The organism is Variovorax sp. ZS18.2.2, from assembly GCF_024701975.1.
Classification (GTDB): Bacteria; Pseudomonadota; Gammaproteobacteria; order Burkholderiales; family Burkholderiaceae_C; genus Variovorax.
Genome location: NZ_JANLNM010000005.1, coordinates 1 through 57003, shown reverse-complemented (window position 1 = coordinate 57003; position 57003 = coordinate 1). Strand labels below are relative to the sequence as shown.

The 57003-nt window shown below is 67.3% G+C and carries 50 protein-coding genes, 1 pseudogene and 2 riboswitches (1 of these 53 only partly in view); of the genes and pseudogenes, 14 read left to right on the top strand and 37 right to left on the bottom strand.

Going from position 1 to position 57003, the window contains the following annotated elements; all coding sequences use genetic code 11:
- Together NU688_RS19580 and NU688_RS19575 are read left to right on the top strand one after the other, a co-directional pair.
- Positions 1 to 645: the 3' end of an ATP-binding protein gene (locus NU688_RS19580; RefSeq protein WP_257862470.1), read on the top strand. The gene continues 729 nt to the left of window position 1, outside the view; only the last 645 of its 1374 coding nucleotides appear in the window; its start codon lies off the left edge, out of view; the stop codon is at positions 643 to 645.
- 137 nt (positions 646 to 782) lie between these two features.
- Complete coding sequence (locus tag NU688_RS19575; protein WP_257862828.1) at positions 783 to 2588, top strand: cytochrome c biogenesis protein DipZ; 1806 nt, start codon at positions 783 to 785, stop codon at positions 2586 to 2588.
- A 58-nt stretch (positions 2589 to 2646) separates the two neighbouring features.
- Here NU688_RS19575 and NU688_RS19570 read toward each other — a convergent pair whose 3' ends face one another.
- Both NU688_RS19570 and NU688_RS19565 read right to left on the bottom strand, forming a co-directional pair.
- Positions 2647 to 4095 carry an HD domain-containing phosphohydrolase gene (locus tag NU688_RS19570; protein ID WP_257862469.1) on the bottom strand — a complete coding sequence of 483 codons (1449 nt, stop codon included), beginning with the start codon at positions 4093 to 4095 and terminating at the stop codon, positions 2647 to 2649.
- A 59-nt stretch (positions 4096 to 4154) separates the two neighbouring features.
- A complete protein-coding gene (locus NU688_RS19565) occupies positions 4155 to 4919 on the bottom strand; it encodes an alpha/beta fold hydrolase (protein WP_257862468.1) in 765 nt (254 codons plus the stop codon).
- 187 nt (positions 4920 to 5106) lie between these two features.
- On the opposite strand from NU688_RS19565, the gene NU688_RS19560 reads away from it, so the two are divergent.
- Positions 5107 to 5802 carry a TetR/AcrR family transcriptional regulator gene (locus NU688_RS19560; RefSeq protein ID WP_257862467.1) on the top strand — a complete coding sequence of 232 codons (696 nt, stop codon included), beginning with the start codon at positions 5107 to 5109 and terminating at the stop codon, positions 5800 to 5802.
- Positions 5803 to 5815: 13 nt separating this feature from the next.
- On the opposite strand, the gene NU688_RS19555 is transcribed toward NU688_RS19560, so the two are convergent.
- The 11 genes from NU688_RS19555 to NU688_RS19505 all read right to left on the bottom strand — a co-directional run bounded on the left by NU688_RS19555 (position 5816) and on the right by NU688_RS19505 (position 19205).
- Positions 5816 to 7201: a coniferyl aldehyde dehydrogenase gene (locus NU688_RS19555; RefSeq protein ID WP_257862466.1), complete on the bottom strand. Its 1386-nt coding sequence runs from the start codon at positions 7199 to 7201 to the stop codon at positions 5816 to 5818.
- An 11-nt stretch (positions 7202 to 7212) separates the two neighbouring features.
- On the bottom strand, positions 7213 to 7797 hold the full coding sequence (locus NU688_RS19550) for a hypothetical protein (RefSeq protein ID WP_257862465.1): 585 nt from the start codon (positions 7795 to 7797) through the stop codon (positions 7213 to 7215).
- 3 nt (positions 7798 to 7800) lie between these two features.
- A complete protein-coding gene (locus tag NU688_RS19545) occupies positions 7801 to 10041 on the bottom strand; it encodes a neutral/alkaline ceramidase (RefSeq protein WP_257862464.1) in 2241 nt (746 codons plus the stop codon).
- A 55-nt stretch (positions 10042 to 10096) separates the two neighbouring features.
- The gene (locus NU688_RS19540; protein ID WP_257862463.1) at positions 10097 to 11383 is read right to left on the bottom strand and encodes a DSD1 family PLP-dependent enzyme; all 1287 of its coding nucleotides are present in this window, start codon (positions 11381 to 11383) and stop codon (positions 10097 to 10099) included.
- A complete protein-coding gene (locus NU688_RS19535; protein ID WP_257862462.1) occupies positions 11380 to 12825 on the bottom strand; it encodes a D-arabinono-1,4-lactone oxidase in 1446 nt (481 codons plus the stop codon). The genes NU688_RS19540 and NU688_RS19535 overlap by 4 nt, the downstream gene beginning before the upstream one ends.
- On the bottom strand, positions 12822 to 13199 hold the full coding sequence (locus tag NU688_RS19530) for a cytochrome c5 family protein (protein WP_257862461.1): 378 nt from the start codon (positions 13197 to 13199) through the stop codon (positions 12822 to 12824). The genes NU688_RS19535 and NU688_RS19530 overlap by 4 nt, the downstream gene beginning before the upstream one ends.
- 15 nt (positions 13200 to 13214) lie before the next feature.
- Positions 13215 to 14402, bottom strand: a complete 1188-nt coding sequence (locus NU688_RS19525) for a porin (RefSeq protein WP_257862460.1) — start codon at positions 14400 to 14402, stop codon at positions 13215 to 13217.
- 212 nt (positions 14403 to 14614) lie between these two features.
- Positions 14615 to 15469, bottom strand: coding sequence for an ammonia-dependent NAD(+) synthetase (nadE, locus tag NU688_RS19520; protein ID WP_257862459.1), 855 nt, complete (start codon positions 15467 to 15469; stop codon positions 14615 to 14617).
- A gap of 27 nt (positions 15470 to 15496) precedes the next feature.
- Positions 15497 to 16663: a phospholipase A gene (locus NU688_RS19515; RefSeq protein ID WP_257862458.1), complete on the bottom strand. Its 1167-nt coding sequence runs from the start codon at positions 16661 to 16663 to the stop codon at positions 15497 to 15499.
- The gene (locus tag NU688_RS19510) at positions 16660 to 17103 is read right to left on the bottom strand and encodes a hypothetical protein (protein ID WP_257862457.1); all 444 of its coding nucleotides are present in this window, start codon (positions 17101 to 17103) and stop codon (positions 16660 to 16662) included. Before NU688_RS19510 ends, NU688_RS19515 begins: the two co-directional genes overlap by 4 nt.
- Positions 17100 to 19205: an ATP-dependent helicase gene (locus NU688_RS19505; RefSeq protein WP_257862456.1), complete on the bottom strand. Its 2106-nt coding sequence runs from the start codon at positions 19203 to 19205 to the stop codon at positions 17100 to 17102. The genes NU688_RS19510 and NU688_RS19505 overlap by 4 nt, the downstream gene beginning before the upstream one ends.
- A 140-nt stretch (positions 19206 to 19345) precedes the next feature.
- On the opposite strand from NU688_RS19505, the gene NU688_RS19500 reads away from it, so the two are divergent.
- Entirely contained in the window at positions 19346 to 20365 is a 1020-nt protein-coding gene (locus tag NU688_RS19500; RefSeq protein ID WP_257862455.1) for an AEC family transporter, read from the top strand.
- 9 nt (positions 20366 to 20374) lie between these two features.
- On the opposite strand, the gene NU688_RS19495 is transcribed toward NU688_RS19500, so the two are convergent.
- On the bottom strand, positions 20375 to 21076 hold the full coding sequence (locus NU688_RS19495) for a hypothetical protein (protein WP_257862454.1): 702 nt from the start codon (positions 21074 to 21076) through the stop codon (positions 20375 to 20377).
- A gap of 257 nt (positions 21077 to 21333) precedes the next feature.
- Between NU688_RS19495 and NU688_RS19490 the strand changes: the two genes are divergently transcribed.
- Positions 21334 to 21546, top strand: coding sequence for a hypothetical protein (locus NU688_RS19490; protein WP_257862453.1), 213 nt, complete (start codon positions 21334 to 21336; stop codon positions 21544 to 21546).
- A 41-nt stretch (positions 21547 to 21587) separates the two neighbouring features.
- On the opposite strand, the gene NU688_RS19485 is transcribed toward NU688_RS19490, so the two are convergent.
- On the bottom strand, positions 21588 to 22481 hold the full coding sequence (locus NU688_RS19485) for a hypothetical protein (protein WP_257862452.1): 894 nt from the start codon (positions 22479 to 22481) through the stop codon (positions 21588 to 21590).
- A gap of 394 nt (positions 22482 to 22875) precedes the next feature.
- Here NU688_RS19485 and NU688_RS19480 point away from each other — a divergent pair.
- Positions 22876 to 23889: pseudogene (locus NU688_RS19480) on the top strand (hypothetical protein); the annotation flags it as partial.
- Positions 23890 to 25026: 1137 nt separating this feature from the next.
- Here the strand turns inward: NU688_RS19480 and priA are convergent.
- From priA to NU688_RS19455, 5 genes are all read right to left on the bottom strand, one after another.
- Positions 25027 to 27108 carry a primosomal protein N' gene (gene priA, locus NU688_RS19475; RefSeq protein ID WP_257862827.1) on the bottom strand — a complete coding sequence of 694 codons (2082 nt, stop codon included), beginning with the start codon at positions 27106 to 27108 and terminating at the stop codon, positions 25027 to 25029.
- A gap of 502 nt (positions 27109 to 27610) precedes the next feature.
- The gene (hemE, locus tag NU688_RS19470; protein ID WP_257862451.1) at positions 27611 to 28720 is read right to left on the bottom strand and encodes a uroporphyrinogen decarboxylase; all 1110 of its coding nucleotides are present in this window, start codon (positions 28718 to 28720) and stop codon (positions 27611 to 27613) included.
- A gap of 107 nt (positions 28721 to 28827) precedes the next feature.
- On the bottom strand, positions 28828 to 29736 hold the full coding sequence (locus NU688_RS19465; RefSeq protein ID WP_257862450.1) for an alpha/beta fold hydrolase: 909 nt from the start codon (positions 29734 to 29736) through the stop codon (positions 28828 to 28830).
- A 145-nt stretch (positions 29737 to 29881) separates the two neighbouring features.
- Positions 29882 to 30178 carry a YciI family protein gene (locus NU688_RS19460; protein ID WP_257862449.1) on the bottom strand — a complete coding sequence of 99 codons (297 nt, stop codon included), beginning with the start codon at positions 30176 to 30178 and terminating at the stop codon, positions 29882 to 29884.
- A 58-nt stretch (positions 30179 to 30236) separates the two neighbouring features.
- Positions 30237 to 31193: an SDR family oxidoreductase gene (locus NU688_RS19455; RefSeq protein WP_257862448.1), complete on the bottom strand. Its 957-nt coding sequence runs from the start codon at positions 31191 to 31193 to the stop codon at positions 30237 to 30239.
- A gap of 65 nt (positions 31194 to 31258) precedes the next feature.
- Between NU688_RS19455 and NU688_RS19450 the strand changes: the two genes are divergently transcribed.
- The gene (locus NU688_RS19450; protein ID WP_257862447.1) at positions 31259 to 32347 is read left to right on the top strand and encodes an AraC family transcriptional regulator; all 1089 of its coding nucleotides are present in this window, start codon (positions 31259 to 31261) and stop codon (positions 32345 to 32347) included.
- A gap of 142 nt (positions 32348 to 32489) precedes the next feature.
- Here the strand turns inward: NU688_RS19450 and NU688_RS19445 are convergent, their stop codons facing one another.
- From NU688_RS19445 to NU688_RS19430, 4 genes are all read right to left on the bottom strand, one after another.
- Positions 32490 to 33836 carry an MFS transporter gene (locus NU688_RS19445; protein WP_257862446.1) on the bottom strand — a complete coding sequence of 449 codons (1347 nt, stop codon included), beginning with the start codon at positions 33834 to 33836 and terminating at the stop codon, positions 32490 to 32492.
- Between the two features lie 113 nt (positions 33837 to 33949).
- Complete coding sequence (locus NU688_RS19440) at positions 33950 to 34639, bottom strand: redoxin domain-containing protein (protein ID WP_241027154.1); 690 nt, start codon at positions 34637 to 34639, stop codon at positions 33950 to 33952.
- A 93-nt stretch (positions 34640 to 34732) separates the two neighbouring features.
- Complete coding sequence (locus NU688_RS19435) at positions 34733 to 36958, bottom strand: protein-disulfide reductase DsbD (RefSeq protein WP_257862445.1); 2226 nt, start codon at positions 36956 to 36958, stop codon at positions 34733 to 34735.
- 43 nt (positions 36959 to 37001) lie between these two features.
- Entirely contained in the window at positions 37002 to 37760 is a 759-nt protein-coding gene (locus NU688_RS19430; RefSeq protein ID WP_257862444.1) for an alanyl-tRNA editing protein, read from the bottom strand.
- A gap of 130 nt (positions 37761 to 37890) precedes the next feature.
- Between NU688_RS19430 and NU688_RS19425 the strand changes: the two genes are divergently transcribed.
- Positions 37891 to 39267 carry a sorbosone dehydrogenase family protein gene (locus NU688_RS19425; protein WP_257862443.1) on the top strand — a complete coding sequence of 459 codons (1377 nt, stop codon included), beginning with the start codon at positions 37891 to 37893 and terminating at the stop codon, positions 39265 to 39267.
- A gap of 17 nt (positions 39268 to 39284) precedes the next feature.
- Here the strand turns inward: NU688_RS19425 and NU688_RS19420 are convergent, their stop codons facing one another.
- On the bottom strand, positions 39285 to 39848 hold the full coding sequence (locus NU688_RS19420) for a GNAT family N-acetyltransferase (protein ID WP_257862442.1): 564 nt from the start codon (positions 39846 to 39848) through the stop codon (positions 39285 to 39287).
- 18 nt (positions 39849 to 39866) lie between these two features.
- Positions 39867 to 40877, bottom strand: a complete 1011-nt coding sequence (locus NU688_RS19415; RefSeq protein ID WP_257862441.1) for a zinc-binding alcohol dehydrogenase family protein — start codon at positions 40875 to 40877, stop codon at positions 39867 to 39869.
- Between the two features lie 86 nt (positions 40878 to 40963).
- Between NU688_RS19415 and NU688_RS19410 the strand changes: the two genes are divergently transcribed.
- Entirely contained in the window at positions 40964 to 41872 is a 909-nt protein-coding gene (locus NU688_RS19410; protein ID WP_257862440.1) for a LysR family transcriptional regulator, read from the top strand.
- A 369-nt stretch (positions 41873 to 42241) separates the two neighbouring features.
- On the opposite strand, the gene NU688_RS19405 is transcribed toward NU688_RS19410, so the two are convergent.
- Complete coding sequence (locus NU688_RS19405) at positions 42242 to 43039, bottom strand: SDR family oxidoreductase (protein WP_257862439.1); 798 nt, start codon at positions 43037 to 43039, stop codon at positions 42242 to 42244.
- A 70-nt stretch (positions 43040 to 43109) separates the two neighbouring features.
- Between NU688_RS19405 and NU688_RS19400 the strand changes: the two genes are divergently transcribed.
- Positions 43110 to 43937, top strand: coding sequence for a creatininase family protein (locus tag NU688_RS19400; protein WP_257862438.1), 828 nt, complete (start codon positions 43110 to 43112; stop codon positions 43935 to 43937).
- A gap of 7 nt (positions 43938 to 43944) precedes the next feature.
- Here the strand turns inward: NU688_RS19400 and NU688_RS19395 are convergent, their stop codons facing one another.
- The 9 genes from NU688_RS19395 to NU688_RS19355 form a co-directional block, all read right to left on the bottom strand.
- Positions 43945 to 44916, bottom strand: a complete 972-nt coding sequence (locus tag NU688_RS19395) for a threonine dehydratase (RefSeq protein ID WP_257862437.1) — start codon at positions 44914 to 44916, stop codon at positions 43945 to 43947.
- Between the two features lie 19 nt (positions 44917 to 44935).
- A complete protein-coding gene (locus NU688_RS19390) occupies positions 44936 to 45568 on the bottom strand; it encodes a LysE family translocator (protein WP_257862436.1) in 633 nt (210 codons plus the stop codon).
- A gap of 1 nt (position 45569) precedes the next feature.
- The gene (locus NU688_RS19385; RefSeq protein WP_257862435.1) at positions 45570 to 46262 is read right to left on the bottom strand and encodes a VOC family protein; all 693 of its coding nucleotides are present in this window, start codon (positions 46260 to 46262) and stop codon (positions 45570 to 45572) included.
- Between the two features lie 11 nt (positions 46263 to 46273).
- Positions 46274 to 47197, bottom strand: coding sequence for a PhzF family phenazine biosynthesis protein (locus NU688_RS19380; RefSeq protein WP_257862434.1), 924 nt, complete (start codon positions 47195 to 47197; stop codon positions 46274 to 46276).
- 5 nt (positions 47198 to 47202) lie between these two features.
- The gene (locus tag NU688_RS19375; protein ID WP_257862433.1) at positions 47203 to 47844 is read right to left on the bottom strand and encodes a glutathione S-transferase family protein; all 642 of its coding nucleotides are present in this window, start codon (positions 47842 to 47844) and stop codon (positions 47203 to 47205) included.
- A 5-nt stretch (positions 47845 to 47849) separates the two neighbouring features.
- Positions 47850 to 48515, bottom strand: a complete 666-nt coding sequence (locus NU688_RS19370) for a LysE family translocator (protein ID WP_257862432.1) — start codon at positions 48513 to 48515, stop codon at positions 47850 to 47852.
- 17 nt (positions 48516 to 48532) lie between these two features.
- Complete coding sequence (locus NU688_RS19365) at positions 48533 to 49735, bottom strand: PLP-dependent aminotransferase family protein (RefSeq protein ID WP_257862431.1); 1203 nt, start codon at positions 49733 to 49735, stop codon at positions 48533 to 48535.
- A gap of 96 nt (positions 49736 to 49831) precedes the next feature.
- Positions 49832 to 50794 (bottom strand): DMT family transporter, encoded by a 963-nt coding sequence (locus NU688_RS19360; RefSeq protein ID WP_257862430.1) that lies wholly within the window; start codon positions 50792 to 50794, stop codon positions 49832 to 49834.
- Entirely contained in the window at positions 50791 to 51390 is a 600-nt protein-coding gene (locus tag NU688_RS19355; RefSeq protein WP_257862429.1) for a LysE family translocator, read from the bottom strand. Before NU688_RS19355 ends, NU688_RS19360 begins: the two co-directional genes overlap by 4 nt.
- A 103-nt stretch (positions 51391 to 51493) precedes the next feature.
- Here NU688_RS19355 and NU688_RS19350 point away from each other — a divergent pair, with 103 nt between their 5' ends.
- The 3 genes from NU688_RS19350 (at position 51494) to NU688_RS19340 (ending at position 55124) form a co-directional block, all read left to right on the top strand.
- On the top strand, positions 51494 to 52939 hold the full coding sequence (locus NU688_RS19350; protein WP_257862428.1) for a PLP-dependent aminotransferase family protein: 1446 nt from the start codon (positions 51494 to 51496) through the stop codon (positions 52937 to 52939).
- A 91-nt stretch (positions 52940 to 53030) separates the two neighbouring features.
- On the top strand, positions 53031 to 53801 hold the full coding sequence (locus NU688_RS19345) for a PhaM family polyhydroxyalkanoate granule multifunctional regulatory protein (protein WP_257862427.1): 771 nt from the start codon (positions 53031 to 53033) through the stop codon (positions 53799 to 53801).
- Between the two features lie 45 nt (positions 53802 to 53846).
- The gene (locus NU688_RS19340) at positions 53847 to 55124 is read left to right on the top strand and encodes an FIST C-terminal domain-containing protein (RefSeq protein ID WP_257862426.1); all 1278 of its coding nucleotides are present in this window, start codon (positions 53847 to 53849) and stop codon (positions 55122 to 55124) included.
- A gap of 10 nt (positions 55125 to 55134) precedes the next feature.
- Here NU688_RS19340 and NU688_RS19335 read toward each other — a convergent pair whose 3' ends face one another.
- Positions 55135 to 56436, bottom strand: coding sequence for a D-amino acid dehydrogenase (locus NU688_RS19335; RefSeq protein WP_257862425.1), 1302 nt, complete (start codon positions 56434 to 56436; stop codon positions 55135 to 55137).
- Between the two features lie 90 nt (positions 56437 to 56526).
- Positions 56527 to 56645: riboswitch (glycine riboswitch) on the bottom strand.
- Between the two features lie 3 nt (positions 56646 to 56648).
- Positions 56649 to 56749: riboswitch (glycine riboswitch) on the bottom strand.
- A 115-nt stretch (positions 56750 to 56864) separates the two neighbouring features.
- Between NU688_RS19335 and NU688_RS19330 the strand changes: the two genes are divergently transcribed.
- On the top strand, positions 56865 to 57003 hold a 139-nt coding region (locus NU688_RS19330; protein WP_257862826.1), incomplete at its 3' end, for an NAD-dependent epimerase/dehydratase family protein.

Sequence of the window (57003 nt, the reverse complement as noted above, 5' to 3'; positions counted from 1 at the left end):
GGCGGCTACATGGCCGAGCGCGTGGAAATCCTCGCGGCCATCTCGCACGACCTGCAGACGCCGATCACGCGGATGCGGCTGCGCACCGAGATGATGGACGACGAACACGACCGCACCAAGTTCCGCCAGGACCTGGACGCGATGAACTCGCTGGTGCGTGAAGGCGTGACCTATGCGCGCACCCTGCACGGCGCCACCGAGCCGCCGCTGCGCATGGATGCCGACGCGCTGCTCGAAAGCATGCAGGCCGACTACGAGGACGCCGGCAAGACGGTGCACCTCGAAGGCAAGGCGGGCGCGCCGATCGTCGGTCGGCCGAACGCGATGCGCCGCATCGTCATGAACCTGATCGACAACGCGCTGATCTTCGGCAGCGATGTGCGCGTGCGAGTGCAGGCCGGGGACGGGCAGTTGGCCATCGCGGTGGTCGACAACGGCCCCGGCATTCCGCCCGACGAACTGGACGCGGTGCTCAAGCCCTTCTACCGCGTCGAGAGCTCGCGCAACCGCAGCACCGGCGGCACCGGCCTCGGCCTGGCCATCGCGCACCAGCTCGCGATGGCGATGGGCGCCGAGCTGAAGCTGCAGAACCGCCCCGAAGGCGGACTGGAGGCACGCCTGACCATGCCCACGCGAATCACCTAGAGGGAACGGGCCGCGCATTCGCGGCGCTGTTTCCGTCCACCTGTTTCAAGCATCCCGCGGCTCGTGCGTCGAGACCGTGAAGACCCCGCACGCCCCGAGGGCGCGCTTCGACCCCTACAGACGAGACCCGAACCATGCTGCTGCTCCTTCTCATTGCCTACCTGGGCGGGGTGCTCACCATCCTGAGCCCCTGCATCTTGCCGGTGCTGCCCTTCGTGTTCGCACGCGCCGATCGCCCGTTCCGTTCGCACGGCCTGCCGATGCTGCTGGGCATGGCGGTGGCCTTCGCCGCCATCGCCACGCTGGCCGCGGTCGGCGGCGGCTGGGTGGTCACGGTCAACGAGTACGGGCGCTATGCGGCGATCGCGATGCTCGCGCTGTTCGGCGTGACGCTCTTGTTCCCGAGCCTGGCCGACCGCATGAGCCGGCCGCTGGTCGCGCTGGGCATCCGCCTGGCCGAAGCGCAACCCGGCGGCCAAGACGCCAAGGCTTCGGTGTTCTCGCCGCTGCTGCTGGGTGTCGGCACAGGTCTGCTGTGGGCACCGTGCGCGGGTCCGATCCTCGGGCTCATCCTCACGGGTGCGGCGCTCAACGGCGCGAGCGTGGGCACCACGGTGCTGCTGCTCGCGTATGCGGCCGGCGCCTGCACCTCGCTGGCGGCAGCGCTGCTGTTCGGTGGACGCCTGTTCGCGGTCATGAAGCGTTCGCTGCACACAGGCGAGTGGGTGCGGCGCGTGGCGGGCGTGGCCGTGCTGGTGGGCGTGGGCGCCATCGCGCTGGGGCTCGACACCGGCGTGCTCAGCCAGCTCTCGGTGGGCACCACCTCGGCACTCGAAAAAGCGCTCGTGGAGAAGATCGATATGCCGAAGCCGCAACCGCAATCAAGGCCGCTGGTCGAATCGACCTCGCAGCAGCAAGACACCGGCTTCGTGAAGACAGCCGCCGTGCTCCCGGAACCAGCGCCCATGCGCAAGCTCGGCATCGAGGGCCAGTTCCCCTCGCTCGCCAGCGCGACCGAATGGATCAACTCGCCACCGCTGACCCCCGAGGCTCTGCGCGGCAAGGTCGTGCTGGTCGATTTCTGGACCTACTCGTGCATCAACTGCCTGCGCACGCTGCCTTACGTGCGCGCCTGGGCCGAGAAGTACAAGGACGCGGGGCTCGTCGTCCTCGGCGTGCACTCGCCGGAGTTCGCGTTCGAGAAGCGCTCGGCCAACGTGCGCAAGGCAACGAAGGACCTCGGCATCGATTTCCCTGTGGCGCTGGACAACGACTTCAAGATCTGGCGCGGCTTCGACAACCAGTCGTGGCCTGCGTTCTATTTCATCGATGCAGAGGGCCGCATCCGTTATCACCAGTTCGGCGAGAACCGCTACGACAAGGCCGAACAGATCATCCAGCAACTGCTCGCCGAAGCGGGGCAGCGGAACCTGCCAGCCGCCCTGGTCACGCCGAAGGGCGAGGGCACGCAGGCCGCGCCGGGTGACGAACTCGCGATGTCGGGCGAGACCTATGTGGGCGCCGAGCGTGCACAGGGCTTCGCATCGCCCGGTGGTCTCGTGAACGGCCGCGCGCATGTCTACCAAAGCCCCGCGATGCTTCGCACGAACCAATGGGCGCTCGCCGGCGAATGGACCGTGGAGCCCGAGCGCGCCGTATCGAACCAGCCGAACGGCCGCATCGCCTACCGCTTCCAGGCGCGTGATCTGCACCTGGTGCTCGGCCCCATGACCGATGGCAAGCCGGTGCGTTTCCGGGTGCTCGTGGACGGCAAGCCGCCGCTCGCGGACCACGGCGCGGACACCGACGCGCAAGGCTACGGAACCATAGAGGCCCAGAAGCTCTACCAGCTCGTTCGTCAGACGAGGAGCGGGAGGGACCGGTTGTTCGAGATCGAGTTTCTCGACGGCGGCGCGCAGGCTTACGCGTTCACGTTCGGCTGAAGCCGTTCAGGGCGGCGATCGCGCCGACGGGGTACCTTGCTCCGCGAATGCCCCGCATTCAGAGCAACCCGAGCGTCAACGCCTTCAAGGTAGCCGCAGCCCGCGTCGTGCATTCGAGCTTGCGAAAGATGTTTTCCAGATGCGCCCGCACGGTGCTCGGGCTGATGCCCAACACGCGCGCCGCTTCCTTGTTGCTGTCGCCAAGGCTGATGCGCCCGAGCACTTCGATCTCGCGGCTCGAGAGAAGCGCAGCCGCCTCGCCCGATGGCGCATGCGTGGTGCCGCTCTGTGGATGTCCCGTCAGCACAGCAACAGCCGCCGCATCGAGCCGCCCGATCTCCGCCTCGCGTTTCAGCGCCGCGATCGCATCGGCTTCGTCAAGTGCAGCCTGCCCCGGACGGCTGGTGCGCAACAACACCCAGTGCGCCGCCACCGCCAACACACGGCCCGCGACATCGATGGCCGGCCCCTTGATGCCGCGGAAGAAACCCGAACCGTCGAGGCGCTCGTCCACGAAGGAGGCGATCTCGGCTTCGGTGCGCAGCGTGCCGATGCGGCGCGCCGCACGGTCCGTCCAGTAAGGCACGAGGCGCAGGCGCTCCTTGTCGGCCTCGCTGCGGACGCCCGGCGAATCCCACACCGCGTTCGGCACCGACGCGCGGCCGATGCCATGAATGAGCGCCGCGCGCCGCACCTGCCCCTGCTCGACGTCGCCCAGCCCCACACCCGCAGCACACGCGAACGCGGCATCGGCCACGCGGCGCGAGAAGCCCGTCATCCACGGCAGCTTGAGGTCGATCACGTCGGCGATCAGTTCGAGTGATGCAGTCGCCTCGCGCAGTGCATCGGAAGGCGACTGCATGTCGGCCGCCGCGCCTTGCTCCAGCGCATGCAGCCAGTCGACCGCATGCTGCTGCACCGCATGGACCAGGAAGGCCGGATAGCGCGCATCGGCACGATCGGCGATGTAGCGCAAGGCGTTGCTCAGGCCATGCACGCGCGAGAAGATTTCAAGGTCACCGGCAACCGAGACGATGAACACCTCTTCGGGAATCTGCGAGGCGCGCAGCCCGTGCGGCTTGCCGTGTCCGTCGAAGGTCTCGAACATGTGGCGCAGCGTGCGCTCGACCTCGGGCGGCATGCCCAGCGTGCGCGCGATGTCGCCCGACACCTCGCAATGGATATCCACCATCGGACCCACGGAGCCTGCGAGCTCGGCCGCGGCCTGTGCCGAAGCGGTCGAGAGCATCGCGCGACGTCCGCCGACGTCGTCGCCCATCAGGTCGGAGAACTCGGGCGCATTCGCGGTACAGCCCGACCATCGCAGCAGCGACGCGCAGGCCGCATGGCCTTGCACCGTTGCATCGCGGCCGATGGCGGCGGCGAGTTGCGAGGCGATCCACGCGGTGCGCGCGGAATGATCGATGGGTTGCCCCATGCTCAGGTCGCCGACGAATGCAAGGGCCTTGATGGCGTCGAAGACCGGGATGTGGGGCGCAGGCTGCACGGGAGCAATCGAAAAAAAAGGAAGAAGGCGCGCCGGCCTGGGCCAGCGCGCCGGGCACCTTACTTGGATTGGTTCACGGCGTCCAGAATCACCTGCGCCACCTTGGCCGGCTGCGATTGCTGCGGCACGTGGCTGCTGTTGACCGAGCTGACGGTCGCGCCGATCTTCTTGGCCATGTCGCGCTGCAGCGCCGGCTGGATCATGTGGTCCGAGCTCGCGACCAGGTACCACGAGGGCTTGGTCTTCCATGCGGCCACCGTCAGCTTCTGCTCGAACGACTTGCCGAGGATCGGGCCCTGCGTCGCGGTCATCACCGCGGTGGCGGCGGCGGGGAGGTCCTGCGCGAAGTGCTTGGTCATGCCTTCCTTCGTGAGCGAGAGAAAACCGCTCGCATCGGCCTTGATGTGCGCGAAGCCGGGCGCTGCCGGGTAGTCCTTGCCGAGTTCGGCCGAGTTCTGGCCGGCGTCGGGTGCGAAGGCCGCGACGTACACGAGCGACGACACCTTGTCGTTCGCGCCCGCCTCGGTGATGACCGAGCCGCCCCACGAGTGGCCGACCAGTACGACCTTGCCGGGCTGCGCATCGATGGCGCGCTTGGCGGCCGCCACGTCGTCTTCGAGCGAGGTGAGCGGGTTCTGCACCGCCACTACGTTCACGCCCTTGGCCTGCAGCAGCGGAATCACCTTGGCCCAGTCGGAGCCGTCGGCAAAGGCGCCGTGGACGATGACCACGCTGGGCTTGTCTGCGGCGGTGGCGCCCGTGGCGAAGGAGAGGCCGATGGCGAGGGCAGCGGCGGCGAGCTTGAAGCGTTGAGCGGTTTTCATGAGGGTCCTGGAAAGAAAGGTCGGGAGTGGTGAAGAGGAGCCCGTACTGTCGGCGCAGCAGGCTTTCGGCGCCATCGGACGAATGTCCGATGCCGAAACCCCACGGCGCCACGGGCACTGGCTGCCGTGGAAGATCGACGGGATAAGATTCCGCCGAGCAAGAAGACGCCCATTTTTCCAAGACGCCATGGCCACAAGCAGCAACCTTCAGGAACGCAAGCAGCGAGAGCTGGAACAACGCCGCAAGGACATCCTGAAGGTCGTGCGCAAGATGGTCGCCAAGAGCGGCGCGCGCGAAATCACCATGCGCAAGGTGGCCGAGGAATCGGGCTTCTCGAACACGGTGGTCTATGCGCTCTTCGGCGACAAGGCCAGCATGATCGCCAACGCGGTCGACGACGACCTGATCCGGCTCAACAAGCTCATGCAGGCCGCGGTGATTGCAGGCAAGAGTTCGATCGAGCGCATTCGGCGCGCTTGCCTCGCCTATGTAGAGAACGGGCTCAAGCACCCCGACCAATACTTTCTCGTGTTCATGGAGCGCCGTCCCGCGGCCCCCATCGAGACCTCCACGCTCACGTTCGGCGACATCGCGAACGACCCCTATGCCTTCGTCTGCAGCCTCACGGCGGAGCTGGTGCGCGACGGCTACATGGCAGCCGACGAGAAGCAGGTGGCCGTGGCCACGCAGATCGTCTGGGAGGGTTTGCACGGCATGACCTCGCTGCGCGTCTCCACCGGCGACGATCCGTGGATCGAGCGGCTGGATGCCGAGGCGCATCTGAACCTGCTGCTCGACATTCTTCTGCTCGGCATGGTGCAGCGCTTTCCGGGCGCCAGGTCGGCCGCGGCGATCAAGCTGCTGTCGCAGGGCCGCAGCTGAGAAGCTGGCCCGTTCAGCGCACCAGCAGCTTCATCATCCGTTCGAAGGTCTTGCCGTAGGGCGGCTTGAAGAGGCCGAGGCCGTTGAAAGCCGACTGGCGAAAGATCGGCTTCATTTTCGAGAAGGTCTCGAAACCGTGCTCCCCGTGGTACGCGCCCATGCCGCTCGCACCGACGCCGCCGAAGGGCAGGTCGTCCTGCGCGATGTGCAGCAGGGTGTCGTTGATCGACACGCCGCCAGCCACCGTCTGCTGCATCACCCGGTCGATGGTCGCGCTGTTCTTCTCGAAGAGATAGAGCGCCAGCGGGCGCGGGTGCGCGTTGACATAGGCGATGGCTTCGTCGATGGCGCCATAGGTCATCACCGGCAGGATGGGGCCGAAGATTTCTTCCTTCATCACGCGCATGCTGTCCTGCACGCCGGTCAGCAGCACGGGCGGGAAGCGGCGCGTTGCGGCATCGGGCGTCATGTCCGAGAGCGGGGTGGCCGAAGCGCCTTCCATCTGCGCGAGCGCGGCCAGCTCCTGCAGGCGCGAGAAGTGGCGCGGGCTCACGATGCTGGTGTAGTCGGGGTTGCGCGCGATGTCCGGGTACATCGCGTTGAACACGCGCCGGGCGCTGTCTGCGAAGCGTTGCTGCTGGCCTTCGGGCACCAGCACGTAGTCGGGCGCGATGCAGGTCTGGCCGGCGTTGAGGGTCTTGCCCACGAGGATGCGTTCGACGGCCTTCTCGAAGTTGGCACCGGGCCCGATGATCGCGGGCGACTTGCCGCCTAGCTCCAGCGTCACCGGCGTGAGGTTCTCGCTCGCGGCGCGCATCACGTGGTGGCCGACTGCCGTCGAGCCGGTGAACAGCAGGTGGTCGAAGGGCAGGCTGGAGAATTCGCGTGCCGCTTCGGCATCGCCGTTGACGACGGCGATCTCGTCTTCCGCGAAGCTGGCCCGCACGAGCGTGGCGAACAGTTCGGCAAAGCGCGGCGTGAATTCCGACTGCTTCACCATCACGCGGTTGCCTGCGGCCAGCGCGGCCGTCATTGGCCCCACCGCGAGGTTCAGCGGGTAGTTCCATGGCACCACGATGCCCACCACGCCCAGGGGCTGCGGCATGATCCGCGACGACGCGGGCTTGAACCACAGGCCGGTGGAACGGCGCTGCGTGCGCATCCATTTCCGGCCGTGGCGCAGCGCGTGGTTGATGCCTTCGACGGCGGGGAACACTTCGGCCAGTTCGGTTTCCTGATAGGGCCGGTTGTGGAAATCGGCGCTGATGGCGGCGGCGATCTCCTTGCGTTGGTCCATCACCAGCGCACGCAGGCGCTCGAGGCGATCGGCGCGCTCGCTCCACGGCGGTGTCTGCATGCGCAGGCTGGCGGCGCGCATCGCGTCGAAGGTTTGTCTCATGGTCTGGGTCGTCATCTGAATCCTCGGGGGCCATGCCTGCGGGGCTGGCCGTTGTCTTGCCTGTTGGCGTCGGGATCGACGAGAGCCAGCAACTGGGCCTCCACATCTTCCACCTCTTCCTTCGGAAGCACGCCGCGCGCCGCAAAGGCCTGCATCTGGGTGACCAGAATCTCGACCTCGCCGCGCCGCGCTTCGGGCGGGAGCCCGGCCAGCGTCTCGCCGATGCCGCCGATGCGGTCCTGCAGCCGGGTGACCGCGATCACCTCGCCGATCTTCTCATCGCGCCTCGGGTCGCCGGCCCAGCGGGCCTGCAGTGCCGGAATGTCCAGCATCCGTTCGACGGGGCCGGGCCCCGTCGATGCGGGCTGCGGCGAAGCCGGGCCTTTGACGAAGGGCGAGGCGGTCCAGGGCGAAGCGACCTCGTTGCCTTGCGCGGCGGCAGGGGGCGGCGTGCTCGCCACCACGGCCGTCGCAGCCTGAGCCGTCGCGTCCTTCGCGCCGGAACCCGGCGTGCTGGTGTCGACGGCGAAGATCGCCGCGCCGACGCCCAGCGCGCACAGCGCCGCGATCGTCCAGATGTATCCGTTGCGCGTCATGACTCAGGCCTTGAGCTCGAAGGGCGTGGTGGCGCTGCGGTACTCGACCACGTCGGGCAGGATCCAGCTGGGCTTGTAGTTGCCCTTGTGGACGATGCGGTAGGTGCCGCTCGCATCCGCCGGAATCTGCCACGACACGGTCGCCGAGCGGCAGTTGATGCACAGGGCAATCGCCTTCCACTGCACCGTCGTGCCCCAGCGGCCGTCGCGCTCGACTTCCCTCCAGCTGCCGTCGGCTGCCTGCTTCTCGATGAAGAGGAACGAGTCGATGCTGCCCAGCCGGTTCATCGGATGGCTGCTCACGAAGGTGGCCTCGAGAAAACGGCGCTTGTCGTCGGCCTGCAGCTTGCCGTTGACCTCGTGCTGCACCACCTGCGGCGCCTTCAGCACCACGCCCATGCCCGAGAACAGCGGCACGCCGTCCCACGGCACCGGCGCGGCCAGCTTGTCTTCGGGCGTGCGTGCGGCCACGACCAGCGGATCCTGCGGCGCCGGCACCACGGGCGTGACGCTGGGCTTCGCATCGCTGGCAACCAGCGTGGCGGCCATGGCATCGAGCGCCTGCGCCAGCGCCGGCTGCGTCCACTTGCCCCAGGCGGTGTAGCCGGACTCGTACTGCTTGCTGTCGTATTCCTCCGGCGTCACGACATAGCCGCCGGTGCTGTCGACCTGCAGGCTGGGCACCGAGCCCGAGCTGTAGCCGACGGCGATGACGTCGTCCACGCCCACGCCCAGCGTTTGCGCGATGTGACGGCGGATGCGGTACTGCGTCATCGTCGTCAGCTCGAAGGGCGTGAAGGCCAGGGTCAGCGAACCGAGCTTCACCACCTGCAGCGAGGTCGGCCCGGGCACCAGCGCCGCGAGCACGTCCTTGCGCCCCTGGCACTGCCGCACGTCGTCGGTGATCGGCTGGTACGAGGCGTCGAGCAGCGGCTTCACGATCGCGGGAATCACCGGCAGGTTGATGAGGATGCTCACGATCTGCGCGAGGCTGGTGCGGTTGTCGGCGCCTTCCTGCGCGAGGATCGAGCCCATGTCCTCGCTGCTGCCCGCCGCGAAGGCCATGCCCCAGGCGGGGTCGCAGGTCGCCTGGTCGCCGTGTCCGCCGGTGTACTTGCCGGACACCGCGATCTTCGCGAAGTCGACGGCCTTGTACTGATAGTTCAGCCGCTGGTTGGGCGGCACGCCAGCATCGACCGCATGGCCGGTGGAGGAGGGCGCCGCCACCAGCAGCGACTTCGCCGCCGCAAAGAGCTTGTCGCCCGTGTCGCGCATGCTCTCGAAGGGCCCGAGCGTGCTGGAGCCGCGGTTGCAGTCCCAGTCGTGGCGCGCCAGCACATGGGTTTTCCAGTTGACCCAGAACGGCGGGTCGACGTCGTTGCAGTTCTTGAAGTTGATGTTCGGCGTGACGTCGCCCGTGCCGGTCTGCGCAAAGGCCGCGACGAAGCGCTTCGTGCCCGCCGGTCGGCTGCGATCGATGTCGTCTTCGAGCTCGCGCGCCGCATGGCCGTAGTTGTCGGTGCTGATGAAGCTGAAGGCCTCGTCGACCATGTTGGTCGGATGCAGGCCGTAGAAGGTCAGCGCACCCACGGCGGCGCCGCCGCGCACGAAGCGCAGCTGGGTCATGCCGGTGTCGATGCGCTCGGGGAACACGGCCTGGTCCTCGGGCTTGTTCAGCACGAAGGCCTGCGCCGAGCGGTTGGCGCCCACGCCGCGCAGCTGGCCGCGGTGGACCTCGATGCTGCCGGGCGCCTTGTCGGTCATCGCCGCTTCGACGGCCTTCACCACGCCATCGACCTGGGCCTTGAAGAGCCGCGGACTCGACGCGTTGCCCACGTTGGGCACGCCGTGCGTGTGCGTCATCGTGAGCACGAAGTTGTCGTCGGTGAAGCGACCGGGGTAGCGGGCCTGCAGCTGCTGCAGCGCGACCCGCTTGAGGTTGCCGCTGGCAAGCCCCAGCTCGGCGACCACAACCATCACCTCGCGGCGCGATGCATCGTCCTCGATGTCGAAGGCCCGCACGAACTGGCGCGACTGCAGGCCGTCGTAGGGCGGATCGAAGACGAAGCCTGCGCTCAGGCTGCCCAGGTCGACCGCGGTGATGTCACCCTTGCCGACGCCGACGTTGTAGCCCGCATGGGCCGCATGCAGGCCGGCCAGCAGCAGCATCGCGGCCGCCGCGCGTGCGGGCCATGCGGATGGCCGCGTGAATTTTTTCCATTGTTCTTTTTGTGTTGTGTCCATGGAAGTCTCCTTGCGCCGCATCGCGGCTGTTCGTTGACGGGGAATCCTCGTTGCTTCAGCTGCCTTCTCGGTACACCGGCCAGTGGTCCTGCACCTTGCCGCCGCGCAGGGTGACGAGGTCGCCGAACTGCAGCAGCACGCCTTCGGCGATGGCGGGGCGCAGGAACACCTGGTCGTCCACCTTCAAGCCCGTGGCCGGCGAGCCGTTCACGTTCTCCTGGTTGGCGCTGTGGCCCAGGATGTTGTTGAACTGCAGCCCCTTGGGCGAGGCGTAGTCCGCGAGCCAGTAGCCGCCGTAGATGTAGTAGGTCTGGCGCTGGTTCACGTCCCACCACGAGAAGATCTTCGACTTGCCGTCGAGCGCCGGAATGGTCACCGGCCCGGTCGCCTTGATGACCGGCGTGGCGATGAAGGCGGCGGGCTCGTGCGCGGCCAGCGTCTCGATGTCGTAGTGTGTGGGCTTGAGCAGCGCGGTGCCGGTGCTGACCTCGTTGCTCACCTTCTCCGATTCGTGCAGCTTGTAGCTAGGGCTGCCGCCGGTGTTGAACGTGAGGCTGTCGTTCCACAGCGCCGGGTACTGGCCGCGCACGTGATCGACGAAGCCCTGGTAGATCGTCATCGCCTTGGCGAGCAGTTCTTCGGGCGACCCGAGCACCTTCGGCACGCCGAAGCCCACGTGCGCGTCGTAGCCCATGAAGCCCGCGAACTCCAGTTGCTGCGGGTTCGCGGCGATGAGGTCGAGCATCCGGCCCAGCGTGGCGTTGTCGGCCACGCCGCCGCGGTGCAGGCCCACGTCGATCTCGATGTTGATGCGCAGCTTGCTGCCGATGCCCTGCGCGAGCGCCAGGTACTGCTGCAGCCGCTCCGGCGTGTCGAGCAGCCACTGCAACTGCCGCGACGGATCGAACGACCCCCTGAGCTTCTTGTAGAACAGCGCCGCCGACTGCACCGGCAGCGGCTTGCCCATGAGGATGTCGAAGCCCGGAAAGATCTCCGCATCGATGTTGAGAAAGGGCTGGTGAAAGGACATCAGCCGTTTCGTTCTCGTGCGCTTGGCCACGTAGTCGATCAGCTCATGCGAGGGCAGCGACTTCTCGACGATGCGGTAGTGCTTGCCGCCCTGGCGCAGGCTCTGCATCACGCGGTCGATGTTGCGGTCCATGCGGTCCAGGTCGATGACCATGCAGGGTCGCATCGGGCCGTTCTTTTTCAGCTCGTCGTTGAGCGCGCGAAAGTAATCGTCGTGCGGCGCACCGTTGTCGCCGGGACGCAGCGCGAAGGCGCCCACGGTGCCTACAGCGGCCACGCCCAGCGTGCCCAGGAGAATTTTCCGACGGCTCATGTGGTGACCCCGAAGAGTTGACGCAGATAGGGATTGAGCATGCGCCCTTGCGGGTCGAGCCGGGCACGCAGCGCCAGGAAGTCGTTCCAGCGCGGATACAGCGCCGCGAGCTGCGGCGCCTTCAGGTCGTGCAGCTTGCCCCAGTGCGGACGGCCCTGGTACTTGCGGTAGATCGGGCCGATCTCCGAAAGCAGGTAGTCGTACGGCTCGCCCTGTGCGGCATGCACGGCGATCGAGCAGCTGTCGCGCTGGTGGAAGGGGCTGAGCCAGGCGTCGTCGGCCTTCACGAAGCGGAACTCCAGCGGAAAGAACACGTCGTTGCGGCGCTCCAGCGCGGCGATGACTTCGCGCACGCAGGCGATGCCGTCGGCGCGCGGCACATGGCATTCGGTCTCGTTGAACTTGGTGGGGCGTTGCGTGGAGAGCAGCTTCCACGAGCGGTTCTTCGCTTCCTCGGTCTGCTCGCCGTCAATCAGCTTGCCGGCGACCCAGCGGCGCAGCGACGGGAACCAGCCCAGCCAGTCGCGCAGACGCTTGAGGTCGCGCAGCATGTCTTCATCGGCCGAGGGCGCCTGGACCGTGTCGGTGCCGGTGTAGAGATCGTTCGTGATGCCCGCGGCGTAGCCGGTGAAGGGCAGGTAATAGAACTCGAAGTTGCGGTGCTTCTCCGCGAGCGCGGGCGCTTCGTCGAGCATCGCCTGCAGCGGCTTCAGGAACACGCGGCGGTGCAGGTTGAAGGCCGGCAGCACGCGCACCGTGGCCTGCGTGATCACGCCCAGGCTGCCGAGCGACACGCGCGCGGCGGCGAGCAGCTCGGGGTTGCGCTCGGTGCTGCACTCGAGCACTTCGCCACTCGACGTCATGAGCCGGAGGCGTACCACGTCGGCGTGCAGCGCGGGCAGGTCCTTGCCGGTACCGTGCGTTGCGGTGGCGATGGCGCCCGCGAAGGATTGCGCGTCGATGTCGGGCAGGTTGCGCAGGCCCAGGCCCTGCGTGTCGAGCTGGCGCGACAGCAGCGCGAGGCGCGTGCCGGCGTGCAGCGTCACGGTCTGCGCCTGTGCGTCGCTTGCGACGATGCCCGACATGCGATCGAGCGAGATCAGCGTGGCGTCGGTCGGCACCAGTGCGGTGAACGAGTGGCCTGCGCCGACGCAGCGCGCGCCGCCCGGGCCGGCTTTGCGCAGTGCCGCCGCGAGTTCGGCTTCATCGCCCGGCGTCTCGATGGCCTTGGGCGTGCAGCGTTCGATGCCGGACCAGTTCGTCCAGCCGGGGGCGGGCGTTGTTGTTGCGACCGTTGGCGTGGCAGCATCTGCCGCAGCGCGGGCCTCGATGCCGCTGCCGGCGAATGCCGCGGTGACCGCGATGCCTGCACCGGCTTTCAGCACCGTGCGGCGGCGCTCGCCGTGCGTGGGTTGTGCGTTGTCGTTGTTGTTCTTGCTCATTTCCGTTCTTCCTTCCCTTGACTCATGAAGACGATCAGCGCGCGCATGTCGGCTTCGCTGCAATCTGCGCACAGGCCCTTCGGCGGCATGGCGTTGAAGCCTTCCATCGCGTGCTTCACGAGCACATCCATGCCCTTGTCCAGGCGTGGCTTCCATTGCGCGATGTCGCCAGTCAGCGGGGCCTTGGCGTCGATGGACGTGTGGCACGCGAGGCATGAACGCTCGTAGCGTGCGTGCAGTTCGGTGGATATGGGCCGCAGCGATTCGGCGCGCTGGATGTCCGAGGCGGAAGGCGGCTGTGGCGCCTCTTCCTTGCAGGCCGCGAGACCCGTGAGAAGGAGCATCGACAGAAAGAGACGAGAGACGATTCGCATGCGTTCGTTGCCTGGCTAGAAGGTGTGGCGGATGCCGACGGTGGTGCCGGTCTGCGTGCGCGCGATCGTCGGGCTCTGCGCATTGATGCCCACGAGCTGCGCGCCGATGAGGCCGCCGCGGTACACCGAGTGATCGATCTCGGCGTAGAGCATGGTCCGCTTCGACAGCGCATACCCCGCCACCAGCTGGTACTGGCTCGCCGAGCCGTCGAAGTCGCTCGTGTAGCCGCGCTGCCGCGTGAACCATACGTTGGCCGCGAGCGTGAGCAAGGGCGTGGCCTTGTAGGTAATGCCGCCCAGGATCATCCGGCGCTTGCTGAAGCCGCCCGGGATGCTCGGGTCCACCGTCTGCGCCGGCGAGATGATCCCGAGCCCCGCGAGGTCGACCGCGCTGAACGGACCGTTCGCGAACGAGATGAAGTTGTTGTCGCGCCGGTTCTCGATGTAGCCGGCCTGCAGCGTGGTCGATTCGCCGAGCCTGAACTGCGCACCGGCGGTGTAGATGTCGAACTTCGCATTCGAGTCATCGTCCTTGGTGCGCATGAGCGCGCCGGCCAGCTTGACCGGGCCGTTCTCCGGCACGTAGGCCGCGCCCACGCCGTACTGGCTGCCGCGCTTGGAGGAACCCTCGCCCTCGCCGATGGCGTACTGCGCGAGCAGCACCACGTCGCCCAGCTGCGCGCCCCAATGGACCATGTTGTTGGTCTTGCTCGCGGCCAGGAGCGTGTGCTCGGGCTTGAAGGCGTTGAAGTAGTCGGCCCAGAGGTTGGAGCCGTAGGCGAGCGATGTGGCCTCCATCGCCACGTTGTACTGCCGCCCGAGCGTGAGCTGGCCCCACGACTGCGATATCAGCCCGACCGAGGCGATCTGCATGTACTGCGAGCCGTCCTTCGGAAGCGGGTCGCCGTTGCGCAGGTCGAAGTGGCTCTCGAGCTGGAAGATCGCCTGCAATCCGCCGCCCAGGTCTTCGGTGCCCTTCACGCCCCAGAAGCTTTCCGACATGCCGCCTTCCCTTGTCATGCGCAGGCGTGAGCGTGTGTTCACGGGGGCGCCGTCGGCGCCGTAGTCGGTGGCATGCGTCTCGTAGCGCAGGCCCGCATCGACCGTGCCGTACAGCGTGAGGCTGCTCTGTGCCCACACGGTGCCGGCACACAACGGCAGCGCCAGCGCAGCGGCCGCCGAAAGGGGGACTCGTCTTGTCATGTTGTTTCCTTCATCTGCCCAAGCCATGCAGCTCTTCGCTGGAAGTGCGCCGTGTTTCCGGTGCGGGGCGAATGTTAGAACGTTGATCTGAAAAAATCCAACGTTTTATTTGGAATCGATGTTCCCGCAAATTTCTGTGGCCTTAGTTTTTCAGGCGCACAAAAGCAAACGCGCCCTGGAAGGGCGCGTGGCGAGGGAACGGGGCTGCGGCGTCAGCCGGCGTTGGCGGGCGGCGGCTCGACCGGCAGCGCGCGCTTGTGCGCGCTCTTGCGATGCGTCGACAGGATGATCGCGCGCGCCGCGGCCGAGACCGGCTTGCCTTCGAGGAAGTCGTCGATCTGTTCGTAGGTCACGCCGAAGGCGTCCTCGTCGGGCTTGCCCGGCACCAGCGATTCGAGGTCGGCGGTGGGCACCTTGTAGACCAGTTCGTCGGGCGCACCGAGCAGTTGCGCCACCGCGCGCACACGGCGCTTGTTGAGGCCGGTGAGCGGCGTGATGTCGGCCGCGCCATCGCCGAACTTGGTGAAGAAACCCATCAGCGCCTCGGCCGCATGGTCGGTGCCGATGACGATGCCGTCGTGCGCGCCGGCCACCGCGAACTGCGCCACCATGCGCTCGCGCGCCTTGATGTTGCCGAGCACGAAGTCCTCGTGCGCCGCATCGCGGAACTTCAGGTCGCCGGCCTTCAGCGCGGCGAGCATGCCGTCGGCCGCGGGGCGGATATCGACGGTGATCGTGCGGTCGGGCTTCATCACGGTGAGCGATCGCTGGGCTTCCGCTTCGTCCTTCTGCACACCGTAGGGCAGGCGCATCGCGATGAAGGTGGCGTCGTAGCCTTCGCTGCGCAGCTTCTCGACGGCGCGCTGCGCGAGGCAGCCGGCGGTCAGCGAATCGACGCCGCCGCTGATGCCGAGCACCAGCGTCTTCAGGCCGGTCTGCTTCAGGTAGCTGGCGAGAAAGTCGGTGCGCCGCGCGAGTTCGGCGGCGGCATCGAAGACGGGAGCCACGTGCAGCGCCGCGATGATCTCGCGCTGCGTGGCATCGACGGGGGACAGGTCAGCACTCATGGTGTTTGCCGGTGTGAATGAAGAAGATCAGAAGTCGACGAGGCTCAGGCCGATGCTCAAGACGGTGCGCTTGCGGTTGTAGTCCACCAGCGTGTCGCCATAGCCATGGAACAGCTGCGTGTGGAAGCGCAGGTTGCTCTTGGTCGGGTCGCCGATGGCCTTCAACCATTCGAGCTTCACCGAGCCGCGGCCGCTGTCGCGCAGGTTGTTGCGCACGGTCACGCCGAGCGTGTTGTCGCGGTTGAGGTTCCAGCGGCCGGAGATTTCGGCGCGGCCGATGTAGTCGGCGATGTCGGGGTTGTCGTCCTTCGCCGCATCTTCCGAGATGCGCTTCCAGATGCGTCCGGTGATCTGGAACTTGTCGCCGAGCTCGGCGCCGCCCATCAGGTAGACGCGGTTCCAGCTGCGCGACAGGGGCAAGGTCTGGCCATTCGACTGGTGCACGATGCCCAGGCCCGCATAGCGCCAGCGCCAGCCGCCGGGCAGGTGGAAGTCGGTCGGGTAGACATACATCAGCTCGGGCTCGTGGTCGGTGGTGCGGAACGGCCGCGAGATCGCGCCGTTGAACAGCTGCCACGTCGACTGCTGCGAGTAGGCGAACCACAGCGAGTCTTTCCGGATCGGGTCGTTCTGCGTGAGCATGCCCTGCGCGAGCTTGGTGCGCACCGACAGGCCGATGCGCATCTCGTTGGCCTGGTAGGCGACGGGCTCGCCGGTGTGGTCGGGCGACGGCGAGGTGGGCACCTGCGGCTTCTTGGTGGCGGCCGAGACCGAGACGTTGAGCGGCCGGTAGCCGCGGAAGCCGAAGGTTCCGCAGTCGGTGGCGTTCTCCAGCTCCCAGAAGCGCGAGAGCGCCGAGTACTGGCGGTCGCGGCAGCCCTCGGTGGTGGCGACCGAGATCACGCGGGTGGCCGGGATCGATCCGTCCACCGGCGGCGCCTGCGTGCTGGCCAGCACCGGCGGTGCGACGGGCACCGACACCGAGGGCAGCGTCTGCTGCTGCGCCCAGCGGTCGAAGCAGGCCAGGCGGGCTTCGTTGTTGTTGCCGAGCGCCGCGCATTGCTGCCAGGTGAGCTGCGAATCGGCCAGCGGGCTCGACGGCTTGTCGACGGCCTGTGCGTAGGTGGCCGCGCTGCCCAGGCAGGCCGCGAACGTCATGAACGTTGCGGAGAACGCGTGTGTGCGAGTGGTCATTGTTTTCCTTCCAAACCGCCCGTTTTGATCAGCACGAACGGGTGCGTACTTTCGTCCGCGGCATTGCGCCACGTGCCCCTGAATTCGCGGCCGCAGGAACGCGGCTGCAAGGTGCCGGCCCAGTTGCCGCTGATGGCACGGCCGTCCAGCGATTCGTCGATGGAGAGGGCGCCTTCGTCGTCGACGTCGCCCGCGAGCTGCGCCACCGAAGCCTTGGCGCTGCCATCGGCGTTGCGCGTGATCGTGCCGCGCACGCCGGCGTAGTCGGGGTGCTTGCCCAGCTGTACGACGGACACGGCGGGCAGGCCGTCGAAGCGCGCTTCCCAGCGGCCGTAGAGCGATGGCAGCGGCAGGTCGCGCGCGTCGGCGGGGCAGTTGGGGTCGACCGCGGCGCAGCCCGTGACGGCGAGCGCGGCGAAGGCAGCGAGCAGTGCCTTCATGGCGCCGCCGCGGCGGCCGCCTTCGCAGCCGCGCTGTCCTGTGCCTTCTGCGCAAACTCGGCGCGCAGCGCCTTGAGCTTCTCGCGCGGGTCTTCCCGGGTCGTGGTTTTGTCCAGGCCCATCTCGGCGATGAAGCGGCTCGGCAGGCAGGGCACCATGTCGCGGCCTTGCTTGCGCTTCTTGGTCCAGCTCACCGCCAGGCTGCGCTGCGCGCGGGTGATGCCCACGTACATCAGGCGGCGCTCTTCCTGCAGGCGCTGCGTTGTCTCGTCGCTCACCACCTTCTGGCGGCCGTTGTCGTCGTCGAGCTTGAAGGGCAGCATGCCCTCGGTCACGCCGATCAGCACCACGTGCGGCCACTCCAGGCCCTTGGAGGCATGCAGCGTGGAGAGCGTGACCACGTTCTGGTCCTGCTCGCGTTCGCTGATGGTCGAGAGCAGCGAGATGGTCTGCGCGACCTCGAGCAGGCTCTTGCGTTCGGTCTCGTTGTTGTCGTTGGCGCCCGAGGCGTCGTCCAGCGATCCGCCGGCGCGTTGCGACATCCAGTCGACGAACTCCAGCACGTTGTTCCAGCGCGTGGCGGCGGCCGCTTCGCTCTCTTCGCCTTCGTAGAGATGGCGCTCGTAGTCGATCTCCTTGAGCCAGTCGAGCATGAAGGTGCGCGAGTCTTCGGCGCCCATGGTGCGGCGCGCGCGGTATTCCAGGTCGTTGATGTAGCGGCCGAACTCGTGTACGCCCTCGAGCGTGCGCTTGGGAATCACGCTGGGCAGCGACGGGCTGAACAGCGCCGCGAACAGGCTCAGCTTGTACTGGCTCGCGAAGGTGCCCAGGCTCGCGAGCGTGGTGTGGCCGATGCCGCGCTTGGGCGTGGTGATGGCGCGCAGGAACGCGGGGTCGTCGTCGTTGTTGACCCAGAGGCGGAACCAGCCGCACAGGTCCTTGATTTCGGCGCGGTCGAAGAAGCTCTGGCCGCCCGACACCTTGTAGGGAATCTGCGCGCGGCGCAGCGCCTGCTCCAGGATCCGTGCCTGGTGGTTGGCGCGGTAGAGGATGGCGAAGTCGCGAAACTCCTTGTGCTGCGGCCCTTGCGTGACCGCATCGCCCGCGCGCAGGCTCACGATGCGCGCCACCGCGCGCTCGGCCTCGTGCAGCTCGGTGTCGGCATCGACCACGCGCACCGGCTCGCCTTCGCCCAGCTCGGAGAACAGCGTCTTGGGAAACAGCTTGGGGTTGGGGCCGATCACGTTGTTGGCCGCGCGCAGGATGGCGCTGGTGGAGCGGTAGTTCTGCTCCAGCTTGATGACCTTGAGCGTCGGGTAGTCGATCGGCAGCTTCTTCAGGTTGTCCAGCGTGGCACCGCGCCAGCCGTAGATCGACTGGTCGTCGTCGCCCACCGCGGTGAAGCGGGCGCGGTCGCCGGCCAGGGCCTTGAGCACTTCGTATTGCGTGGCGTTGGTGTCCTGGTATTCGTCCACCAGGATGTGGCCGAGCGCGGCCTGCCACTTGGCGCGCACTTCGGGAAAGTCGTGCAACAGCCTGAGCGGCATGCCGATCAGGTCGTCGAAGTCGACGCTCTGGTAGGCCTGCAGCCGCTCCTCGTAGTGGCGCATGACCTCGGCCGTGATGCGCTCGTTGTCGTCCACTGCGGCGGCTGCGGCCTGCTGGGCATCGAGGCCCATGTTCTTCCACTTGCTGATGGTCCACTGCCAGATGCGGGCGGTGGCGATGTCGGTGGTGCCGCCGGCGTCCTTCAGGATCTTGGTCACGTCGTCGCTGTCCAGGATGCTGAAGGCGGGCTTCAGGCCCAGCACCGCGCCGTCTTCCCGCATCATGCGCACGCCCAGCGCGTGGAAGGTACAGACGATCACCTTGCGCGCGTCCCGGCCGATCAGGTCTTTCGCGCGCTCGCGCATTTCAGCGGCGGCCTTGTTCGTGAAGGTGATGGCCGCGATGCGCTTGGGTTCGAGGCCGGCCTGGATCAGTCGGCCGATCTTGTGCGTGATCACCCGTGTCTTGCCCGAACCCGCGCCTGCCAGCACAAGGCAGGGACCGTGCATGTAGTTGACCGCTTCTTGTTGCGCGAGATTGAGACCGTGGGACATGGGAGAGGGGGCGAACCGGAAAACGCCGTGGGGAACGGCAGGCGCAAAGCGGGCAATGATACGGGGCTGACCCCCGGGACGTTGTAGGCGGCACACGCAGGAAAGGGGCCAGGCGCAGGCGGGGCAACGACAATCTGGCGGTGCTGCCCGTATTCCTTGTTACTTTCCCCTTCTTCGCGTTGATTGCGGCCGGCTACGCCGCTGCCCGCGCCCGCCTCCTGCCCCTGGAGGCGATTCCCGGCCTCAACACCTTCGTGCTGTATTTCGCGCTGCCGTGCATGCTGCTGCGCTTCGGCGCCGGCACGCCGATCGCGCAGCTGCTCGACGGCAGCGTGGCACTCATCTGGGGCGCGAGCGCGCTGGCCGTGGTGGCGGGCGTGGTCATGCTGACCCGCAACGCGCGCATCGGCTGGAACGACGCGGCCTTCGGCGCGCTGGTGGCCGCCTTTCCGAACACGGGCTTCATGGGCGTGCCGCTCTTGGTCGCGATCCTCGGCGCGCAGGCGGCCGGGCCGATGATCATCACGATCGCGTTCGACCTGGTCGTGACCTCGTCGCTGTGCATTGCGCTGTCGCGTCTGGACGGAGCCGGTGGCGCAGGGCAGCACGGTGCCTCGCAGGCGGCGCGCAAGGCGCTGCGCGGTATCGTCGTGAACCCGATGCCCTGGTCGATCCTGCTGGGCGTGCTGCTGTCGGCCGCGCGCTGGCAGTTGCCGGGGCCCATCGACCGCACCATCGCCATGCTCGCGGACGCGGCCTCGCCGGTGGCGCTCTTCACCATCGGCGCGGTGCTGGCGCGTTCCGCATTGCTGGCACGCGAGCATGTGGCGAGCGCCGCGGTAGCTCAGGCCATGGGAACGGGAGGCGCCGCCATGCCCAAGGCGCCGCTGGCCGACGTGTTGCCGGTGGTGGCCGTGAAGCTGCTGCTGCATCCGCTGCTGGTGTGGGCGCTGGGCGCGGGCGCCATCGCGCTGGGGCTGCCGCTCTCGCATGCGGCGCTGGTGGTGATCGTGCTGGTCGCGGCGCTGCCGAGCGCGAGCAATGTGTCGATGCTGGCCGAGCGCTTCGGCGCCGACAACGGGCGCATCGCACGCATCATCCTGTGGACGACGGTGGCGGCCTTCTTCAGCTTTCCGCTGGCGGTCGGGCTGCTGCGCTGAAGCGAAGGGCTACGGCGTGAGCACGCCGAGCTTGTACGGATCGGCGTCCGAGAGGCGCTCGCACTTCGAGAAATCGCGGCCCTGCGTGCCGTCGCAGTAGTAGGCGTTGTAGATGCGCCCGAAGAGCGTGGGGCTCGCGGTGAAGAGCACGCCGTGCTCGGGCTGCCAGTTGTCTCTGGCGTCCTTGTTGTCCTTCGCGGGCGGGACACTGGCCTCCACCGGTTTCGCCGTCGCCGTGCCCGCGGTGCTGGCGGTTGCGGGCGTGAAGTCGGCCAGTGTCTTGTGGGCTTCCTCGCCGCGCCAGCGCACGGCCAGCTCGGCCGCCGTGGGGCGCGCGGCCACCGGCAGCAGGATGCCGTTGACCTGGAAGCCGTAACCGAATCGATGTGTCTTGCCCGCGAGGAATGCGTAGGCGCAGGCGGCCATGCATTGGCCGCGGATCTCGGTGGCGACGCCGCTCGCGCGGATGGCATCGGCAAAGGCGCCGGCCGCATCGGCGGTGCCGCCGGAGAGATCTTCGAACACCACGATGCGCACGGTGCCGCTTGCGAGATGGTCCGTGAAGGGCTTGATCGCGCTGCCGTCGAGCATGCCCGACACCACCAGTTCGCGGCCTTGCAATTCGATGTCCGCCGCGGCAGCGGGTGTGCCGAGAACGGCGGCGATGCACGCAAGCGAGAGAACCCAACCAGGAAGAAACGACGGTTTCACGGCGGCCTTTGCGTGTGAGCGAGCGAGCTTGCTTGGAACCCGGGGCCCGCGCTGAGTTCGCGGGTTTACTGCCCGTTTACAGCTTGAACAGCCTCATGGCATCGCGTCAACACTTTTTGCAGATTATTTCTGGGTAATCACAGGGCAGGCCGTAAGTCGTAGGCATCGGTATGCCTTCAGTTGAATGCTTGAGTTTGCAGATGCGCTGCTAAAGTGGTTCCAGGTCAAAGATGTGAAAGACGTGAATAGGGCGCGCGATGGCAATACTGGTTCGTATCCTGCTGTGGGCGGCCTGGCTCGCCGGCGTGGGCTGGGTCTGGCATGTCGGTGTGCTCGGCACCGCGGCGTCGATCGCGCTGGCTGCATTGAGCCTCGTGGTGTTCGCATGGCCGGGCAGCAGCTCGCGGCGTCGGCATCATCGCGAGCTGCGCTATGTCGACATGGGCAAGGAGCCCACCGGCCACCACTGATCACTGAGTTCTTTGAATGAGCGCGTCGCCGCGCCGTTGCTTCAGGACGCGGCTTGCTGCTGTTGCATGCGCTGGAACTCGTGGCGCTTCATCGTGAGGTAGTCGCTCTTCTCGATTTCGTGGAGCTGCTTGGCGTACTGCTCCGTCGCATCGAACCATGCCGCGAGGCGCTGCTCCAGCTGGCCCGCGCCGGGCGCATCGAGATAACTGTCGATCGCGAGGTAGTAGCGCATGGTGTTGCGCTCCACCACGCCGCGCACCCCGCCGATGTAGCCGCCCTGTCCCGCGGGCGTGAAGCCGACCTTGTCGCTGCCGAGCGTGGCGAGGTAGCCCTTCATCGCGAGCCGCGCCGCCGTGCCGTAGGCATACGCATAGCGCAGGTGGATCGCCGTCTTGCCGCCATCGGCCGGTGCCGCTTCGAACACGATGCTGTAGTCGCGTGTGGAGAGTGGGCCGGTGTCGGCGCTCAAGCGAACATTGAGGTAGTTCGCGTCCGCCTTGCCGGGGGTGTAGGCGAAGGCGATGGTCTGCGCATCCGACAGCGGCTGGTCGAACTTGCGGCCGATGGCCACCGCCAGCGTGGCGCCGCCGCCCTGCACCGCGCAGTGCTTGGTGTTGAGGTGAAGCATCAGCACCTGGCACCACGCGGCCGGCTCCCGCAGCGCGCTGCTCACGCGTGCGAAGGGATGGTCCACCAGCGCATAGACATCGCCGCTCAAGCGGTCCGCGGCTTCGCTCGATTCGAGTGCGAGCGGGCGACGAAAGGCATTGCGCTCCAGTTGCGGCGCGAGCGCCTGCAGCTTCGCGCGCAGCGCGGCGGCCGGCGCAGGCTGCTGCTGCGCATAAGACATCGCTGGCATCAGCACCGAAGCAGCCAGCAGCAGCATGCCGAGCCCCGCGCGGCGTATTCCTGGAGTGACGAAGAACGTGTTCATGGCGATTCACCTTGGCGGTGCCCCTGGCTGCTCCGTGCAGGACAACCGGCCCAGATGCTGTGCGGCTCTGCGTCGATCGACCAGGGATATTTCTGAATTCAAATATAGCTATTTAATTCTAATTAATCTGTTTTGTCTATTATCTAAAATTTGAATTGAAAATTAGCATAAAAGATTGCATTGGAGATTTAACGATGCAATTTCACCGAATTTGTTCCGCACAAATGCAACTTGTGCTTAGGATGTCGCGCCCGTTCAAATTCGATGAAATTTGATGATCAATGGCTTAATTGCCTCTTTGACCGTCAATTGATTGCTGGTTGTTTTTGTTGAATTTCACCGAAAAGTAGACAGGCCATGGTTCCTTTTACTTTTTAATTAATTGGAGGTGAAGATGGACATAGAACAACGCATAACAGTCAGAGTGATAGGCGCAGTACTCGTTGCGGCGACCCTGGCGCTCGCGGGCTGTGGGGGCGGCAGCGATGGCGGCGGCGGCGGTTTTGCCGGAGCAGGGCTCGGGTCAGGCGCAGCCGGCCAGACCGACACTTCGGCCAACGCGCTCACGGACTCCCGGCCGCCGCCGCTGGAGGCGGACAGGCCTTTCTTCGACCCGGTGGCCTACGGCAACGGCCCCGACGACTCGGTGGCCGAGGCGAGCGAGGACGGCGCGATCACGCACCACGACACCGTCATCAATGGCAACCGCATCCGCTACACCGCCACGGCCGGCCACCTGGTCACCTACGACCCGCTGCATTCGACGCCGAGCGCCAAGATGTTCTACGTGGCCTATACGGCCGACGGCAAGGACGCCCGCACGCGCCCGGTCACCTTCTTCTACAACGGTGGCCCGGGCTCGGCCTCGGTCTGGCTGCTGCTGGGCTCGTATGCGCCCAAGCGCATCAAGACCTCGCTGCCCGATTTCACGCCGCCGGCGCCCTATACGGTGGAAACCAATCCGGACAGCCTGATCGACCGGAGCGATCTGGTGTTCATCAACCCGGTGGCCACCGGTTATTCGGCCGCCATCGCGCCCAACAAGAACAAGGATTTCTGGGGTGTGGACAAGGACGCCAAATCCATCAATCAATTCATCAAGCGCTACCTGACCGCCAACGGCCGCTGGAATTCGCCGAAATACCTTTTCGGCGAGTCCTATGGCACGCCGCGCAGCGCCGTGATGTCGTACCTGCTGCACATGGACGGCATCGACCTGAACGGCATCGTGCTGCTCTCGTCCATCCTGGACTATTCGCAGAACGAAAACCCGGTCGGGCTGCTGCCGACGTACGCGGCGGACGCCTGGTACCACAAGAAGGCCACGTACACGCCGCTGCCGGCCGACCTGCCTTCGTACATGGCGCTGCTCACGAAGTTCGCGTCGGGCGATTTCGCGAAAGCGGTGGCGCCCGAGGTCGCGCGCAAGAAGAAGATCAGCGACCTTCGCGATGACCCGGAACTGGAGGCCGCCATCAACGGCGCCTTCGAGGCGGCGGGCAGCCCCTCGAGCCTGGCCTGGTCGGTGATCGTGGACTACATCAACACGCTGCCCAACAGCGCGAGCGTGCTGCCGAAGTTCAAGGCCTACTACAAGGCGGTGAACGACGTCGACTACGACCCCGAGATCGAGGCCGCCATCCGGCATGTGATCGACACCGTGCCGAACCCCACGTACCAGGACGTCTTCGACTACCTCGCCACGCTGCCGAATGCGGCGGACCTCACGGCGCGGCTCAACAAGCGCCTGCAGGACCAGGCGGATGCAGAAGCCGCGCGGCCGGAGCCCAGCGATGCGATCGTGACGGCAACGTCGAAATTCATCGGCATCTCCAAGCCCCTGGTCAAGGGCAGCTACCTGGCGGTCGGTACCGACGACTTCCAGCGCAACCTGGTGCCGGGTGTGAGCGTGGGCGCCTACGACGGCCGTGCCACCACCACCAACCTGGGCGTGGCGAGCGAGATCAGCCTGATCAACAACGACGCGTTCGACCGCGCCGTGAACGGCGTCTACATCGCGGCGTGGAATTTCTACATTAACCAGGAACTGAAATACACCTCCAACTCGGCGTTCACCGGCATCTCGAACGTCAGCTGGGACTACACCCACAAGGACCCGACCGACAAGACCACCAAGACGCGCGGAGCGCTCAACACGCTGCCCGACCTGGCGGCCACGATGAGCGTGAACCCCGACGTGAAGGTGCTCCAGCTGAGCGGCTACTACGACAACGTCACGCCCTGGTACCAGACCCGCATCGACCTGGAGCAGAACCTGCCGCTGGACCCGAAGCTGCGCAAGAACCTGGAGATCAACGAGTACCCCTCGGGGCACCAGATCTACCTGGACGGCCCGTCGCGCACCAAGGCGAAGTCCGATCTCGTGAGGTTCTACGAAGCCTCGACCTCGGATGACGCCGCGAACGAGCGCATCCTGAAGCTGCAGATGAAGACCCTCCAGGAGAAGGCCTCGCTGCAGCAGTAGCAAGCAGCGTCCGCACGCGATGCCGGCCGGGACCTCGGGTCCGGGCCGGCATTTTTCTTTTCAGATGCTGTGCGGATCGACGTCGACCAGCCAGCGGATCACGCCCTTGCCCTCGGGCGTGCGCCGCAGCGCGTGCAGCAGCGGCTGCCAGCTCGCGAGCAGGCGTTGCAGCGCGGCGCGTGAAGGGCTTTCGATCAGCATCTGCGCGCGCTCCACATTGGCCACGCGCTGGATCGAAAGCGGCACCGCGGGGTAGCGCGTGACGATGTCGGCGCCCGGCAGGGCCTCGGCTGCATCGGCGGCGATGTTCAGGAAAGCCTGCGCCACCGATTGCTCGCGCGCATCGGCGCGCAGCAGCGCCTGGAATGCGAAGGGCGGCATCGCGGCCGCTTGCCGTTCGTCGAGCTGCTGCTTCGCGAACGCGGCGTAGTCGTGCTTGCGCAGCGCCATGAAGAGCGGGTGCTGCGAGTGAAAAGTCTGGATCCACATCTCGGCCGTCGCGCCTTGCGCGGCGAGGTAGGCGGCATCGCGTCCGGCGCGGCCGGCCGATTGCATCAACAGGCTGAACAGCCGCTCGGGCGCGCGAAAGTCGCTGGAGAAGAGCGCGCCATCGGGGTTCACCGCGGCCACCAGCGTGATGCGCCGGAAGTCGTGGCCCTTGGCGATCATCTGCGTGCCGACCAGCACGTCGACCTCGCCCGCATGCACGGCCGCGAGTTGCGATTCGAGCGCGCCCTGCTTCTTGGTGCTGTCGGCGTCGATGCGCGCGATGCGCACTGCGCTGCCGTCGGGCCGCTTCACCGCGGCGAACAGCTCGGCCAGGTGCTCCTCGAGCCGCTCGGTGCCGCGGCCCACCGGCGCGATGTCGGGGTTGCCGCAGGCCGGGCAGGCGCGCGGCACGCGCTCGGTGAAGCCGCAGTGGTGGCAGCGCAGCGTGCGGTCGATCTTGTGGAACACGCGGTAGGCGCTGCAGTGCGGGCATTCGCTCTTCCAGCCGCAATCGCCACAGGCCAGCACGGGCGCGTAGCCGCGGCGGTTCAGGAAAATCATGCTCTGCTCGCCACGCGCGATGCGCTGGCCGATGGCGTCGAGCAGCGCGCCCGAGAGCACGGTTTTCGGCGGCTGCAGGTTCATGTCGACCAGCCGCACCGCGGGCAGTTCGCCGGCGCCGATGCGGGACGGCATTTCGAGCCGCACATAGCGCCCGCCCGGGTCGTCGCCCTCGGCGGGGCGGCTCTGGTGCCAGCTCTCGAGCGAAGGCGTGGCCGAGCCGAGGATCACCTTCGCGCCCTCGCGCTGGCCGCGCCACACGGCGAGGTCGCGCGCGGAATAGCGCGCGCCTTCCTGCTGCTTGTAGCTCGGGTCGTGCTCCTCGTCGACGACGATGAGCTTCAACCCCGGGATCGACGCGAACACCGCCATGCGCGTGCCCAGCACGATGCGCGCGGCGCCGCTGTGGGCCGCGAGCCAGCTCGCGAGCCGCTGTGGATTTGTCATGCCGCTGTGCAGCGACACCACGGCCTCGTCGCCGAAGCGGGCCTTGAAGCGGGCTTCGAGCTGGGGCGTGAGGTTGATCTCGGGCACCATCACCAGCGCCTGCGCCTCGGGGTCGCGCGCGAGCAGGTCGGCCACGCAGCGCAGGTACACCTCGGTCTTGCCGCTGCCGGTGCTGCCGACCAGCAGGAAAGTGCCGCTCTCCGCCTCGATGCGGGCCAGCGCCGCCGTCTGCTCAGGGCTCAGCGCGATCAGGTTGGCGGCTTCGGCCGTCTGGGCGATGGGGCCGGTCGTCGTCTTGCGCTTGAGGCGGCGCGCGAGCTGCGTCGTCGTCAGGTCGCGCAGTTGCGGCGGCAGGGCGGCCAGCGCGATTTCGCCGATCGAGCGCTGGTAGTAGCGCGCGGCAAAGGCCACGAGGTCACGCCAGGCCTCGCCGAGCGGCGCCAGCGCATCGAGCGCGGCGCCCACGGGCTTGAGGGCCATGTCGGGCTCGGCCCCGGTCCCTGCCAGCGAGGTCGCCTCGTTCCAGACCACGCCCAGCACCTCGCGCCGGCCCAGCGGCACCCGCACCAGCGTGCCCGGCACCAGCGGCGCGGCGCCGGCGTAGCTCAGCAGGTCGCCGAGCGCGGCGTGCGCCGGCGTCTGCACCGCGATGTCGAGACGCCACGCCAGGCCCGCCGGCGCGTTGTCAGGCGGCGGTGCAGCGGAGTTACCCGTACTCGGGGCATCCGTTTCGGGGGCGGGGCTGGCGGTGGAGATGGGAGACCTTATTGGCAACGGTTGTTAATGCGACTTTGAGCTAAATCGCTTAAGTCGTTGATTTTTCAGCGCTTTGGCGTCCATCCAGAGTTTCTGTGGATAACTTTGTTGACAACCGGGCTCGACACGCTGGGGAGCCTTGAAAATCAAGGCTCTGGCTGGAATGCCCCAAAAAAAAGCAAAGTTCAAATCCTATATAAATCAACGACTTACGCGTGCTATTGGTTTGGGAGCAAAGAGGGAGGTACCTCAGATAATCTTGCGCAGTGCAACACGCGTTTTGTGCATAAGTCGGGCCTCCTAGACCGTTTTTGGGCTTGACAAACGGATTCGGAGCGAATTTCCCGGGCACTTCGCGCTTCCCGCGCGGCCGGCCCCTTCAGCCACAGTTTTAACCGCGCAGGGCGCGCGACTGCGTGTGCACCGCTTCGACCAGCGCCGCCACATGGTCGGGCGGCGTGAACTGGCTGATGCCATGGCCCAGGTTGAAGATGTGCGTCGGCCCTTGCGCGTTGCGGTCGGCGTGCGGCTTGCCGAAAGCCTGCAGCACCTTCGCCACCTCGGCCTCGATCTGCGCGGGCGGCGCGAACAGCACGTTCGGGTCGATGTTGCCCTGCAGCGCCTTGGCCTGGCCGTCGGTGCCTTCGGCGATCTGGCGGCGCGCGGTGGCGAGGTTCACGGTCCAGTCCACGCCGAGCACTTCGCAGTCGAGCGTGCGCATGGCTTCAAGCCAGAGGCCGCCGCCCTTGGTGAACACGATGCGCGGCACGGGCTGCCCGTCGGCACCGGTGCGCTTCAGGCCCGCGAGCACGCGTGCTGTGTAGGCGAGGCTGAATTCCTGGAAGGCGCCGTCGGCCAGCACGCCGCCCCAGCTGTCGAAGATCATCACGGCCTGCGCGCCCGCGTCGATCTGCGCATTGAGGTACGTGGCCACCGAATCGGCATTGACCGCGAGCACGCGGTGCATCAGGTCGGGGCGGCTGTAGAGCATGCTTTTCACGAGCCGGTAGTCGCTGGAGCCCGCGCCTTCGACCATGTAGCAGGCCAAGGTCCAGGGGCTGCCCGAGAAGCCGATCAGCGGCACCCGGCCGTCGAGCGCCTTGCGGATCGAGGCCACGGCGTCGAACACATAGCGCAACTTGGCCATGTCGGGCACTTCGAGCGCGGCCACGGCCGCTTCGTCGCGCACCGGGCGCGCGAAGCGCGGGCCTTCGCCAGCCTCGAACGAGAGGCCCAGGCCCATGGCGTCGGGCACGGTGAGGATGTCGGAGAACAGGATCGCCGCGTCCAGCGGATAGCGCGCGAGCGGCTGCAGCGTGACCTCGGTGGCGTAGTCGGTGTTGGTCGCCAGCCCCATGAAGCTGCCGGCCTTGGCGCGCGTGGCGACGTACTCCGGCAGGTAGCGGCCGGCCTGGCGCATCAGCCAGACGGGGGTGTGATCGGTGGCCTGGCGCCAGCAGGCTCGCAGGAAAGTATCGTTTTGCAGTGGGGCGAAAGGCATCCGGCGATTGTCGCAGGGGCTCGCGCGTTGACCGACAGCGCAATTCGAGTTGCCCCAACCCGTCCCACCCGCCGCAGCGCGTCAGAACCTGCGTCCAAGGCGCGAGGTCAGGCTTTGCGCGTGCCCTTGATGAACGCTGCGATCTGCGCGGCAGCCAACTCCGGCTGTTGATGGTGCGGCGCGTGGCCGGAGCGGGGGTAGGTGATCAGAGTCACCGTGGGCAGCTGGCCGCCCAAGGCATACCAGTTCTCGACCGGAACGGAGAGGTCGTGGTCGCCGCCCAGATGAAGGATCGGCACGTTGGTGTTCTTCAAGGCCTGCAGCACCTCCTCCGAGGGGAACATCGGATTCGGCGGCGAAGCAGGAACCTGCGTCAACGCCCATTCCACAGGCACGTCGGGACTGCGGTCGGTCTTGCGGGCAAAGATGCGCTCGAACGAACGCTGCGAAGCGGCGCGGCTGGCGGCGTCCTTGGGCTCGAAGAACATGGTGGTGTATTGCTCCAGCGTGGCAGGGCCTTGTGCAGCCATGTCATAGAAGAGTTGTTCGCCCGGCTTGACCAGCTTGCCCGGCGGCGTCGTGGAAATCAGCACCGCGTGGCTGACGCTGGCGCCGAACATGGCCACATAGATCTGCGCGACGATGCCGCCGAACGACCAGCCGCCGATCACCACATCCTTCAGGCCCAGCCCGTCGATCAGATCCTTGGCGTCCTTCACCAGGGAAGCGGGGTTGTAGGACCTTTCGCCCGTCGACAGGCCCATGCCCGAATGGTCGAAGGTCACGACCCGGAACCCCTGCGCCGCCAGCGCGTCGATGAACGCCGGATCCCACAGATCGAGCACCCCGCGGAACCGATGGGCAAGCACGATCGGCTTGCCCTTGCCCACCGAGCGGTAGGCCAGCTTGCGGCCGCCGGCTTCGACGAAAAGGGTGGGCGCCGCATCGGCACCGCCGCTCCGCGCCAAGGCGGGCGTGGACAGGGACAGTGCGGAGAGCGCCGCGGCGCCTGCCATGAGCGCCTGTCTGCGCGTCGATGGACTCGAAGGAATTCTCGGAGCGGAAGAACTGGAATTGGCTGGATTGAACATCGAGTGAATTCTGTTGGGAGTTTTTATTGAATGAACGTCGGATACAAGGCTGCAATTCGATTTGGCCGAATCAGCCTCGAAATTTCAGATGAAGCATGGGGTGGTGCTCGTAATGACCCACGCCATTCCTGATGATGGGGTCCGCCGAAGTGAGCGCAGCAATATCCTGGTCATCGGCGATCTGGAACAGCGATACGCCATAGCCGCCCGCGGGATCCATCACCGGACCATGGGCGACGATCAAGCCTTGATCGAGGAGTCCATTCAAATAAACGCCATGCTGTTTCATCCACGCCTGTTCGTCGGTGGACATCGTGGCCAGAAAATCAACGCGCGGCGGAATGAATTTGCAAAGATAATATTTCATTCTGGAATCTCCATTGAATGATTTGATTCGAGGAATTGGTCCGTGGCCAGATATTTGATTATTTGGCTGTTTGCACACTCTTCAGGATCGAGCCCTCGAACATCTTGGGTGCATAGCTTTGGAGGAAAAGAATCATCCCGGTCATCTTCCCCACAGGGTTGCTGAATTTTGGATTTTTCGCTTCGATCAATTTGGTGATGGTGTGGACCACCGCATCGGGCGCTTCCGCTTCATCGATGCCTTTTTGCGTTGCGGCATTGGCTTGCTTGCGGTAAGCGTTGTAGTCCGCAATGCGTCCATTGCCGGCGGCAACGGCATGGTTCCCAAGATTGGTCTTGAACCAGACCGGCTCCACCATGCTGACCTTGATATTGAATTGATCCAGCTCGAAGCGCAGGGATTTGAAGTACCCATGAACGGCGTGTTTCGAGGCGGTGTAATACGACAGGTTCGGTGGGCCAATCAAGCCCACGATGGAACTCACCGTGATGATTTGCCCGTGCTTTTGCGCCCTGAAATGCGGCAGCAAGGCGTTGGTCACTTTCACGGTGCCCCAGAAGTTCGTCTCGAACTGCTGCCGTCCCAGATCCAGCGGGGTTTCTTCGGCAAGGCCGGTGACCATGTAGCCTGCGTTGTTGACCAGCACATCTAGCTGTTTGGTGTGCCGGAACAATTCGTCGGTGAATGACCTGACGGAATTGTCGTCATCGATGTCCAGGCGCAGCAATTTGAATTGTACCTTGCTTGCGTATTTTTCTGGATCGCGGCTGGTGCCGATGACATTGAAGCCTTGCTGGTGAAGGTTGTTGGCCAGCATCAAGCCAAAACCCGATGAGGCACCTGTAATCAAGACTGTTTTTTTCATTTCGCTGTTCGCCTGCTGTTTATTGAAGACCCGATGTCGGAAATTACGATTGCTGCTGCCAAAAAGAGTGGCGAGACGGGTTGTACTTTGCCGACGAAGTGAGTGATTGACACTCGCGAAATGCGCCAACTTGGCAGCGAAACGCGCCAAGATCCCGGCAAATCTTGGCGCCATCTGCCATTGCGATGGCGTGATCCGCGACCTAGACTGAGCCAATGGATCATGAAAATCTCTCTCCCCCGGCTGGCCGGCGCAGTTCAGCGATGGAATTTTCGGTTTGGCCGGGCTGGCGGATATTGATGCAGGACGCAGGGCTCGCAACCTCTCCCGTATTGCGTCGCGCGCAACTGCCGGCCGATTTGTTTTCGCGCCAGAACGTTCGCCTGGATTCGCGGAATTTCTTCAAGCTTTGGGAGGCCCTCGAAGCGGAGGCCCAATCCGTCGCCCCGGACTTGCCGGCGCCATTGCAAATCGCCCGGGTGATGACCTCCGACTGGTTCGACCCGGAACTCTTCGCAGCCCTCTGCAGTGCCAATATGGGCGGCGCGCTCGATCGAATTGCCAAGTACGTGAAGTTGATCGCGCCGATGGCCATCCGGATCGAACGCACGGTGGCGCACACCACGGTCACCGTCGATTTTCTGGATCCCGCCGAGCCGCCGCCCGGCGTGTTTCTGGCGTTCAAGCTGGTGTTCTTCGTGCAGTTGGCGCGGTTGGCAACGCGCAGCCAGGTGCAGCCGCTGCGAGTCAGTTGGCCATCGCCGCCGACCGTCGAAGCGGATGCGCTCACCTACAAGTCCTACTTCGGCATTCCCGTGACCGACGCGCCGCTGGCCACCCTGGTGTTCGCTGCCGCCGACGTCGAGCGGCCGTTCCTGACGGAGAACCACAAGATGTGGTCCTTCTTCGAGCCCACCTTGCGCCAGCGGCTGGCCGACCTGGATCGGACGGCCGGCATGACCGAACGCGTGCGCAGCACGCTGCTGGAGACCTTGCCGGCGGGCGAGGTCTCCATGCAGGCGGTCAGTCGAAGGCTTGCAGTCAGCACCCGCACGCTGCAGCGCAAGCTGCAGGAGGAGGGCACCTCGTTCCAGCAGACGCTGGACACCTTGCGCGAATCCCTGGCGCACCACTACCTGCGCAACACGGAAATGTCGGGCGCGGAAATATCGTTCCTGCTGGGCTTCGAGGATTCCAATTCCTTTGCCCGGGCGTTTCAGGCCTGGACCGGGAAGACGCCGCAAACGGTGCGGTCGGAAATGAGCGCTCGGGACCCCGTGCAACCTGAAGAGCACCAAGGCTGATCAGCGCCGCAACCCCCACAGCCCGTCGGCCGCGTGGGCCAGCCGCAGGACGTGGCGCATGCGATCCAGTTCCCGATCGAGAACGGCCACACCACGGGCACGGTGATCGAGAGCGACGGCGGGCTTCGGCGGGTCTGAAAACTCAGACGACCGGCACGCGCTGCGCGTCCGCCGGGCTCACATTGCGTCGGTAGAGCACCAGCGTGGCGATCAGCCCGCAGATCGCGGCGGCCGTCATCCACAGGCCCGGCGCGCCCTTGTCGCCGGTCATCTCGATCAGCCCCGTCGCGATGGCCGGCGTGAAGCCGCCGAACAGCGCGGTCGCCAGGCTGTAGGCCAGCGAGAAACCCGCTGTGCGCACGTTCACCGGCATCACCTCGGTGAGCGCCACCACCATCGCGCCGTTGTAGCTCGCGTAGAGGAACGACAGCCACAACTCGACCTCGAGCATGCGCGCGAAGCTCGGCGCGCCCACCAGCCACTTGAGCGACGGGTACGCGGTGAGGATGGTCAGCACGGTGAACAAAATCAGCAGCGGCTTGCGCCCCACGCGGTCCGACAGCGCGCCCATGATCGGCAGCCAGATGAAGTTCGAAATCGCCACGCACAGCGTGACGATGAGCGCATCGGTCGTGCTCAGGTGCAGCACCGACTTGCCGAAGGTCGGCGTGTAGACCGTGATCAGGTAGAACGACACGGTGGTCATCGACACCAGCATCATCCCGGCGATGACCAGCCCCCAGTTCGCGACCATCGACTGGAAGATCTCGCGCGCATCGGGGCGGTGCTTGCGCGCCATGAACTCCTCGGTCTCCTGCAGCGAGCGGCGGATGACGAACAGCACCGGCACGATCAGGCAGCCGACGAAGAAGGGCACGCGCCAGTAGAAGTCGCCGATCTCCTGCGAGGAGTAGGTCACGTTGAGCCAGTAGCCGAGCGCGGCCGCCACCACGATGGCGACCTGCTGGCTGGCCGACTGCCAGCTCACGTAGAAGCCCTTGCGGCCCGGCGTGGCCATCTCCGAGAGGTACACCGACACGCCGCCCAGCTCCACGCCCGCCGAGAAGCCCTGCAGCAGCCGGCCGATGAGCACCAGGAGCGGCGCGATGACGCCGATGGTCGCGTAGGCCGGCACGCAGGCGATCAGCAGCGTGCCGAGCGCCATCAGCGCCAGCGTGACGATCAGGCCCTTGCGGCGGCCGACGCGGTCGACATACGCGCCGAGAAAAATCGCGCCCAGCGGACGCATCAGGAAGCCCGCGCCGAAGGTCATGAAGGTCAGCATCAGCGAGGCGAACTCGTTGCCCGCGGGGAAGAACGCCTTCGAGATCTGCGTGGCGTAGAAGCCGAACAAGAAGAAGTCGAACATCTCCATGAAATTGCCGCCGGTCACCCGCAGGACCGTGGCAAATTTCGAGGAGGAGGAAGCCGTGGTGGAAGAAGGGCGGACGGCCGCGCCTTGTTGCGCAGCGGAGGGCGCAGGATTCATCTTGTTGTCCCCTTGGGCGATGTGTGTTCGCCAAGAGTAGGTCGGGCTCCCCGACCGCTACCTGACCCCGGGAGTCAGGTAGCTGTCACTCGCAGAGTGACGGTGTGCGCGCGTCAGGCTTTGTACTTGATCGAGCAGCCGTAGGGCCGCGTCGTGGCGGCCGAAATCGGCTTGCCGCCGAAGGCTTCGCCCAGCGCCTGGTTCACGTAGTTGGTCGCGGTCTTGATGTCGTCCGCGCGTGCCGACGCAATGCTGTCGATGCCGCCCGCATACACCAGCACGCCCTTGGGATCGATGATGAAGATGTGCGGCGTGGTGCGCGCGCCGTAGACCTGGCCGATGACGCCGTCCTCGTCCATCAGCACGGCGGTGGGCGCGGCCGATTGCGACTTCATCCAGGCATCGAGCGCGTCGGCCTTCAGGTAGTCGCTCGCGGCGCGTTCGGTGGAGTTGATGGCCAGCCACACCACGCCCTTGTCGGTCGCGGCCTTCTGCGTGGCGGGCATGTTGCCGCTGCCGTAGTGCTTGCGCACGAAGGGGCAGCCGGGGTTGGTCCATTCGAGCACCACGAACTTGCCGGCGAAGTCCGAGAGCTTGTGCTTGGCGCCGGTGGTGTCGACGGCCACGAAGTCGGGTGCCTTCTGGCCCACGGCCGGTGCGGCGAAGGCGTTGCCCATCAGGAATGCACCGCCGAGCGCGACAGCGGCAGCAACGACGGCACGGCGGGAGGCTCGGCTCAGGGCGGCGCGGGCATGGCGCGCGGCACGAAGGGACCGCGAGTCGGAGATTGGCGAGAGAGACATGGCCAGCTTGAGCTCCATTAGAAAATTCCAAACGACAACTGCAGCTTAGAACCGTTTCTTCAAGTGCATGTGACAACCCATGTCACGCAGTGGTCAAAGCGCGGCGAGTGCGGCGCGGACCTCTTCTTTACCCAAAATTTCGGTCAGCACGACTGGTGCCTTGCCCGGCGCCTGCAGCACGTAGACCGGCACGCCGCTGCGGCCGAGCGCGGTGAGCGCGGCGGTGATGGCGGGGTCGCGGCGGGTCCAGTCGGCGCGCAGCATCGCGACCTTCTTGGCATCGAAATCGGCCAGCACCTCGGCATCGGCCAGCGTGCGCTTCTTGTTGTACTGGCAGGTCACGCACCAGGCGGCGGTGAAGTCGATGAACACCGGCTGGCCGGCGCCCGAGAGCTCGCTCACGCGCTCGGCCGACCACGGTTGCCAGCGCTGGTTGGCAGTGCTGGCCGCAGCCAGCTTGGCCGGCTCCACCACCTGCAGCACATTGCGGCCGATGGCGCCGGTGAGCATGGCGGTGAAGGCGATCAGCACCGTGGCGATCACCAGCCGCGTGCGGCCGCGCAGCGTGAACGCCCAGACGATGGCGGCCAGGCACACCAGCAGCGCGAGCAGCGTGCCCGCGCCGTCGATGCCGCTTTGCTGGCCGAGGATCCAGACCAGCCATGCCACGGTGGCGAACATCGGGAAGGCCAGCAGGCGGCGCAGCGTGCCCATCCACGGGCCCGGCTTGGGCAGCAGGTGCGCAATGGCGGGCACGAAGCCGGCCACGAGGTAAGGCAGCGCGAGCCCGAGGCCCAGCGCCGCGAACAGGAGCAGCGCCTGCGCGGCCGGCAGGCCGATCGCGAAACCGAGCGACACGCCCATGAACGGCGCGGTGCAGGGCGAGGCGATCACCACGGCGAGCACGCCGGAGAGGAAGTCGTTGGCCAGCGGGTGCTTGGCCTGCGCAGTGCACATCGACGACGGCACCGCGTGGCCGAACTCGAACACGCCCACGAGGTTGAGGCCGATCAGCGTGAAGAGCCCCGCCAGCGCCGCCACCACGCCCGGCGACTGCAGCTGGAAGCCCCAGCCCAGTTGCGCGCCGGCCGCGCGCAGCGCGAGCATGGCGCCGCCGAGCGCGAGGAACGACAGCATCACGCCGCCCGTGTACGCGAGGCCCGCCTTGCGGTGCGCACTGGCGTTGCCCGCCTGCCGCGCAAAGCCCAGCACCTTGATCGCGAGGATCGGGAACACGCAGGGCATCAGGTTCAGCAGCAGGCCGCCGAGCAGCGCGCCCAGCAAGGCCATGGCGAAGGTGCCGGTGGGTTGGGCGGGCAGGTCGGTGGACGATGCCGATGCGACGGCGTTGGCGGCGTTTGCAGCGAGCGCGGCCTGCAGTGCGGGCGACACCTCGGTGCGCGCCGGTGTGGCGGCGGCGGGCCAGGTGCCCGCGACCGGCGCTTCCGTGCGCCACGCCACTGGCTGGCCCGGCTGGCGGTCGGCCTCGGCGAGCGCGACCACCACCGGCATCACCGTGGGGCTCGCGCTGCGCTGGTCGGCCAGCGGCATCGTCGCGGTCCAGGTGTTGCCTTGCCAGCTTTGCGTCCAGTCCTTGCCGGAGACGGCCGCGGTGCGGATCACCTCGGGGGTTTCGGGGAAGAAGGCCAGCGTCTTGCCTTGCACGGCGGCCGGCAGGCCTTCGAGCTTCACTTGCAGGTTGTTGCCATTGACCTCGATGCCGCCCGGTTTGGCCAGCGGCTGGGGCTGGGCGGCCTCTGCGGCGTCGAACTCGGCCTTGTGCAGCGCGGTCGAGCCCTGCAGCGGCAGCGAGAGCGTGAATTCGCCCTCTTCGGGGATGCATTCCTTGCGGCAGACCAGCCAGGAGGCCTTGAGCTTCACGTCCATCGCGGGCGTGCCGCCTGCGAGCGCCATCGGCGGCTTGTAGAGCGTCGACACCTCCAGCGGCACCGGCAGCAGCACGGTGTTCTCGTAGCCGTAGTTGGCGAGGCTGCCGACCGGGATCTTCTTCGGGACCGGCCAGGCGATTTCGCCGGTCGAGACGCCGGCGGGCAGCGTCCAGGTGAGCTCGGTGGGCAGGCCGGAATCGCCGGCGTTCTTCCAGTAGGTGTGCCACTCGGGCTGGTGCGTGATCTGCAGGCCGACCCAGGCCTGTGCGCCGGGCGCCACGCCGTCGGGCGCATGCGCGATCAGTTCGGCGCGCACGTGGGGGGTGGTGACGACGGCCCCGGTCTTGGAAGCCAGTTGCGCCGCAGCCGGCATGCTGGCTGCGGAGATTGCTATCAGAAGCGTAGCGAAATGGATGCGCGAGAAGATCATGCCGTCAGTCGGAGCGTTGGGGCAGGGCGAAGTTCCGGGGGCGTCAGGCTGCCGCGGTCGCCCAGCCCAGCACCACGCGCCGGCTGTTGGCGCTTTTCTTCTCGATCTTGGTGACCATGACCGCCCCGATTTCCGAGGTGTTTGCAACATGTGTGCCGCCGCAGGGCTGGAAGTCGATCTGCACTGCACCTTCGCCGCCGATGCGGATGGTGCGTACCGTGCCCGTGCCGCGCGGCGGCTGCACGCTCATGCTCTTGACCAGGGCCGGGTTCGCATCGAGCTCCTCGTCGGTGATCGCGCCCACGGTCAGCGGATGCGCCGCCTCAACCAGGCGGGCGAGGCCGGCGGTGAGCGCTTCCTTGTCGAGCGGATCGGTCATGTGGAAATCGATGCGCGCGTAGTCGGGCGTGATCGAGCAGCCGTTCACCGGCACCGGCACGAGGTGGCACAGCAGGTGGGAGGCGGTGTGAAAGCGCATCAGCCGGTGGCGGCGCTCCCAGTCGAGGCGGGCGGTGACGGTGTCGCCGGGCTTCAGCGCGGCCAGCAACTCGGCCTGTTCGGGCGCCGGCACATGGAGGAACTCATGGGTCGGCTGGCCTTCTTCATTCTTGGCCTTGCGGGTGTCGGCGATGAGGACTTCGCGGCCGTCGGCCAGGGCCAGCACGCCGCTGTCTCCCGCCTGCCCGCCGCCCAGCGGATAGAACACCGTGCGGTCCAGCACGATGCCGGCTTCGTCGATGCGCAGGATGCGGGCTTCGCAGGCGCGCAGGTAGGCGTCGGCACGGAACAGGTCGTCGGTCATGCGGCGATGGTAGCGGCGATGCGCGATTGGGGTGCGCCCACGCCAGAAAGCGCCCACGACCGACAGCCCCGGGGTTGCGCGGCCGGTCATGATCCGCCCGGTATGCGGCCCCCGCCGCGAAGGATCACGCATGAAAGTTCCGCAGCAAGCACCCACCCGTATCGGCTCTTCGATCTGGCAGTTGTCCGCCCTGGCCGTCGCGGCCGCATTGCTCGCGGGCTGCGGCGAGGCCGCCAAGCTGACCCCCGAGGTCACGACCGGCCCCCGCCCGCAGCTGGCCGAGCCGAACAAGACCCTGATTCCCACCGTCAACGTGGCACCCGCCGTCGGCTGGACCGACACCGCCGCGCCCACCCCCGCCGAAGGCCTGCGCGTGACGGCGCTCGCACGCGGCCTCGACCACCCGCGCTGGGTCTACACCCTGCCCAACGGCGACGTGCTGGTGGCCGAGAGCAACAAGCCGCCCAAGCCCGGCGGCAGCAGCGACGGCGGCAGCGGGCCGATCGCCCAGATCCGCAACTGGGTCATGGGCAAGGTCATGGGCCGCGCGGGCGCCGGCGTGCCCAGCGCCAACCGCATCACCCTCCTGCGCGATGCCGACGGCGACGGCGTGGCCGAGGTCAGGCAGGTCTTCATGACCAACCTCATGTCGCCCTACGGGATGGCGCTGGTGGGCAACGAACTCTTCATCGCGAATGCCGATGCGCTCGTGAAGGTGCCCTACACCGAGGGCGAGACCTCGGTGAAGGCCAATCCCACGCTGGTCACGCAACTGCCCGCGGGCATCAACCACCACTGGACCAAGAACGTGATCGCCAATGCCGACGGCACGAAGCTCTACGTGACGGTCGGCTCCAACAGCAACATCGGCGAGAACGGCCTCGCGGCCGAGGAAGGCCGTGCCGCGATCTGGGAGGTCGATGCGAAGACCGGCGAAAAGCGCCTCTTCGCCAGCGGCCTGCGCAATCCCAACGGCATGGGCTGGGACCCCGACACCAACGCGCTGTGGACCGTGGTGAACGAGCGCGACGAGATCGGCAGCGACCTCGTGCCCGACTACCTCACTTCGGTGAAGGAAGGCGCGTTCTATGGCTGGCCCTGGACCTACTACGGCGGCATCGTCGATGCGCGCGTCACGCCGCAGAACCCCGACATGGCGGCCAAGGCCATCGCGCCCGACTACGCGCTCGGCTCGCACGTCGCGCCGCTGGGCATGGCCTTCTCCCACGCGCGCGGCATGCCGCCGGAATTCGCGAGCGGCGTCTTCATCGGCGAGCACGGCTCGTGGAACCGCAAGCCCAAGTCGGGCTACAAGGTGGTGTTCGTGCCCTTCATCGGCGGCAAGCCGAGCGGGCCGCCGGTGGACATCCTCACCGGCTTTCTTACTGCGGATGAGAAGGCGCAAGGCCGGCCGGTGGGCGTGGCGCTCGACAAGAGCGGTGCGCTGCTGGTGGCCGATGACGTGGGCAACGCGGTGTGGCGCGTGTCGCGGGCCAAGCCGCAATAAGCCCCGGTAGGCAAGCCTCAGCGCTGCGGGCGGCGGATGCGGAAGAGCCGGTGCGCAAGCAGCGCGCTCCCCGCGGGTACGGCCGGATGGTCGAACGCGCCGGCCACGTCCTCGTGCATGCCGATGCGCTCCATCACCGCGGCCGAGCGCAGGTTGCCGACCGTGGTGAAGGCCACGATCTCGTCGAACCCCAGCCGTTCGAAGCCGACCTGCAACGCGCCGCGCGCGGCCTCGATCGCGAAGCCCTGGCCCCACGTGTGGCGCGCAAAGCGCCAGCCGATCTCGACGCACGGTGAAAACGGCAGGGTGGCCAGCGGCACGTTCAGCCCCGTGAAGCCGATGAATTCGCCTGTGGCTTTGTGCTCGACAGCCCAGAAGCCCCAGCCGTTCTGCTCGATGAGCGCCCTGGCGCGGCCGGCCGACGCATCGCTGTCGGCGCGCGTGGGCAAAGGCAGCAGAAATTCCATCACCTGCGGGTCGGCCGCCATCGCGGCAAAAGGCGCGAGATCGCTCTCGCGCCATTGCCTCAGCCGCAGGCGCGGCGTTTCGAATTCAATGAGGGGTTGAGCGTTGTCGGTCATGCGACCGATTGTGCTGACTCAGAACCCGGCCAGCACCACCTTGCCCTGCGCCTTGCCGCTTTCGATGAGCGCATGCGCCTTCTTCAAATTCGCGGCGTTGATGGTGCCGAAGCTCGCATTTGCCGTCGTGCGGATGCGGCCCGCGTCGACCAGCGCGGCTACCTCGGCCAGCAGCGCGCCTTGCTCGGCGATGTCGGGCGTGGTGAAGCGCGAGCGCGTGAACATCAATTCCCAGTGCAGCGAGATGCACTTGGTCTTCAACAGCATCGCGTCGAGCACCTTCATGTCGTCGATCACCGCGAGCTGGCCCTGGGGCTTCAGGCTCTCGATGATCTGCGCGTAGTGCTGCTCGGTCTGCGTGAGGCTGGCGACCATGTCGACCTCGCCGATGCCTGCGGCCTTGAGCTCCGCGGCCAGCGGCTTCGAGTGGTCGATGACCACGTGCGCGCCGAGCGCCAGGCACCACTCGCGTGTTTCGGGGCGCGAGGCGGTGGCGATCACGCGCAGCTGCGTGAGCTGGCGTGCGAGCTGGATGAGGATGGAGCCCACGCCGCCGGCACCGCCGGTGATCAGCAGCGTCTGGCCCGCGCCGCCGCCCTTGGGCACCTGCAGGCGGTCGAACAGCAGTTCATACGCGGTGATGGTGGTCAGCGGGAGTGCGGCGGCCTGCGCGTCGTCCAGGCTCTTCGGTGCGATCGCGGCGATGCGCTCGTCCACCGCATGCAGCTCCGAATTGGCGCCGGGGCGAATGATCGAGCCCGCGTAGTACACGCGGTCGCCGACCTTGAAGTTCTCGACGCCGCTGCCGATGGCTTCGACGATGCCGACCGCATCCCAGCCGAGGACCTTGGCCTGCCCGGCTTCAGGCGCGGCGTTCTTGCGGACCTTGGTGTCGACCGGGTTGACCGACACCGCCTTCACGCGCACCAGCAGGTCGCGCGCACCGGCGACGGGCGCGGGCAGTTCGATGTCCTGCAGCGACTCGGCGTTGTCGATGGGAAGGGGCTGGTAGTAACCGATGGCTTTCATGACGGGGGACCTTTCTGTAACGATGGCTCGACTGTAGGATGGCAACGGGCATTTGATAAGACTGCCTGAAACAGCAACACTTTCAAATGAAGATTGAAAATACATCGGACCTGCAGGTGCTCGTGCACACGGCGCGGGGCGGCACGCTCACGGCCGCGGCCCATGCGCTGGGCATCACGCCGGCGGCCGCCAGCGCCACGCTCAAGCGGCTGGAAACCCAGCTCGGGGCGCGTCTGTTCGAGCGTTCCACGCGTGCGATGCGCCTCACGCCGCAGGGGCAGACGCTGCTCGACTATGCGGTACGGGCGTTCGAGCTGCTCGACGAGGGCGAGTCGCTGGTCACGGCGGACCGCGGCGAACTGGTCGGCACCCTGCGGGTCGCTGCGCCGTCCGATCTCACGCGCAGCACGCTCTTGCCGTGGTTCGACGAATTCCTTGCCTTGCATGCCGGCGTGCAGCTCTCGCTTTCGGTCGGCGACCGCCCGCTGGACGTGATGCGCGACGAGGTCGACGTGGCGCTGCGTTATGGCGCGCTGGCCGATTCGCGGCTGGTGGCGCGGCCTTTTGCGGTGACGAATCCGTTGCTGACGGCCTCGCCCGAGTACCTCGGCCGCCATCCCGCGCCGAAGACGCCGCAGGATCTGGTGCATCACAACTGCCTGATCTTCAATCGCGGCGGGCGGCGGCACCGCATCTGGCGGTTTGCGCAGAACGGGCAGTGGACCGAGGTGCGGGTGAGCGGCAACCGCAGCGTGGATGACGCCTCGCTGGCGCGCGAGTGGGCGGTGGCGGGGTATGGCATCACGCTGAAGTCGGCGCTCGATGTGCGCGACGACATTCGCAGCGGGCGGCTGGTGCACCTCATGACTGATTGGCAGACTGAGCCTTATCCGCTGCATGCGCTGTTGCCTAGTGGGCGCTTTGTGCCGGCGCGGGTGCGGGCGTTCGTTGATTTTCTTGCGTTGAAGTTCGAGGGGTTGAGGCTTGGTTCTTGATTGGTTTTTTTGAGGCTGCTGGCCGGGTCTCGCCCCGGCGGGCGACTCACTTTCTTTTGCTTCGCCAAAAGAAAGTAAGCAAAGAAAAGGCGACCCTGCTGTCTGCGTCCCTCCGCTTCGCTACGGGCAACCTGCGGTGCTCGCGTTTCGCGGGGTCTCGCAGAACTCGCTTCGCTCAAACAGCTGCGAGCCCTGATCCGCGAAACGCTGCGCTCCTCGGCGCATACAGAAGGGCTTCGGGGCGGGCCATCGCTTTGCTCGGCCCTCTGATTTCTTTCGGGCCTTCGCTTCGCTCGGCTTTGGATTTGCTCCCTCTCCCCTTGGGGAGAGGGCTGGGGTGAGGGCGGCGGCGGGCTAAAGCGCACGCCCTCAAATCATCGGCGTGACCGCCCCATCCATCGCCACGATCGCTCCCGTCACATAGCTTGCCTTCGGCGACGCCAGAAACACCACCGTGTTGGCAATCTCTTCCGGCGTCGCGATGCGCCCCAGCGGCAGCCGCGCGGTGGCGCGCTTCAAGGCCTCGTCGGTGTCGATGCCCTGCAGCTTCGCGTCGGCCTTCATGCCTTCCTGCAGCCGCGCGGTCAGCGTGAGGCCGGGGTTCACCGCGTTCACGCGCACGCCCTTGGCGGCATAGGCGGCGGCCATGCCGGCGCTCACCAGCATCAGCGCCGCATTGGCCGCGCCGCCGGCCATGTGCACGGGGCTCGCGACCTTGCCACCCTGGCCGATCACGTTGACGATCGCGCCGCGGCCGCGCTGGCCCATGCGCTTGACCACCGGGTCGATCATGTGGATGTAGGTGAAGTACTTCGCGTCCATCGCGTCGTGCCACGCGGCGGGAGTCAGGTCGTCGGGCGGGGTGCGGCGCGCGGCGCCGGCCGAGTTGACGAGCACGTCGACCGGGCCGAAGGCTTTTTCGGCCGCATCGAACGCGGCCACGGCGCTGGCCGGGTCCTTCAGGTCGGCGGCATGCACCGAGACCCGGCCTTCGGCCCCGGCGAAGCTGTCGACGAGCGTCTTGCGGCCCTGCTCCAGGTTCTGCAGGTCGCGCGAGACGAGGCTCACGCGCGCGCCCTCGCGCAGGAAGCCCAGCGCGCAGGCCAGGCCGATGCCCTTGCTGCCGCCGGTGATGAGAACGTGCTGATCCTGGAGCTGGAGATCCATGGGAATGTCCTTGGGAGAGGTTGCCGATCTGGGAGTCGCGTGGATTGAATCACCGCTCTAAGATCGCCGGATGAACGCATCCCCGGTATCCCTGCCCCGCTTCTGGTCTCACCTCACCACGCGCGACTTCGCATCGCTCGATGTGGCAGCCACCGTGGCGGTGCTGCCGTTGGGCGCCACCGAGCAGCACGGTCCGCACCTGCCGCTGGGCGTGGACACGGTGCTGGCCGACGGCATCGTGGCCGCATCGCTGCCGCTGCTGCCGGCGGATCTGCCGGTGCTGTTCCTGCCGACCCAGCAGATCGGCCTCAGCCCCGAGCACGCTCGTTTCGCGGGCACGCTCACGCTGTCGGCCGAGACCCTGATCCGCATGTGGAGCGAAATCGGCGCCGGCGTCGCGCGCGCCGGCGTGAAGAAGCTGGTGCTCTTCAATGCGCACGGCGGCCATGTGGGCGCGATGGACATCGTGGCGCGCGAGCTGCGTGCGGCGCACGGGCTCATCGTCTACAGCGTGAGCTGGTTCAACCTGCCGCTGGGCGATGCGGGCGCGCAGTTCAGCGCGGGGGAGCACCGCTTCGGCGTGCACGCGGGCGAGATCGAGACCTCGATGATGCTGGCGCTGACCCCGCAACTCGTGCGCATGGGCGAGGCGAAGGATTTCCGATCGACTTCGGAGCAGCGCGCCACCGACTACGCGATCCTCGGCAACGGCAAGAGCGCCAAGCTCGGCTGGGCGATGGAGGACTACAACGCGCAGGGCGCGGCCGGCAACGCGGCCGCGGCGACGGCGGCGAAGGGGCAGGCGGTCGTCGATGCGGCCGCCCAGCAACTGGCGCTGCTGCTGGCGGAGGTGTCGCGCCTGCCGCTGGACACGGCCAACACCCAGCCGCTTCCCTGATCCGTCTTCAGGACGCGTTGCGCGCGAGCACGCCAGCGAACATGTCGGAATCGACATTGCCGCCGCTCACGCTGACGCCCACCGTCTTCCCGCGCCAGCGCGCCTGCTGCTGAAGCGCGCCAGCCAATGCGGCGGCCCCGGCGCCTTCGGCCACGTTGTGCGTGTCGCTGAAAAGGATGCGCATCGCCTCGCCCACCTCGTCGTCGGTCACGGTGATCACGTCGTCGGCTTCGCGCAGGATCACCTCGACCGATTCGGGCACCGGCACGCGGCAGGCCATGCCGTCGGCCAGTCGCGTGCTGACCGGCGACTCGACCGGCTTGCCCGCGCGGAAGGAATCGCGGTACGCCGTCGCGTGGGCCGACACCACGCCGATGATCTTGGTCGACACGCCGCAATGCGCGCGTGCCACGGCCGCGCCGGCAAAGCCCGACCCCAGGCCGATGGGCACGAACAGCACGTCGGGCGGTGCGTCCTTCAACGCGCTGAAGAATTCGACATACGCGGTCGATACGCCGCGCACCAATTCGCGATGGAACGAGGGCACGCGGTGCAGCGCGTCACGCTCGGCCAGCAGGGCCGCGTGTTCCGACGCCGCCTGGAAGTCGTCGCCATGCTCGACCAGCGTGACGCCGAGCGCGCGCATCGCGGCGTTCTTCTCCTGCGAATTGCCGTGCGGCACCACGATGGTCGCGCCCAGCCCATGCCGCCGCGCTGCGAAGCCGAGCGACTGGCCGTGGTTGCCGCGCGTCGCGCTGATCACGTGGCGCACTTCGGGCTGCTCGCGCGCGAGGGTCTCGAAGTAGGTCAGGCCGCCGCGGATCTTGAAGGCGCCGACCGGCGTGTGGTTCTCGTGCTTGGCCCAGAGCGTGGCGCCCAGGCGCTGCGACAGCAGCGGCCAGGTGTATTGCGGCGTGGGCGGCATCGCCGCATGCACGGTGCGCTGTGCGGCTTCGATCTCTTCGCGGGTGAATTTCACGGAGGTCCTTCTTGTTGGCTTACTTGCGTTCTGTCAGGGCGACCCGCACCGCCAGCGCGGCCAGCACGCTGCCCATCACGTAGCGCTGCGCGCGCAGCCAGCCGGCGCTTTGCGACAGCACCGCGGTGATGCTCGCGGCGCCGAAGATCATCACCGTGTTGACCACCGCGCTGCTCGCCATCTGCGCTATGCCCAGCTGCACGCTCTGCAGCAGCACCGAGCCGCGTTCGGGATGGATGAACTGCGGAAAGAACGACAGGTAGAACATCGCCACCTTCGGGTTCAGCAGGTTCGTGAGAAAGCCCATGCGGAACAGCTTGCCCGGTGGATCGGCCGGCAGCGCGCGCGCCTCGAAGGGCGCGTTGCCGCCGGGTCGCACCGCCTGCCATGCGAGCCACAGCAGGTAGGCCGCGCCGGCGATGCGGATCGCATCGAACGCGAGCGGCACCGCCAGCAGCAGCGCGGTGAGCCCGAGTGCGGCGGCGAACAGGTGCACCAGGAACGCCATCAGCACACCGCCCAGCGAGATCATTCCCGCGCGGCGGCCCTGGATCAGCGTGCGCGAGACGCAATAGATCATGTTCGGCCCCGGCGTGAGCGCCAGCAGCAGCGAGGCGAGGGCGAACCAGGCGATCTCGGTCAGGGTCAGCATGTCAGAGTCCTTTGGATTCGAGCGTGACGGGGCCGCGCGGCGTGTCGAACACCGCAACGAGGTTCGGCGGGCCGGCGTCCACCTTCAGGGCGCCCATGCCGATGGCCGAGAGCGCGGCGGCAAGCGCAGGTGCGCGCGGATGCGCGACATGCAGCGAGCGCAGCGCGAGACCCGAGGCGGGCATGGCATCGACTGGATGCACCGGCCCCCATTGGATCAACGTCGGCAGCGCGCCGTAGAACAGGCGCTGGCCGTCGTCGCGCACCGTGATCTGCCATTCGAGCCGCCCGGCCGGCGTGTCGCGCGAGGCCTCGAGCAACTGACCGCGGTCGATGTGCGCGTGCTCCTCGTGGGCCAGCGCGCGCGTTGCGGCGACGGCATCGGGCACGCGCGCGACGAAGTGGATCAGGTGCGGCCCGTGCTGCGCGAGGCCGGCCTGCAGCGCCGCATCGTCCAGGTCGAACCAGCGGCGCGTGCCGGGCCGCGATGGCTCCTTGCCGGGCTCGATCGCGATGATTTCCGCATAGACACGCGGGAACGCATCGCTCGCCACATTCAGCAGCCGGTTGTGCGTGCCCATCAGCGGATGCGCGCCGCCCGGCCCGGGCGTGACGCCGAGCGTTGCTTCGCACCACGCCACGCCCTCGGCCAGCGAAGCGGCGGCGATCACCAGGTGGTCGAGTTCGGCGTGCATGGCAAAGCCTCTCAGAGCGTGACGTTGCCGTCGACGCAGGTCACGGCATCGCCGCCGACCCAGATCTTTCCTTCGCCGTCGCGCTCGATGTACACGCGGCCCGCGCGGCCGAGGCACTGGCCCTGCGCGGCGAGGTAGCGCTCGGGCATGTGGCCGTCGGCGATCAGCCATTCGGCCAGGCTCGCGTTCAGGCTGCCGGTGACCGGGTCTTCCTGCACGCCGATCGGTTCGGCGAAGGCACGCACTTCGAGGTCGATCTTCGCGCCGTCGTCGTACTCGGCGGCCTTGCGGTTGCCGAAGGCACGGGCCTCGCGGTTCGAGCGGCCGATCAGCGGCGAGATGTCGACCGCCGCGGGCACGCCCGCCACGCCGGCCTTCACGCCCAGTTCCTTGAGCATGCGGTGGTCGGGCTGCAGCGCCAGCACCGCATCGGCATCCTCGACCAGCAGGCCGAACCAGACCGGGCCGTTGTCCAGCACCTGCGCCGCGATGATCTGCTGCGCCTTCAACCCGAGCGCGCCGGCCACCTTGGCCAGCAGCGCGGGGCTCGGCGCGCTGCGCTTGAGCGGCGGCGCGGCAAAGGCCAGCCGGTCGCCGTCGCGGCGCAGCGGCACGAGGCCCGCGCCGCATTGCTGCACCACGCGGCCGGCCACCTTGGACTTGCCGCCGGCCTGCAGCCACGCGTGGCAGCTGCCGATGGTCGGGTGGCCCGCAAAGGGCAGCTCGCCACCGGGCGTGAAGATGCGCACGCGGTAGTCGGCCGTCGGTTCGGTCGGCGGCAGGAGGAAGGTGGTCTCGGACAGGTTGGTCCACTGCGCGAAGCGCTGCATCGCGGCATCGTCCAGGTCCGCGCCGTCGATGACCACGGCGAGCGGATTGCCGCGGTAGGCCGTGGCGGTGAAGACGTCGACTTGCTTGAAGGGGCGGGATTTCATCGGGTTCATTCGAGGGCTAGGTCGAGCACGCCGCGCGCGCCCGGGCGGGAAAGAAGATCGGCGTACCAGCGCTCCACATTCGGCCAACTGGGCCGGCGGTACTCGGCGCCCGGCAGGCCGAACCAGCGGTGCGCTTCGCAGCCCACGGGAATGTCGGCCATGGTGAAGCGCTCGCCGCCCATGTAGGCGCGCTGCGCGAGGTGCGTGTCGAGCATGGCGAACAGCGCTTCGCTCTGGCGCACCGAGGCCTCGATCAATGCCGGCTGGCGTTCCGACGGCGGCGTGCGCACCCATTGGATGAAAGCGCCGTGGCTCGCGCGGTTGAGCGTGGTCTGCTGCCAGTCCATCCAGCGCTCGGCGTCGAAGCGCGCGGGCAGTTCGCTCGGATAGAGGGTGCCGTGCGAATGCTTGGCGCAGAGGTAGCGCAGGATCACGTTCGACTCCCAGAGCGTCACGCGCTCGGCGCCTTCGCCGTCGTCGATGGTCGGCACCATCGCATTCGGGTTGAGCGCGAGGTATTCGGGCGTCTGCACCATGCCGAACTTGCCGCCGGCCTCGGTGCGCTGGAAGTCCAGGCCGAGCTCTTGCGCGCACCACACGACTTTGCGGACGTTGATCGAGCTGATGCGGCCCCAGATGTTGAGCATGGTGTTCAGTGTCCTTGAGTGGGAAGTGCGGCTACGGAGGCCGCGGGTCGGTCGAGCATCAGCAGGCGGATGGCCAGGCCGACCATCACCAGCGCGAGCAGGGTGCGTTGGAATTTCTCGGCGCCAGGCCGGCGCTGCAGCCAGCGCCCGACCTGTCCGCTGCAGGCGCCCAGCAGTGTGTTGAACGCAAGCGCGGCCATCGAAAGAACGACGCCCAGTTGCACCAGCTGCAGCGCCACGCTGCCGCGCGACGGATCGACGAACTGCGGCAGGAACACCATGAAGAACAGCAGCGCCTTCGGATTGACGAGGTTGTTCAAGAGCGCCATGCGCACGATGCGCCCGAAGCCAGCGGGCTGGGCCTGCGCACCCATGCGAAGGCCGCCACCACTGCGCAGCGCTTGCACCGCGAGCCACACCAGGTACAGCGCGCCCGCATAGCGCAGCACGTCGAACGACGGCGGCCACGCTGCGACCAGCGCAGTGACGCCGGTCGCCGCAAAGAGCGTGTGCACCAGGTCGGCCGCCGAGATGCCGATCGCCGCCGCGAACCCGCCGCGCGGGCCGTGCGCCACGCCGTGCGAGAGCACGAAGGCCATGTTCGGTCCAGGCGAGAGGAACAGCGCCAGCACCGCGAGCAGAAAGAGCGAGAGCGTCGCGAGTCCGATCATCGGCAGGTCCCCTTGCCTTAGACCGATGCAGGCGCGAGCTTGTGCTCGCCGAGCAGTGCCAGCTCTTCGCGCAGCGTGAGCGCGAGCGCGGCGATGGCGGTGGCTATTTCCTCCTCGCTGGCCGTCACGAACGACAGGCGCAGCGTGCGCGGATCGCCCAGGCCCGCGTAGAACGGCGCGCCGGGCACGAAGGCCACGTTGCGCTCGACCGCCTTGGGCAGCAGTTTCACGGTGTCGATGCCCTCGGGCAGGCGCGCCCACAGGAACATGCCGCCCTTGGGCGCGTTGAACTTCACGTCCAGGCCGGCCATCTCGCGGGTGAGCGCGGCGATCATCGCGTCGCGCTGGCGCTTGTAGAGTGCGCGGATCGTGGGCACGTGGCGGTCGAGGAAACCGTCCTTCATCACGGCCGACACCATGCGCTGCGTGAAGATCGGGGTGTGCAGGTCGACCGCCTGCTTGGCCTGCAGCAGCTTCGGGTAGATGGCCTTCGGCGCGACCAGGAAGCCCAGGCGCAGGCCGGGCGCCAGCACCTTCGAGAACGAACCCAGGTAGATGCAGCCCTCGGGGTTGCGCGCGGTCAGCGGCAGCGGCGGGGCTTCGTCGAACCAGAGTTCGCCATAAGGGTTGTCTTCGATGATCGGGAGGCCCGCTTCGGCGGCGGCGGCAGAGACGGCGGCGCGTCGCTCTTCCGTCATGGTGCGGCCCGTCGGGTTCTGGAAGTTGGGCAGCAGGTAGACGAAGCGTGCGTCCTTCGCCTTGGCCACGAGGTCGTCGACGATCACGCCGTCTTCGTCGCTCGCCACGCTCATCGGGTTCGGCTCCATCGGGCCGAAGGCCTGCAGCGCGCCGAGGTAGGTGGGCGTTTCGACCAGCACCTTGCTGCCCGGATCGATCAGCACCTTGGCCACGAGGTCCAGGCCCTGCTGCGAGCCGGTGGTGATGAGCACCTGTGCGGGATCGACGTTCCACGGCAGCATGTCGGCCACGGCCTGGCGCAGCGGCGCATAGCCTTCGCTCGCGGCGTACTGCAGCGCGGCCTGGCCGTCGTTGTGCAGCACTTCGGCGCAGGCGTCGGCAAAAGCCTGGATCGGGAAGGTCTTGGGCGAGGGCAGGCCACCCGCCAGGCTGATGATGCCGGGGCGTTCGGTGACCTTGAGGATTTCACGCAGCACCGACGGGTTCATCTTGGCGGCGCGGGCGGCGAGTTTCCAGTTCATGGCGTTTCTTCTTTCAGGCGGGTGAGGTGAGATTCGATGGCAGGTCGCCATGGGTTGCAACATGGATTTTGTTGCAACCGGCGCGGAGTGGAGCGGTCATCGGCTTCTTCCGGCTGCGCCCGCTGGGAGCGGCGCCGCTACCGGTGCGGCCTGCGGCTGCGAGAGCCGCTTGCCGATGACCACCGTGGCCACCACCGCGATCGCGAAGCCCAGCGTCACCACATCGAGCGGTTCGCCCAGGATCGGGATCGACGCGAGGATCGACAGAAAGGGCTGCAGCAGTTGCGTCTGGCTCACGCGCAGTGCGCCGCCGAGGGCGAGGCCGCGGTACCAGGCGAAGAAGCCGATCCACATCGAGAACATGCCGACGTAGACGAAGCCCAGCCACGACGCCGTGGCGATGGGCTGCGTCGGCCACAGCGCCAGCGTGGCCGGCAGCGTGAAGGGCAGTGCCATCACGCAGACCCAGCAGATCACCCGCTCGGCGCCCAGCGAAGGCGTGACCTGCGCGCCGTAGATGTAGCCGAACGACGCCGCGATGACCGCGCCCACCAGCAGCAGGTCGGCCCATTCGAAGCCGAAGCCATGGCCGCTCTGGCTCGCGCGCAGCACCGAGAACACCACCACCAGCAGGCTGCCCGCGATGGCGCAGAGCCAGAAGCCCAGCCGCGCACGCTGATGCAGCACCCATGCGGCGACCGCCGCGGTGACCAGCGGCAGCAGCGCCGTCACCACCGCCGCGTGGCTGGCCGTGACCACACGCAGCGCATAGGCCAACAGCAGCGGAAAGCCGATGCAATTGCCCAGCACCGCGATGCCCAGCGGCCGCCACTGGTGCGCGGCCGGCCGCGGCGAGCGCGTGACGATGAGGAAGATGGCCGACAGCACGCCTGCCAGCGCCGCGCGCCCGAGCGTGACGAACCAGGGCGAGAGCTGCGGTGCGTCTTGCGAGCCGGTGGCCAGCCGTGTCATCGGCAGCGTGATGGCGAACATGGCGACGCCGAGCACCCCGAGCCACATGCCCAGCGTCTCGTCCTTGATGTTCAACCGGCCGCTCATACGCTCACCATCCACCAGGCCGTGAGCACCAGCACCAACCCCATCGCGCGGTTGAACCACAAAAGGCGCTTGCCCTTGGCCAGCCAATCGCGCAGCAGCGCACCGACCAGCGCATAGGCGAAGTTGCTGGTGAAGGCATAGAACAGCATCACCGGCGCGACGATGGCGAAGCGCGAGAGGGCATCGGGCTGGCCGGCGATCCACCCGGCCACCAGCGTGAGCGCGAGGAGCCAGGCCTTGATGTTGACGAACTGCAGCATCACGCCCTGGCCGAAACCGACCGAGAGGCTGGCGCTGTCGGCCTTGCCGAGCTTGGCGCTGCCGCTGAGCTTGTACGCCAGCCACAGCAAGTAGGCGATGCCCAGGCCCTTGATCGCCAGGCGCAGCGGCGGCACCGCCACCACCAGCGCGCCGAGGCCGGCGGCGCAGATCGCCAGCAGCAGCGTCCAGCCGATCGGCACCGCGACCACGAAGCGCATCGCGCGCGGCAGTCCGCCGTTGGCCGCCAGGGCGGTGGAAAGCGTGGTGTTGGGGCCGGGCGAAAAACTCATCGCCGTGGCCAGCACCAGCAGCGCGGTGAATTCTTGCCAGTTCATGGCACACACTCTAAACTTGTGACCATTACAGTGCCAGTACAGATGATCGGACAAATAGGGAATCTGTATTGGTCATTCCTTCGACACAGCCCATCGACACAGCATGCTGACTCGAACCTCCACCCAGTCGTTGACCGGCCAACTGGCCGACCGTTTGGCCGAGCGCATCCGCACCCGGTTGCTGCCGCCCGGTGCCCGGCTGCCCTCGGTGCGCGAATGCGCGCGGCAGCAGGGCGTGAGCCCGTACACGGTGGTCGCCGCCTACGACCAACTGCTCGCGCAGGGCCTCGTAGAAGCCCGCCGGCAGCGCGGCTTCTACGTGCGGGATTCGGCACCGGTACAGGACAGCCGCCCGAGCAACGGCGCGGGTGCGCCGGGCCTGAGCGGCATGCCGGCGGCGATGGCCGTGCAGATGATGGCCTCGCGCGTCCCAGCCGACGCCAGTTCGCTGATCCGCAGCATGTTCCACCGCCCGAGCGACAAGCCGCAGCCCGGCATGGGCGTGTTCCCGCCGGACTGGATGTCGTCCACCTTCATGCCCACGGCCGTGCGGCGCATGACCAGTACAGCCGTGCTGCAGGAGCTGTCGCTCCAGTACGGCGAGCCCGCCGGCGACATGAGCCTGCGCCGCAGCCTCTCGCAGAAGCTGGTGGGCATCAACGTGCCGGCCGCGCCGGACCAGATCATCACCACCATCGGCGCGACCCATGCGCTGGACATCGTGAGCCGCACGCTGCTGCGCCCGGGCGATCCGGTGATGGTCGAGGAGCCCGGCTGGGCGCTGGAGTTCGCGCGGCTCGAGGCGCTGGGCATGCGCATCCTGCCGGTGCCGCGCCGCGCCGACGGGCCCGACCTGGAGGTGATGGCGCAGTACTGCGTGCTGCACAAGCCCAAGCTCTTCGTGAGCGTGAGCGTGCTGCACAACCCGACCGGCTACAGCCTTACGCCCGGGAGCGCCCACCGGGTGCTCAAGCTGGCGAACGAGCACGACTTCCACATCGTCGAGGACGACACCTACAGCCACCTCGCACCCGAGCACGCTACGCGGCTGAGCGCGCTCGACGGGCTGCAGCGCACCGTCTACGTGAGCGGCTTCGCCAAGATCATCGCGCCCAACTGGCGCATCGGCTTCCTGGCCGCGCCGCCCGCGCTGAAGGAGCGGCTGCTGGAGACCAAGCTCCTGGCCACGCTGACCTCGCCCACGCTGTTCGAGCGGGCCTTGTCGTGGTGCATCGACCAGGGGCAGTTGCGCCGGCATGCGGAGCGCGTGCGCATCCGGCTCGACGGCGCGCGCGGGCGGTCGGTGAAGCTCGCGATGTCGCACGGCTGCACCTTCGCCTCGGAGCCGGCGGGGCTGTTCGGCTGGGTCGACACGGGCGTCGACACCGACGCGCTGACCCAGCGCATGCTCGATCAGGGCTACCTGCTGGCGCCGGGCTCGCTGTTCCATGCGCGCCGGCCACCGAGCACCATGATGCGGATCAACTTCGCGACCTCGCAGGACGCGACCTTCTGGAAGGTCTTCAGCAAGGTTCGAAGCGAGCTCTGACGGCGGGTAAAAGGCGGCGCCTGGCGGGCCAAAGGCCGGGGGCTTGGAGTAAGCTGCCAGCACAAGAAAACCCAGCCAGGAGACCTCCCGCATGACCAACGCCAGCCAACCTTTCAACTTCAGCCAGTTCGTCCCCGGATTCGACTTCCTGAAGAACCTGGCCGGGGGCGCCGCCGCAGGCACCGGCGCCGCATCGTCGGTGCCGGGCATCCCGAGCCTGGCGAGCTGGGTGGCGCCCACGCTGAGCGTGGAAGAGGTCGACAAGCGCATCCAGGAACTCAAGACCGTGCAGTACTGGCTCGAGCAGAACGGCCATGCGCTCAAGGCCACGATCCAGGCGCTCGAGGTGCAGAAGATGACGCTCTCGACCCTGCGCGGCATGAACGTGCGGATGGAAGACCTGGCGAGCGTGTTCACCAAGCAGGCCGCAGCCGCGCCGGCCCCTGCACCTTTTGCAGCCACCGCCGCGCCCGAACCCGAGCCGGTCGAGGAAGAAGACGAAACCGAGATCGAGGAAGAAGAAGCACCGGCGCCCAGGAAAAAGCCGCGCGCCAAGCCCGCCTCGGGCAAGTCGGCTGCCGCCGAAGGCGTGGTCGATCCGATGCAATGGTGGGGCTCGCTGACCGAGCAGTTCCAGCAGATCGCCAGCACGGCGCTGCAGGACGCGGCCCAGCTCAAGGTCCCCGCCATGGCCCAGCCGCTGGCCGATGCGGTCGGCAAGGTGATGGGCAAGACGACGGCCGTAGCAAAGAAGCCCGCGGCCAAAACTGCGGCGAGAACTGCGGCCAGGAAGGCGGCAACGCCCGCCGCGAAGAAAAAGACGTCGGCCACCGCGCGCAAGCGAACCACCGGCCGCCGCTGACGTCCTACACATTCCACTTTTGAAGAGAACGGGTTGGCACGCATCATGAAGTTGTTTCCCACTGGTCATGCCACCCATCCGCAATGGCGCATGGCGGCCGGTCTCGTGCTGGCCCAGTTGCGCGCGCAGATGGCCCTGCCCGACTACGCGTCGGCGCCGACGCTCGGGCTGCTCTACATCACCGACCACTACGCAGCCGAGGCGCAGGACATCCTCGATCACCTGAGCGCTGAACTGCCCGAGGTGACCGACTGGTCGGGCACCGTCGGCATCGGCGTCTCGGCCAACAACGCCGAGTACTTCGACGAACCGGGCATGAGCCTCATGCTCTGTGCGCTGCCGAGCGACCAGTACCGCGTGTTCTCGGGCGTGGCGCCGCTGAGCAATTCGGAGATGAGCGGGTTCGAGGCGCACACCGCGCTCGTCCATGCCGACCCCGCAACGCCCGACCTCACCGAGCTGATCGGCGAGATGGCCGGCCGCGTCGACACCGGCTATCTCTTCGGCGGACTCTCGTCGGGCCGTGGCGGTGCGCTGCAGTTCGCGGTGGGCGGCAACGGCAACATCCGCGGCCACGGCGCCGCGGGCGGCGTGTTCTCGGGCGGCCTGTCGGGCGTGGTGTTCGGCGAAGGCGTGCGGGTGGTGTCGCGCGTCACGCAGGGCTGCCAGCCGCTGCGCTCGGGCGTGCGCGAGCGCGAGATCACCGAGGCCGACGGCAACCTCCTGCTCAAGCTCGACGGCGAGCCCGCGCTCGATGTGCTGCTGGCCGACCTGCAGGTGTCGCTCGAACGGCCGCAGGAAGCCATCGACGCCGTGCGCAACACGCTGGTCGGCCTGGCCGACGCGGGCAGCGACGGCGTGCGCCGCACCGGCGACCTGGGCGCCGACGTGCTGGTGCGCCACATCATCGGCCTGGACCCGACGCGCCGCGGCATCGCGATCGCCGACACGGCCGAGGCCGGCATGCGGCTGACCTTCTGTCGCCGCAATGCGCAGGCTGCGCGGGCCGACCTGATGCGCATCTGCGCGGAGATCCGCGAAGAGCTGGAGCCGGAAGAGCAGACGCTGGCCACCGCCCGTGCCGTCGCTGCTGGCGAAGCGGAGGCCGCGCCGCACCCCGCGCGCCGCATCGCGGGCGCGGTGTACGTGAGCTGCTCCGGGCGCGGCGGGCCGCACTTCGGCGCACCTGGCGCCGAACTGCAGATCGTGCGCCACGCGCTGGGCGACGTGCCGCTGGTCGGCTTCTTCGCCGCAGGTGAAATCGCCCGGCACCACCTGTATGGCTACACCGGTGTGTTGACGGTGTTCACCAGCAAGGATTGACGGATCGCGATCAGGCCGCTTGCAGCACGCGCGGCTGCGGCGCCGGCATGCCGGTGAACGCAAAGTCCACCTCCGGCGCCAGCCCGCTCACGATCCGAGCGATCGACTTGCCCGATCCGCACGCATGCGTCCAGCCCAGCGTGCCGTGGCCTGTGTTCAGGTACAGGTTCGGCAGCTTCGTCTTGCCGATCATCGGCACGTTGCTCGGCGTCGCGGGGCGCAGGCCCGTCCAGAACTGGGCCTGCGTGGTGTCGCCGGCGCCGGGGAACAGTTCCTCGACGCGGCGCACGATGGCTTCGCAGCGCACACGGTTCAGGTCGCGGTCGTAGCCATTGAGCTCGGCCGTGCCGGCGATGCGCAGGCGGTCGCCCGATTCAGACGTGTAGCGCGAGAACACGAGCTTGTATTCGTCGTCGGTCAGCGAGACTTGGTGCGCCTTCGACGCGTCCTTGACGGGCAGCGTCACCGAGTAGCCCTTGGCCGGGTAGATCGGCAGGCGGATGCCCAGCGGCGCGGCGTACAGCGGGCTGAGCGATCCCATCGCGAGCACGAAGGCGTCTCCGCGGATGCGCTGGAAGCGGCCTTCGTTGTCGGTCGCCTCGACGTGGTCGATGCTGCCGCCGGCTTCGCGCAGCGCGGTGACGGTGTGGCTCATGAGGAACTTCACGCCGGCCGCGGCGGCGAGGCCGACCAGCTCGCGGGCGAAGCGGTTGGCGTCGCCGGATTCGTCCTCGGCCGTGTAGGTGGCGCCGGCCAGCTGGGAGCGGATGTGGGCGAGGGCGGGCTCGATCTTCACCGCCTCGTCGGCCGAGATCACCAGCCGCTCGCAGCCGAGGGCGCGCATCTGCTCGGCCGGCTTGAGTGCGCCGTCGAACTCCTTCTGTGTCGTATAGAAATGCAGGATGCCCTGGGTGCGCTGGTCGTAGCTCAGGCCCGTGTCGCGGCGCAGCTGCTGCAGCGTGTCGCGGCTGTAGGTGCCCAGGCGCACGATCTGCTCGATGTTGTGCTTCGTGCGCGCCGGCGTGCATTCGCGCAAAAACTGCAGGCCCCAGAGCCACTGGCGCATGTCGGCGCGGATGCGAAAGAGCAGCGGGGCGTCTTCCTTGCCCAGCCACTGCAGCACCTTGAGCGGCGCGCTGGGGTTGGCCCAGGGCTCGGCGTGGCTGACTGATATTTGCCCGCCGTTGGCGAAGCTGGTTTCGGCGGCGGGGGTGGCCTGCCGGTCGATGACGGTCACTTCGTGGCCGAGTTGCTGGAGGTAATAAGCCGAAGTCACGCCGAGCAGGCCGGCGCCAAGAACGATCACGCGCATTGCAGGTACCTTTGAGGTGCAGCGCTTGAATGGCGGGCGTGGTGTGCTACTGATTCAATAGCAAGCAACCGGACGTCCGCCGTCCAAGTTGCCGCTCCCCCTGTCCTCGGTACCTGAGAGATTCACCTGTTGCACTTTTGCAACGGGTTTGCTCCTTCGGTGCATCGCGACACCTTTGCAGGGTGCGATGGCTCTCCAGACGGCGTTTGATGTGATGCAGTACTGACCCCTTGTTCGGGCCGACCTGAGCGTTTATGGGAGTTTGCGCCTTCGGTAGGGCCACCGGGGTGGCCCGCTCTCCTGCAGTGCGGCGATTGTAGGCGGGCACCGCGGATGCGCCAACCCCGGGTTTCGGCCCCTTGGGCCGATGGGATAATCCTCCGTTCATTTCGCCGGAGGGCGATCGTTCCACAACAACAGGGGACCTCATGATCCTGGTAACCGGCGGCGCGGGCTTCATTGGCGCCAATTTCGTACTCGACTGGATCGCGCAAAGCGATGAGCCGGTCGTGAATCTGGACAAACTGACCTATGCGGGCAACCTGGAGACGCTCGCGTCGCTCAAGG

Coding starts and splice junctions, on each gene's coding strand:
- NU688_RS19555 (WP_257862466.1), bottom strand. CDS start 7,201: ATGAGACAAACCTTCGACGCGATGCGCGCCGCCAGCCTGCGCATGCAG.
- NU688_RS19345 (WP_257862427.1), top strand. CDS start 53,031: ATGACCAACGCCAGCCAACCTTTCAACTTCAGCCAGTTCGTCCCCGGA.
- NU688_RS19550 (WP_257862465.1), bottom strand. CDS start 7,797: ATGACGCGCAACGGATACATCTGGACGATCGCGGCGCTGTGCGCGCTG.
- NU688_RS19540 (WP_257862463.1), bottom strand. CDS start 11,383: ATGAGCCGTCGGAAAATTCTCCTGGGCACGCTGGGCGTGGCCGCTGTA.
- NU688_RS19415 (WP_257862441.1), bottom strand. CDS start 40,877: ATGAAAGCCATCGGTTACTACCAGCCCCTTCCCATCGACAACGCCGAG.
- NU688_RS19380 (WP_257862434.1), bottom strand. CDS start 47,197: ATGAAATCCCGCCCCTTCAAGCAAGTCGACGTCTTCACCGCCACGGCC.
- NU688_RS19410 (WP_257862440.1), top strand. CDS start 40,964: ATGAAGATTGAAAATACATCGGACCTGCAGGTGCTCGTGCACACGGCG.
- NU688_RS19350 (WP_257862428.1), top strand. CDS start 51,494: ATGCTGACTCGAACCTCCACCCAGTCGTTGACCGGCCAACTGGCCGAC.
- NU688_RS19440 (WP_241027154.1), bottom strand. CDS start 34,639: ATGTCTCTCTCGCCAATCTCCGACTCGCGGTCCCTTCGTGCCGCGCGC.
- NU688_RS19490 (WP_257862453.1), top strand. CDS start 21,334: ATGGCAATACTGGTTCGTATCCTGCTGTGGGCGGCCTGGCTCGCCGGC.
- NU688_RS19390 (WP_257862436.1), bottom strand. CDS start 45,568: ATGCTGACCCTGACCGAGATCGCCTGGTTCGCCCTCGCCTCGCTGCTG.
- NU688_RS19340 (WP_257862426.1), top strand. CDS start 53,847: ATGAAGTTGTTTCCCACTGGTCATGCCACCCATCCGCAATGGCGCATG.
- nadE (WP_257862459.1), bottom strand. CDS start 15,469: ATGAGTGCTGACCTGTCCCCCGTCGATGCCACGCAGCGCGAGATCATC.
- NU688_RS19355 (WP_257862429.1), bottom strand. CDS start 51,390: ATGAACTGGCAAGAATTCACCGCGCTGCTGGTGCTGGCCACGGCGATG.
- NU688_RS19360 (WP_257862430.1), bottom strand. CDS start 50,794: ATGAGCGGCCGGTTGAACATCAAGGACGAGACGCTGGGCATGTGGCTC.
- NU688_RS19405 (WP_257862439.1), bottom strand. CDS start 43,039: ATGGATCTCCAGCTCCAGGATCAGCACGTTCTCATCACCGGCGGCAGC.
- NU688_RS19525 (WP_257862460.1), bottom strand. CDS start 14,402: ATGACAAGACGAGTCCCCCTTTCGGCGGCCGCTGCGCTGGCGCTGCCG.
- NU688_RS19400 (WP_257862438.1), top strand. CDS start 43,110: ATGAACGCATCCCCGGTATCCCTGCCCCGCTTCTGGTCTCACCTCACC.
- NU688_RS19460 (WP_257862449.1), bottom strand. CDS start 30,178: ATGAAATATTATCTTTGCAAATTCATTCCGCCGCGCGTTGATTTTCTG.
- NU688_RS19365 (WP_257862431.1), bottom strand. CDS start 49,735: ATGAACTGGAAACTCGCCGCCCGCGCCGCCAAGATGAACCCGTCGGTG.
- NU688_RS19530 (WP_257862461.1), bottom strand. CDS start 13,199: ATGCGAATCGTCTCTCGTCTCTTTCTGTCGATGCTCCTTCTCACGGGT.
- NU688_RS19375 (WP_257862433.1), bottom strand. CDS start 47,844: ATGCTCAACATCTGGGGCCGCATCAGCTCGATCAACGTCCGCAAAGTC.
- NU688_RS19445 (WP_257862446.1), bottom strand. CDS start 33,836: ATGAATCCTGCGCCCTCCGCTGCGCAACAAGGCGCGGCCGTCCGCCCT.
- NU688_RS19425 (WP_257862443.1), top strand. CDS start 37,891: ATGAAAGTTCCGCAGCAAGCACCCACCCGTATCGGCTCTTCGATCTGG.
- NU688_RS19370 (WP_257862432.1), bottom strand. CDS start 48,515: ATGATCGGACTCGCGACGCTCTCGCTCTTTCTGCTCGCGGTGCTGGCG.
- NU688_RS19485 (WP_257862452.1), bottom strand. CDS start 22,481: ATGAACACGTTCTTCGTCACTCCAGGAATACGCCGCGCGGGGCTCGGC.
- NU688_RS19545 (WP_257862464.1), bottom strand. CDS start 10,041: ATGGACACAACACAAAAAGAACAATGGAAAAAATTCACGCGGCCATCC.
- NU688_RS19435 (WP_257862445.1), bottom strand. CDS start 36,958: ATGATCTTCTCGCGCATCCATTTCGCTACGCTTCTGATAGCAATCTCC.
- NU688_RS19335 (WP_257862425.1), bottom strand. CDS start 56,436: ATGCGCGTGATCGTTCTTGGCGCCGGCCTGCTCGGCGTGACTTCGGCT.
- NU688_RS19430 (WP_257862444.1), bottom strand. CDS start 37,760: ATGACCGACGACCTGTTCCGTGCCGACGCCTACCTGCGCGCCTGCGAA.
- NU688_RS19565 (WP_257862468.1), bottom strand. CDS start 4,919: ATGAAAACCGCTCAACGCTTCAAGCTCGCCGCCGCTGCCCTCGCCATC.
- NU688_RS19560 (WP_257862467.1), top strand. CDS start 5,107: ATGGCCACAAGCAGCAACCTTCAGGAACGCAAGCAGCGAGAGCTGGAA.
- hemE (WP_257862451.1), bottom strand. CDS start 28,720: ATGCCTTTCGCCCCACTGCAAAACGATACTTTCCTGCGAGCCTGCTGG.
- NU688_RS19535 (WP_257862462.1), bottom strand. CDS start 12,825: ATGAGCAAGAACAACAACGACAACGCACAACCCACGCACGGCGAGCGC.
- NU688_RS19505 (WP_257862456.1), bottom strand. CDS start 19,205: ATGTCCCACGGTCTCAATCTCGCGCAACAAGAAGCGGTCAACTACATG.
- NU688_RS19515 (WP_257862458.1), bottom strand. CDS start 16,663: ATGACCACTCGCACACACGCGTTCTCCGCAACGTTCATGACGTTCGCG.
- NU688_RS19450 (WP_257862447.1), top strand. CDS start 31,259: ATGGATCATGAAAATCTCTCTCCCCCGGCTGGCCGGCGCAGTTCAGCG.
- NU688_RS19420 (WP_257862442.1), bottom strand. CDS start 39,848: ATGACCGACAACGCTCAACCCCTCATTGAATTCGAAACGCCGCGCCTG.
- NU688_RS19385 (WP_257862435.1), bottom strand. CDS start 46,262: ATGCACGCCGAACTCGACCACCTGGTGATCGCCGCCGCTTCGCTGGCC.
- NU688_RS19465 (WP_257862450.1), bottom strand. CDS start 29,736: ATGGCAGGCGCCGCGGCGCTCTCCGCACTGTCCCTGTCCACGCCCGCC.
- NU688_RS19510 (WP_257862457.1), bottom strand. CDS start 17,103: ATGAAGGCACTGCTCGCTGCCTTCGCCGCGCTCGCCGTCACGGGCTGC.